Raw genomic sequence first — 56,166 nt, forward strand, 5'->3', positions numbered from 1 at the left:
GGCTCCATCACAGCCCACACCTCGTCAGAGACCTCGTGTCGCGTCACCGTTCAAGACTCGCCCACCGGAACCCGAAACCACTTGATCAACACGGCCTAGGCCTTTCGACTCGCGGCTGAGCAGAGCGCGCCGAAACGCCCCTGCTCAGCCGCGCCGCCGGCGGTCAGTGGGTGTCTTCGGCCTCGACCTCGGTGCGGTCGCCCGACCACAGCGTGTGGAAGGTGCCGTCCTTGTCGATGCGCTTGTAGGTGTGCGCACCGAAGAAGTCGCGCTGGCCCTGGATCAGGGCGGCGGGCAGGCGCCGCGCGCGCAGTCCGTCGTAGTACGCCAGCGACGACGAGAAGGCGGGAGCGGGGATGCCGGCGGCGGCAGCCAGCGCGACGATGTTGCGCCACGCGTCCTGTGCGCGCGTCAGCGCGTCGACGAAGTACGGCGCCGTCAGCAGAACGGCAAGGTCCGGCTCGGCTTCGTACGCGTCGGCGATCCGGTTGAGGAACTGGGCGCGGATGATGCAGCCGGCGCGCCAGATCTTGCTGACCGCGCCGAGGTCGATCGACCAGTCGTAGTGCGCGGCGCCGGCGCGGATCTCGTCGAATCCCTGCGAGTACGCGACGATCTTCGACGCGTAGAGGGCCAGCCGCACCTGCTCGATGAAGGCGTCCGCGTCGGCGCCGGTGAGGTGCTCGCCGGTCGAGTCGTCGGGACCCGGCAGTGCGCCGGAGATGGAACGCTGTTCGGGGTGGCTCGACAGCGATCGGGCGAAAACGGCCTCGGCGATGCCCGAGACGGGAACTCCCAGGTCGATCGCGGTCTGCACGGTCCACCCTCCGGTGCCCTTCGCGCCGGCCTGGTCGAGGATGACATCGACCAGCGGCGTGCCGGTTTCGGCGTCGACCTGGCGCAGCACCTCGGCGGTGATCTCGATCAGATAGCTCTCCAGCTCGCCCGTGTTCCACTCGGCGAACACATCGGCGATCTCGGCGGGCGACGCGCCCGTGGCGCGACGGATGAGGTCGTAAGCCTCCGCGATCAGCTGCATGTCGGCGTACTCGATGCCGTTGTGCACCATCTTCACGAAGTGGCCGGCACCGTCGTGTCCGATGTGGGTGACGCAGGGCTCGCCTTCGGCGACCGCCGCGATCGAGCGCAGGATGGGACCGAGCGTGACCCAGGCCTCGTCGGGGCCGCCGGGCATGAGCGACGGGCCGAGGAGCGCGCCCTCCTCACCGCCGGAGACACCCATGCCCACGAAATTGAAGCCGCGCTCTCGCACGGCCTTCTCGCGACGGATGGTGTCCGTGAACAGCGCGTTTCCGCCGTCGATGATGATGTCGCCGGGCTCGAAGACGTTCATGAGCTCATCGATGACGGCGTCGGTGGGGCCGCCGGCCTTGACCATGATGAGTGCCGTGCGCGGCTTCTGCAGGCTGGCGGCGAACTCCTCGTAGGAGAAGGCGGGGACGAAGCCGGCCTCGGGGTGCTCCGCGACGAGCTCGTCGGTCTTCGAGCGCGAACGGTTGTACACCGCGACGGTGTTGCCCTCGCGCGACGCCAGATTGCGGGCCAGGTTCGAGCCCATCACCGCGAGTCCGACGACTCCGATGTTGGCCGTGGGCGACACGGGCGTTGTGGTCTCGGCAGCGGTCTGTTCGGGCACGTCGAACTCCTCAGGGTCGGTCGGGGATTCCGTTCTCAGCGTAGTCCGCCCCGGGTGTGGCGGGCGTCGGATGACGCCGCGCCGTCAGTCGCCGTGTGACCGAGATGTCACGGTCGCCGAGACCCGCAGTGAGGATCTCGTCGAAGACCGTGCGCAACGCGGGCAACAGGGCGGTCGTGGTGTGTGTGGATGCCGCGACGTCGGCGGCGAAGCCCAGACGAGCACGGCGTCGCTGTGCGCAGCCAGTGCGCCGGGGGTGTCCACGGGACTCGCGCCGAGCTCGACGAGATCGGGCCGCGGTGCGCGCGACCAGATCGCCAGCCGCCCGCGGGCGCGGATGAGACGATGTGCCATCGGCGTGCCCATGGCGCCGGTGCCGATCATTCCGAGGCGGGCGTCCTCCGCTGTGAGAGACGATGTCATGACGACACTGTAGACAAAGTCCAACAGGATGGACAGTGTTCAGTAAAATGAACCTGCGATAGAGTGGCCGCCGACCACGTCCACCCGATGAAGGGAAACGAATGTCGGATCACGCTGTCCGCACACTGCGCGCCGTCGCCGCCGTACCGCTGCGGGAGGACCTGTGCCGACTGATCGAGCAGCTGGAGCCGCGCGTCCACATGGTTCGCGAGCCCGATCTGCTTCCGCCCATGCGCGGCGCCGCCGACTGGTCCGGCGACCCCGCGTTCCGGCGCACGCCCGCCCAGCAGCGCCGCTTCGACGACCTGGTCGACTCGGCCGACGCCTTGTTCGGCATCCCGGATGTCGATCCGGCGGCGCTCGCACGCACGGTCGCGGCCAATCCGCGGCTGCGGTGGGTCATGACCACGGCGGCCGGTGGCGGCGCGCAGGTGCGGGAAGCGGCGCTTGCGCCCGAGGCGCTGCGGCGCATCGTCTTCTCGACCACCGCCGGCGTCCACGGGGGAGCGCTCGCCGAGTTCGCGGTGTTCGGCGTGCTCGCCGGTGCGAAGGACCTGCCGCGTCTGCGCGCCGACCAGGACTCCCACACGTGGCCACTGCGATGGCAGATGCGCCAGATCGATGAGATGACGGTGCTGATCGTCGGGCTCGGCGGCATCGGGTCGGCCTGTGCGCGGCGCTTCGCCGCCCTCGGCGCGACGGTGTGGGGCACGACCCGTTCGGGGGAGTCGGTGGAGGGCGTGGACCGCCTCGTTCCGCTGGAGGAGCTCGCGTCGGCGATCTCTCAGGTGGATGCCGTCGTGGTGACGCTGCCGGGCACGACGCAGACCCACCATCTCATCGACGCCGCCCTCCTGTCGGCGGCGCGTCCGGGTCTGATCCTGGCCAGCGTCGGACGCGGCAGCGTCATCGATGAGGCGGCGCTGCTGGAGGCGCTGGAGGACGGCACGGTCTCTTTCGCCGCCCTCGACGTCTTCGAGGCGGAGCCGCTCGCGCAGGACTCGCCGTTGTGGTCGCACCCCCGCGTCCTGGTGAGCCCGCATACGGCGGCCCTCGACAGTCGGGAGGAGGAGCGGATCGCGCGTCGGTTCGCCGCCGACGCGACGCGTCTGCTCGATGGTGCCGCGTTGCACGCCGTTGTCGATACGGTCGAGTTCTACTGACATCGACGCGCGGCGGTGTGCGTCGTGAAGGAGGACCATGACCGACGACCTCGACGACCGCGCGGCACGCGACCCCGCTCCCGCCGTCACCCGCGGCATCCGCCTGCTCGAACTCCTCGCGGACGCGGGGCGCCCGCTCACGCTGACCGAGATCGCGGGAGGACTGGGCCTGGCCAAGTCCTCGACCGCGAACCTGTGCCTGGCGCTGGAGGCGGCGCGCATGATCGAGCGGGGTGCGCAGGGCTATCGCCTGGGCCTGCGAACCGCCGAGCTCGGCGGAGCCTTCGCCGCGCAGTTCAATCAGGTGCGCGAGTTCTACGGTGTCTGTGACGCGTCACCGGTCCTCGCGGCCGAGCTCGTGCAGGTGGCGATCCTCGACGGGGCCGACGCGCTCTACATCGCCCGGCACGAGGGCTCGCGCGCGGTGCGGATCGGCACGCCGCTCGGCTCCCGCCTTCCGGCGGCGCTGAGCGCGACCGGGCGGGCCATGCTGTCCACGCTCTCGGATGCCGAGGTCACCGCGCTCGTGGGTGCCGATGCCGCCTCGTCGTCCGCCGCTGACCCGGTCGGTCGTGAGCTCAGCGGGCTGCTGCGGCGCCTCGCGGACGTGCGCGAGCGCGGCTGGGCGCTGGATGCCGAGGAATCGTGGCCCGGCATCGTCGGGGTGGCCGTGCCGCTGGAAGGGTGGGCGCCGGGCGATCCGCAGCTCGCCATCGGCGTGGGACTGCCTGCGGGTGAGGCGGACGAGCGCCGGATCGCGGAGGTGGCGGCCGCGCTCAACGACGCTGCGCGCCAGCTCACGAATCCGTTCAGCGCGGCCGCCCGTCGGAGGTGAGTGTCGCGACCGATCGCCGCCGGCGTGAGGTGTCGCAGCGGGTTCGGAACACCTGAATCCAACATATTGAACATCGTTCACTGGGTTGATACTCTGATCGCACACGCGGCCGTGCCGTGCCGATCAAAGGAGATGGCAGTGACAGACCTTCGAACCCCGGTGGACACCACCTCGGACGACCCCGGATACGCGGCGAACCTGCGACGGGCCACTCTGGCCTCCAGCATCGGCAGCGCTCTGGAGTACTTCGACTTCGCGCTGTATGGGCTGTCGACGGCGCTCATCTTCAATGTGCTGTTCTTCTCGCAGGACGATCCGGCGATGGCGACCGTCGCGGCCTTCGCCACGTTCGGCGTGGGCTTCGTGGCTCGCCCGTTCGGCGGATTGTTCTTCGGGGTGCTCGGCGACCGTCTCGGCCGCAAGTGGGTGCTCGTCATCACGATCCTCCTCATGGGTGGCGCGTCCACCGCGATCGGGCTGCTGCCTACCTACGCCCAGATCGGGCTCTGGGCACCCGCGCTGCTGGTGCTCATGCGCCTGCTGCAGGGCTTCGGCGCCGGAGCCGAGCAGGCGGGCGCCACGGTGCTGATGGCGGAGTACGCCCCCGTGCGCCGACGCGGCTTCTTCTCCGCACTGCCGTTCATCGGCATCCAGGCGGGCACGCTCCTCGCCGCCGTGGTCTTCAGCCTGATCACGCTCCTGCCGGAGGATCAGCTGCTCTCGTGGGGATGGCGCGTTCCGTTCCTCTGCTCCTTCGCGCTCATCCTGGTCGCGCTGTTCATCCGCATGCGCCTGCGCGAGACCCCGACGTTCGTCGAGCTCGAAAAGCACGAGCAGGTCAGCGACCGTCCGATTCGCGAGATCTTCGGTCACGGACTGCCGGGCGTCATCGTCGGCATCGGTCTGCGCATGGCCGAGAACGGCGGCTCCTACATGCTGAACACGCTCGCGCTGACCTTCTTCGTCGCCGTCGCGGGCTCGGGCGCCGACAAGAGCCTGCTCACGTGGGGCGTCACGCTCGGCTCCCTGCTGGGCATCTTCACGGTGCCGCTGTCGGGGGCCCTGTCGGACCGCTGGGGTCGCCGCACGGTCTACCGGATGGGCGCGCTGTTCCTGCTGCTGTACTCCTTCCCGGCGTGGTGGCTGTTGACGCTCGGCGACTACGCGATCGCCATCGCGGTGATCGCGATCGGCATCGGGTTCGGGGTGAACGTGATGCTCGGACCGCAGTGCGCGATGCTCCCCGAGATGTTCGGCAACCGCCATCGCTACCTCGGGGTGGCCATGGCACGCGAGCTGTCGGCGGTGCTGGCGGGTGGGCTGGCTGGTGTGCTCGGGGCCTACCTCATCGCCGTGAGCGGCGGCAACTGGGTGCTGCTCGGCATCTACATGGCCACGCTCGCGCTGATCACGACGGCGGCCACCTTCCTTGTGCCGGAGACCCTCCGGCGAGACCTCACGCGCACCGATGACGCGGTGAAGGTGTCGCGCGACGAGGCCGGCGAGGGCGTGGCGTCGACGACGGTGACCATCCGGACCGTGCGCTGGTGATGCGCCGCATCGGAGCAGGAGCGCCGTCGTGCTGATCGGGAGGGCGCTGATCGACGGCAAGAGCGTGGATGTGCGGTGGAGTCCCGAGGGGCCCGTGCCGATCTCGTTCCCCGATGACCGCGACGCTATCGGAGCGCATCCGCGTGACGTCGCAGCGCCCCGCCCCGATGCCGAGATGATCGCCCCGGCGGCTCCTCTGGTGCTCGTCGGGATCGCGCAGAACGGGCCCGGTCATCCCGCTCCGGTGCAGGCGTGGTTGAAGAGTCCGCGCACGATCGTCCCGTCGGGGCGCTGCGTGCGGTTGCGCCGCGATGCCGGCCGGAGCGTGGCCGAGGGGGAGATCGCCGTCGTGATCGGTCGCGACTGCACGGCTCTGACGGCGGCGACGGCCGACCGGTTCGTGCGCGGCGTGACCGCGGTCAACGATCTCTCCAGTCCCGATCGAGCGGCGATCGACGTCCGCAACTTCGAATCGAAGTCGGGGGTCGGCTACACGCCGCTCGGGCCGTGGATCGATACGCGGGCCGACATCGACCACGTCGCCCTGCGCCTCGAGATCGACGGTGCGGTCGTGGCGCAGACGGATGCCGGGGCCCTGCCCGTCTCCATTCGCGAGTGTCTGGCCTACGTCGCGTCGTGGACGACGCTCGGCCCGGGCGACGTCGTCATGACCGGAGCGCCGTTCAGCGCCGCTCCGATCGAGCCGGGTCAGCGCGTCGAGGTGATCGTCGGTGATGTGAGGCTGACCACGCCCACATCCTGATGATGCTGCCCGCGCCTCAGAGGTGGGCGACTTCGCCGGACACGAGCGTCAGGTGCTCGCGTGCCGAGGCCTCGGCGCCCGCGCCGTCGCGCTCGACGATCGCCTGCGCGGTCGCGACGTGCGCTTCCAGTGTGCCCACGCGCGGCAGGCTCGGCGTGAGGCCGCGCACCGCCCGACCGCGGAGGATCTCGGCGATCGGCTCGCTCAGCTTGCCGAAGAGGGGATTGCCGCCGGCGCGCAGCAGAAGCGAGTGGTAGGCGATATCCGCCTCGAGGTACTCCTCGGAGTCGCCGAGCCCCTGTGCGCCGAGCTCGTTCAACCGCGTGGCCCACGTCAGCAGGAGCTCGCGTGCGGTGTCGTCGGCCCGCTCGGCCGCCAGGCGCGCCGCGACGGGTTCCACGGCGGCGCGCAGCTCGGTCAGCTCTCGGAGCACGTCGTGGCGACGCGGACCGTCCAGGCTCCACTCGATGACGGTGGCGTCGAGGCTGTCCCACTCTTCGCGCGGGCGCACGACGAGTCCCACCCGGCGTCGAGACCGGAGCAGGCCGTGGGCTTCGAGCACGCGCACCGCTTCGCGCACGACGGTGCGAGAGGCGGAGAACTCCTGCTCGAGTGCGGCGACCGTCATTCCGGCCCCGGGTGCGAGCGTGCCGCCGGCGATCCGGCGGCCGAGGGTCTCGACGATGTGCGCGTGCGACGCGGTCGGGGCGGTGGTGGGCATCGGCGTCCTTCTGTCACGGGACACGCTACCGGGAGGCGGCGCCTCCCGCCGGGTACGCGCGAGAAAAGTACGACTATTCGCTTGCGATAAGTACTACTTTTGTGAAACGGTGGTCCCGCGGCCGGGAACGACCCCGGCACATGGACGATTCATCGGAGAAGCTCCCATGCAAGATTGGACGCAGACGCTCGGCGCCGTCCCTCTGCTGCTCATCGCAGCCGGCGCCATCGCGCTCATCCTGATCCTCATCATCTGGGCGCGGATGCACGCCTTCCTCGTGCTCGTGCTCGTCTCTCTGCTGACGGCGCTGGCGACCGGCATCCCGATCGACGGTGTCGGCAAGGTCCTCATCGACAGCTTCAGCGGCACCGTCGGCGCCGTCGCCCTGCTGGTCGGGCTCGGGGCGATGCTGGGGGCGCTCGTGGAAACCTCGGGCGGCGCTCGTGTGCTGGCCGAGAAGATGGTGTCCGTCTTCGGTGAGAAGCGGGCAGCCTTCGCGCTCGGCGTTGCGTCGCTCATCATGGGCTTCCCGATGTTCTTCGACGCCGGTCTGATCGTGATGCTCCCGGTGATCTTCGCCGTCGGACGGCGCATCGGCGGCAAGCACATGCTCCTGTACGGCATCAGTGCCGCCGCCGCATTCTCGGTGATGCACGTCTTCGTGCCGCCGCACCCCGGGCCTATCACCGCGAGCGAGACGTACGGGGCGAACCTCGGTCTCGTGCTCGTCATCGGACTCGTCGTGGCGCTGCCCACCTGGTACCTCACGGGCTACCTGTGGGCGAAGTTCACGGACAAGCGCATTCCTCTGGCGATCGTCGACCTCTTCGGCGGCCGCGACGTCGACCCGGTCAACCCGCCCAAGGCCGGCACGGTCATCGGCGTGCTCGCCATCCCGCTCGTGCTGATCCTGCTCAATACCGGGATCTCGGCACTGGTGTCAGCCGGCGTCGTCGAGGGCTCGCTCGTCTGGGTGCAGGCGCTGCGTCTGATCGGCACGAGCCAGATCGCTCTGCTCATCTCCGTGCTCATCGCGCTGTTCGTGCTCGGCACCCGCCGCGGCGTGCACGGGACCGCACTCGAGAAGATCGTCGACTCCGCCCTCGGGCCGATCTGCTCGGTCGTGCTCATCACGGGCGCGGGCGGCATGTTCGGCGGCGTGCTGCGGGCCTCGGGCATCGGCTCGGCGCTTTCGGACTCGCTCTCCTCCCTCGGCATCCCCGTGATCTTCGCCGCCTACCTCATCGCCGTCGTGCTGCGCGTGGCCCAGGGATCGGCAACGGTCGCGCTGGTCACGGCGGCGGGCCTGGTCTCGCCCGCGGTCCTCGCCGCCGACTTCAGCCCCCTGCAGGTGGCATGCGTCGTTCTGGCCACCGCCGCAGGCTCCGTGTTCGCCGGTCATGTCAACGACTCGGGCTTCTGGCTCGTCGGTCGGCTCATGGGCATGGACGTGAAGACCACGCTGAAGACGTGGACGGTGCAGCAGGCACTCGAGTCGGTCGTGGGCTTCGCCTTCGTGCTCGTCATCTTCGGGGCGGTGTCCCTTGTCTGATCTGTTCGACCTCAGCGGACGCACAGCCCTCGTCACGGGATCCTCGCGCGGGCTCGGACAGAGCCTTGCGACGGGGCTCGCCGAGGCCGGAGCGCGCGTGATCGTCCACGGCCGCAGCAGCGAGGGCGTGGCGGAAAGCGCCGCCCTGCTGGCCGCGCAGACGGGAAGCCTTCCCGAGACGGTCGTCTTCGACGTGACGGATGCCGCGGCCGTCGACGCCGCGATCACAGAGCTCATCGCGCGCGTCGGTGTTCCCGACATCCTCGTCAACAACGCCGGTATCCAGCGTCGGGCGCCGTTCGCCGAGTTCTCCGTCACCGACTGGGACGACGTCATCGCCACGAACCTCTCCAGCGCGTTCTACGTGTCCCGCTTCATCGCGCCGGGGATGATCGCGCGCGGCTCGGGAAAGATCATCAACATCGCGTCGGTGCAGTCGGCCCTGGCGCGACAGACGATCGCGCCGTACTCCGCGAGCAAGGGCGGCATCGCGCAGCTGTCGCGAGGAATGGCCGCCGATCTGGCACGCCACGGCATCCAGGTGAACACCCTGTCGCCGGGCTACTTCGCCACGGAGATGAATGCGGCGCTGGTCGCCGACGAGGACTTCACCGCCTGGGTCGCCCAGCGCACCCCGGCGGGCCGCTGGGGCCGTGTCGAGGAACTGCGCGGACCCTTGACCTTCCTCGCCTCGGCGGCGAGCGACTTCGTGAGCGGACAGAATCTGTTCGTCGACGGCGGCATGACCGCGGTCGTGTGATCGAGAGGAGCAACCCATGGATGCGGTCGTGATCAGAGGACGCCAGGACGTGACGGTCGAGGAAGTCCGCGTGCCGCCGTGCGCTCCCGGACAGGTGCGCCTGCGGGTCGGTTACGTCGGCATCTGCGGCTCTGACCTGCACTACTACTTCGACGGGGCGAACGGAGCGTTCGTGGTGACCGAACCTCTGGTTCCCGGCCACGAACTCGCCGGCTGGGTCGAGCACGATCCCTCGGGAACCTGGCCGCCCGGCACGCCCGTCACGGTGCACCCGGCACGTTTCGGAACGTCCCTGCCCGGCATCGCACAGGCGCCGCACCTGTGGCCCGGCGGCTCATACCTCGGCAGCGCCTCGACGACCCCGCATACGCAGGGGGCGATGGCAGATCGCCTCGTCGTCGACGCGGCGATGGTGCGGGTACTGCCCGACTCCCTGTCGGTGCGGCGTGCGACGCTGGCGGAGCCGCTGGCCGTGGCCCTGCATGGCGTCGGTCGCTCCGGGAGTATCGATGGCGCGCGGGTGCTGGTGTGCGGCGCCGGTCCGATCGGGCTTCTCGCCGTCGTCGCCGCGCAGGCCCGTGGCGCTGCGGTCGTCGACGTCAGCGATCTGCTGCCCGAGGCGTTGGAGCGCGCGGCTGCGCTCGGCGCCGATCGCACGTGGCGCGCGGGAAGCGATGAGGTGCCCGGCGAGGCCTACGACGTGGTGCTGGAGTGCTCGGGCGCGGCGGCCGCCGTCAGCACCGCCGTGGCCGCGGTGCGTCGGCGCGGCGTCGTCGTGCAGATCGGCATGCTGCCGAACGAGCCCCGTCCGATCAACCTCGCCCCCGTGGTCGCCAAGGAGGCGACGCTCACCGGCGCCTTCCGCTTCCTCGACGAGATGGAGGAGGCGATCGCTCTCCTGGACGCGCAGCCCGCGGTGGAGAGCGTCATCACCCACGAGTTCACGCCCGCCGACGCCGTCGCGGCGTTCGAGACCGCTCGTGACTCGGCATCCAGCGCCAAGGTGATCGTGGCCATGGCGTCCGCGCGAGAGGCGGGGCAGTGAGCATGCCCTCCCGTGCGCCGCGCATCGTCGTGATGGGCCCGAGCGGCTCGGGCAAGACCGCCGTCGGGGCCGCGCTCGCCGTCGACTTCGGCGTCGACTTCGTGGATGCCGACGACCTGCACCCCGCGCAGAACGTCGCCAAGATGGAGTCGGGCGTGCCGCTGGACGATGACGACCGACGGCCCTGGCTCGACGTCGTCGGGCGGCGCCTGGCGTCTTCGCCGGGGCTGGTCATGGCCTGTTCCGCTCTCGCCCGTCGCTATCGCGATCGCATCCGCGAGGCCGCACCCGACACGCGGTTCGTCGAACTCGTCGTCTCGCGTGCCGAGCTCGACCGTCGGATGCGTTCGCGCCAGCATTTCATGCCGGTCGCCCTCTTGGAGTCGCAGTTGGCGACGCTCGAGCATCTCGGTGCCGACGAGGACGGGGTCGCCGTCGAGAACATCGGGGGCATCATCGAGGTCGCCGCCCGCGCGCGCGCCGCTCTGGATCAGGCCGAGCGCCGATAGGCAGACGGGCGGCGACGAGAAGGCGGGGTACGCTCGCATCGCGGGGCGCAGTGGCCGGTCCCCGCGGCAGCGGAGGTGAAGATGGCGCGGGTCGTGTTGATGGGGTCGTCGGATGCCGCGGTCGAGCTCACCGGAGCGGCGCTCGCTGCGCGACTGCGCGCCCGCTACATCGACGGCGACGAGTTGCGCCCGCCCGCCCGCCGGCGTCGACGCCGCGCTGAGACGACGCCCGCAGCGTCCGATGCCGAGATCTGGTTGGACGCGCTGCGCCTCGTTCTCGTGGAGGCGGCGGCCGTCGTGGTGACCACGGGACCGCTCACGCGCGCGGCGCGTGATGCCGTCCGTGCGCGCGTGCGCGACGTCGTCTTCGTCGAGCTGGTCGGCCGCGAGAGTGTCGGCGAGCCGCTCACGCAGGACGAGGCGGGATTCCGCGTGGCCGCGGGGGCCGATCTGCAGATCGTCGTCGATCGGGTCGCCGATCTGCTGACGGGGCGCTGACATCCACGACACTCGCGGATGCGGGCGACGGGATCAGTCCTTGCGGTAGCCCGAGCGCCCGAGCGTGAAGAGGGCGCCGACGACGGCGACGGTCGCTCCCACCGACATCAGTCCGATGATCCACAGGAGTGCGTGCGACATCCAGCCGTAGTCCATGGGTTCCTCCGGAGTGAGAGACGGGTGGGCGCGGCCTCGGCCGCGCGAGGGCACCCGTGCGGGCACCGTCTCCATCGTAGCGGCGTCGCTGGTAGAGTGGAGTCCTCCCTCGGCGAGGGATGCCGTGTGTTCGCGTATCGGCATCCGTGATCGACGCGGTGATGCGGGCCCACGCGGCGCGGACGGACAGTCCGGGCGGGCTCTCCTCACGTGACCACGTTCGAGTCGAGACCCAGACCCAGACCAGGGCGAGAAGCCCGCAAGGAGAATCATCATGTCGACCGAGACCGACACCAAGGTCATCGCCGAGGTTCGCGAGAACTTCGGCAAGGGCTTCGCCCGCCGTCTGCGCGCCGCAGGCAAGATCCCCGCCGTCATCTACGGCCACGGCACCGACCCGGTGCACGTCGCGCTGCCCGGCCACCAGGTCGCGCTGCTCGTGCGTCGTGCCAACGCCGTCCTCGAGCTCGAGATCTCCGGTGCGCAGCAGCTCACCCTCGTGAAGGACGTCCAGAAGGACCCGGTGCGCCAGATCATCGAGCACATCGACCTCCTCGTCGTGAAGAAGGGTGAGAAGGTCCAGGTCGACGTTCCCGTCGTCGTCGTCGGCGAGCCCTTCGCGGGCACCATCGCCAACCTCGACAACGCGACCGTGTCGCTCGAGGTCGAGGCCACGCACATCCCCGAGAACGTCGAGGTCGACGTCGAGGGCCTCGAGGACGGCACGCACATCACCGCGGCCGACCTGAAGCTCCCGCGCGGCGCCGCGCTGGTCACCGACGCCGAGACGCTCATCGTGGCGATCTCGGTGCCGGCGGCGACGATCGCCGAGGTCGACGAGATCGAGGCGGCCGACGAGGCCGTCGCCGAGGAGCAGTCGGAAGAGGCTGCCGAGTAATCGACGCATCATGAACGAAGCCCGTCGCCGCCGATACTGGTGGGGCGGGCTTCGTCGTGGATCGACCGGTGAGGACATGAGCATGGCCGAGACATGGCTGGTGGTGGGGCTGGGAAACCCCGGCGTCCGCTACGAGAGCACCCGTCACAACGTGGGGCAGATGGTGATCGCCGAGCTCGCCTCTCGGCGGGGCGAGACGCTGCGTGCGCACAAGGCGAACGCGCGCGTCGCGGAGAGCTGGCTGCGTCCGGGTGGGGCGAAGCTCGTGCTCGCCACCCCCAATTCGTACATGAACGTGTCGGGCGGGCCGGTTTCGCAGCTTGCGCGCTTCTATGACGTTCCCGCCGACCGCGTCGTGCTCGTCCACGACGAGCTCGACATCCCGTTCGACACCGTCAAGCTCAAGACCGGCGGTGGACATGGCGGCCACAACGGCATCCGCGATGTCGCCAAAGCACTGGGTACCCCCGACTTCCCGCGCGTGCGGGTCGGTATCGGTCGTCCTCCGGGACGCCAGGATCCGGCGGACTGGGTGCTCGATCCGTTCTCTTCGGCCGAGCGGGCCGCGTTGCCGGTGCTGGTGTCGGAGGCTGCCGACGCGGTCGAGCTGCTCGTCGGGGAGGGACTGCTCGCCGCCCAGCAGAAGCATCACGCGCCGCGCGCCTGAGCCTGCGAGCGGCTTCGTCGGGAGGTGTTCGGTGGTCGGGGAGCGTCAGGAGTAGGTGGGGATCGCGGCGACGACGCCGGCAAGGACGGCGAGCACGACCGCGATGGCATAGACGATGGGGCCCGCCGCCGCGACGATCACGGCGCCGATGCCCTGCCCGCGTCCCCGCCGGCTCGCGATGGCGACGATCCCCTGGATCAGAGCCCAGATGCCGAGGACGGTTCCGCTCCAGAATCCGATCTCGGCCCACAGCACGAGCCCGCGCACGGGACTCAGCAGGGCGAGGGTCTGATCGTCGGAGAGATGCTCCAGCGGCCTGGTCGATGTCAGACCTGCGTGGGCGACGGCTCCCGACGCGGCGGCGAAGCTCGTGGTGGCGCTGAGCACCGAGGAGAACGCGACGGCGCAGACCGCGACGATCACCGCGATCGTACCGAGAGCCTTCGAGGTGGTCGGCGCGGGCGGCGTCACCGATGGCGGCAGGTAGACCGGGGGAGCACCCGGCACGGGCTGGACGTAGCCGCCGGTCGGCCATGCGGGTCCGCCGGGTCCCGGAGCTCGCGTCACGGCGGGCGGTACGGGGGCGTGCTGCGGGTTCTCGCTCACCTGCTCATCCTAGGGACAACCCCGGTGAGAACAGGAGCCACATCGTGGCGCACCCCTCACGCGGGGCCGGCGGGCGAAGCGCGTGTCGGTGGGGCGCCGTAGACTCGTTCGGTGACAGTTTCCGGGATCGTTCGCGCCCTCCTTCAGGCGGACGTGGTCCGCGATTCGGTCGAGTCGGCGCTGTCAGACGCCGATTTCTCGATGATTCCGGGGCTGGACGCGCCGCTGCTGGCCGCGCTGCTGGATCGTCGGCGCGCGGCGGGTCTGCCGGGCGTGTTGTTGGCCGTGGCTCCCACGGGGCGCCGGGCGGAGGCGCTCGGGGCGGCGTTGTCCGACGTCATCCCGGATGCCGAGGTGCTGCACTTTCCGGCCTGGGAGACGCTTCCGCACGAGCGGCTGAGCCCCTCGCCCGAGACGGTCGGACGCCGCCTGGCTCTGCTGCGTGCCGTCGCGAGCTGGGACGGACGACGCCCGCTTGTCGTGACCGCCTCCGTGCGCAGCGCCCTTCAGCCCCTCGCGGCCGGACTCACCGACGCGGGTGTCATCGCACTGTCGGTGGGCGGACGCGGATACGACCTCGATGGCGTCACGCGCCGCCTCGTGGATCTGGCCTACCACCGGGTCGACATGGTATCCCGCCGCGGCGAGTTCGCCGTTCGCGGCGGCATCCTCGACGTCTTCCCGCCGGCGGCCGACCATCCGTATCGGGTCGAGTTCTTCGGCGACGAGATCGATCAGATCCGCGCGTTCTCCGTCGCCGACCAGCGCTCTCTGCCCGGAGAGATGACAGACATCACCCTCCTGCCCAGCCGCGAGCTGCTGTTGACGCCCGAGGTCCGGGAGCGCGCGGCGGCGCTGCGCGAGCGCTTCCCCGGTCTGCGAAGCATGCTGGAGAAGATGAGCGAGGGGATCCCCGTGGAAGGAATGGAATCCCTCCTGCCCGTGCTCGCCGACGCCGTGGTGCCGCTCATCGACTACCTGCCGTCCGGTGCGGCGGTCGCACTCGTCGATCCGGAGCGTGCCGTCGGCCGCGCCATGACCCTGGGCGAGACCAACCGCGAGTTCCTCGAGGCGGCGTGGAGCGCCGCCGTCGCCGGCGCCGACACCCCGATCGACCTGGGCTCCGGAGACTTCCTCACCCTGCCCGAGCTGCAAGCGGCGGCATCGGCCCGCTCCGGCGTGTGGTGGACGCTCAGCGGCTTCGATTCGGGTGAGGCGGATGCCGCGGCCGACCTCGCCGGTCTCGCCTCGGCACCCCGCAGCGATGTCGTCCGTGTTCCCGGCTCGGCGGTGCCGTCCTTCCAGGGCAACGTCGACGGCGCGACCGCGCACGTCGCACAGCTGCTCGCCGAGGGGTGGCGTGTCGTGGTCGCGGCCTCGGGTGTGGGACTGGTCGATCGCGCCCGCGACGTGCTCACCGAGCGGGGCATCGCCGCGCGCAGCGTCGACGGGCTCCACGATGCTCCGGAAGCGGGCGTCGCCGTCACGGTCGTCGGAGCGTTGGAGAGCGGCTTCGAGCAGCCCGAGGCGCGACTGGCCGTGCTCACCGAGGCGGAGTTCTACGGCCGCACGATCGGCGCCGACAGCCGGGTCGTGAAGAAGCTCGCCTCCCGTCGCCGCAACGTCGTCGACCCGCTGCAGCTGAAGGCGGGCGACATCGTCGTGCACGCCACCCACGGCATCGGCCGCTTCGTCGAGCTGGTGCAGCGCGAGGTCTCCAGCGGCGGCCGCAACGCGGTCAAGACCACACGCGAGTACCTCGTGCTCGAGTACGCCCCCTCCAAGCGCGGGCACCCCGGCGACAAGCTCTTCGTCCCCACCGACCAGCTCGATCTGCTGAGCAAGTACGTCGGCGGCGAAGCGCCCACGCTGTCGAAGATGGGCGGCAGCGACTGGGCGGCGGCCAAGGGCAAGGCCCGAAAGGCCGTGCGCGACATCGCCGTCGAGCTGGTCAAGCTCTACTCCGCGCGCATGGCCGCCAAGGGCTACGCGTTCGGTCCGGACACGCCGTGGCAGCGTGAGCTGGAAGAGGCGTTCCCCTTCGCCGAGACTCCCGACCAGCTGCAGACCATCGAGGAGATCAAGGCCGACATGGAGCGGCCGATCCCGATGGACCGCCTGCTCTCGGGCGATGTCGGCTTCGGCAAGACCGAGGTCGCGGTGCGTGCCGCCTTCAAGGCGATTCAGGACGGCAAGCAGGTCGCCATGCTCGTGCCCACGACGCTTCTGGTCAAACAGCACCTCGACACGTTCACCGAGCGGTTCGCAGGCTTTCCCGTGAAGGTGCGTCCGCTTTCGCGGTTCCAGTCCGACAAGGAAGCGCGCGAGATCGTCGCGGGCCTTCTGGAGGGCAGCGTCGACATGGTCATCGGGACCCACCGCATCCTCACCGAGAAGGTCGCCTTCAAAGACCTCGGACTCATGATCATCGACGAGGAGCAGCGGTTCGGCGTCGAGCACAAGGATGCGCTGAAGAAGCTCAAGACGAATGTCGACATCCTCGCGATGAGCGCGACCCCCATCCCGCGAACACTCGAGATGGCCGTCACCGGCATCCGCGAGATGTCGACGCTGCAGACGCCGCCCGAGGACCGGCATCCGATCCTCTCCTACGTCGGGCCCCGCAGCGACAAGCAGATCGCCGCGGCGATCCGCCGGGAGCTGTTGCGCGAGGGGCAGATCTTCTACGTCCACAATCGCGTGCAGTCGATTCAACGCGTCGCCGCCCAGCTCGCCGAACTGGTACCCGAGGCGCGGATCGCCGTCGCCCACGGTCAGATGGGCGAGCACGCACTCGAAGAGGTCGTGGACGGCTTCTGGGAACGGCGCTTCGACGTGCTCGTCTCGACGACCATCATCGAGACCGGCCTGGACATCTCCAACGCCAACACGATCATCATCGACCGCGCCGACAAGTACGGCCTCAGCCAGCTCCACCAGCTGCGCGGGCGCGTCGGCCGGGGCCGGGAGCGCGCCTACGCCTACTTCCTCTACGACGAGATGAAGCCGCTGTCGGAAACCGCCGCCGATCGCCTGGAGACCATCGCCGTCAACAACGACCTCGGCAGCGGCATGCAGGTCGCCCTGAAGGACCTCGAGCTGCGCGGTGCCGGAAATCTCCTGGGCGCCGAGCAGGCCGGCCACATCGCCGGCGTCGGCTTCGACCTCTACCTGCGCATGATCGGCGAAGCGGTCGCGACGTTCCGCGGCGACGAGGTGGACGGGCCGACCGAGCTGCGCCTGGAGCTGCCGATCGACGCGCGCCTGCCCGAGAGCTACATCGACAGTGAGCGGCTGCGTCTGGAGGCCTACCAGAAGCTCTCCGCAGCGGCCTCGCCCGATGCGCGCACGCGCGGCGGGGATGCCGGGTCCTCCACCGACCCGATCGACCTCGTGATCGAGGAGCTCACAGACCGCTACGGCACGCCGCCGCGCGAAGTCGACGGGCTCGTCGCCATCGCGCGCCTGCGCCGCCGCGCCGCCGTCGCGGGCCTCAGCGACGTCGTCGCGATGGGGCCGAACCTGCGGGTCGTGCCGGCACCGGCATCCGATTCTCTGCGCGTGCGGCTGCAGCGGCTCTATCCGAAGTCGAAGGTGCTCGCGGGCGGCGAGGCGATGGTCGTTCCGCTGCCGACCGCGGCGGGGGAGCCGCTCGGAGACGGCGATCTCATCGCCTGGGTCGCTCAGCTCATCGACCAGCTCTACCCGCTCCCGGTCGCGGAGGCCGTCGAAGCCTGAGCGCGCTCTCCGGCCATCCGCCGGTGGCCCGCGCTCAGACGGTGATCGTCCCGAGCGCCAGCAACACGGCCGTGGCGATCGCCGCCGCGCCCGCGACGGCGAAGACGACCACCTCCCACGGGGTGAACACGCGCTCGCCGTTCCGACGTCGGGCGAGGGCGAACAGCAGGGTCCCGGGGACGAGCACGAGCGTCGCGAGCAGCAGGTACTGGCCGCCCGCCGCTGACAGGAGGAAGATCGTGTACCCCGTGGCGCAGACGGCGACCACAACCGCGCCGGCGACGCGCAGTGACGGCGCCGACCGGACATCGGCGAGCGCGACGCACAGGCCGTAGCCCGCCGTCAGCACGTAGGGGATGAGCGCGAACGCGCTCGTCAGGCTGAGGGCGACGTCGAACGCGTTCGTCGAGAAGAGCACCACGATCAGGAGCACCTGCACGAGCAGCGTGGACATCGTGAGCGCGCCGACGGGGACGTCTCGGTCGTTGGTGCGGGCGAATACCGGGGGCAGGTCGCCGTCGCGTGCGGCGACGAGCAGGACCTCCGCCGCCATCAGCGTCCAGGAGAGGTACGCCCCGAGCACCGCGACGATCAGGGAGACACCGACGAACCCGGCTCCCCACGGCCCGACGACCTCGGCCAGCACCCCGGCCATGGAGGGCTGCGCCAGCGCCGCGATGCGCTCGCGCGGCAGGATGCCGAACGACACGATCGTGACCGACAGGAAGATCGCCAGGACGCTGACGAATCCCAGCACCGTCGCCCGTCCCACATCGCGCCGACGGCGGGCATGCCGGGAGTAGGCGCTGGCGCCCTCCACCCCGATGAAGGCGAACACCGTCACGAGGAGGGTCCCGCGCACCTGGTCGTACAGCGGCAGGTCGGAGGGGCCGGAGATGTTCGCTGCGAAGACGGCGGGGTCGAACGCGAACAGGCAGAGGAAGACGAACGCGACGATCGGCAGCACCTTGGCGACGCTCACGATGCGGTTCACGGCGGCGGCCTCGCGCGTGCCGCGGCGCACGAGGAGGAAGAACACCCAGAGGCCGGCCGACGAGACCGCGACGGCTACGGGCGTGTCGCCCCCGGCGACGGCGGGAACGACCGCGCCCACCGTCGACATGATGAACACCCAGTAGAAGACATTGCCCGCGCACGCGCTCGCCCAGTAGCCGAACGCGGAGAGGAACCCCAGATAGCGCCCGAAACCGGCGCGCGCGTAGGAGTAGACCCCGGCATCCAGCTCGGGGCGCCGGGCGGCGAGGCGCTGGAAGACGAGCGCCAGCATGAACATCCCCGTGCCCGCCACGGCCCACGCGACGAGGGAGCCGACGACGCCGGTCTGCGCCGAGAACGTGCCGGGCAGCGAGAAGACACCCGCGCCCACCATCGAGCCGACGACGAACGTCGACAGGGTGAGGGGCGGGACGGTCGCGGGTGCGGGCGCGGACCGGGCGACGACGGAATCTGACACAGCGGAACTCTCCGGCCGCGGACACAGTCGGCGCGGCCTGTAACACCCTAACGGCGGTGCGCCGGGCCTCGACGTCGCCCCTCGCGCGTCCTAGGGTGAGGGCGGGAGGACGATCATGCAGTTCGAACACCTCGGGGTGCGCCCCCGTATCCATCCCGACGCGGTGATCGCGCCGACCGCGGTGATCTCGGGGGATGTCGAGATCGGCGCCGGCTGCCAGATCCTGCACGGCGCGGTGCTGACGGCCGAGGGTGGGCCGATCACGCTCGGGGCGCACGTCATCGTGATGGAGAACGCCCTGATCCGGGCGAGCGCCGCTCATCCCGTGCACATCGGCTCGCACGTCCTCGTCGGGCCCACCGCGAGCATCTCGGGTGCGACGGTGGGCGACGAGGTCTTCCTCGCCACCGGGGTCCGCGTCTTCAACGGCGCCCGCATCGGCGATCGCGCCGAGGTGCGCATCGGTGCGATCGTGCACCTGCGCACGGTCGTACCGCCGGATGCCGTGGTGCCGATCGGATGGGTCGCCGTGGGCGATCCCGCTCAGATGCTGTCGCCCGATCGTCACGAGGAGATCTGGGCGTTGCAGAAGGAGCTGGACTTCCCGGGGTTCGTCTTCGGTCTGGATCGGGAGACGCCCGATCTCATAGTCCAGCTCACCGAACGCTACGGCGCGGCGCTCGCGCGCCACGCAGACGACCGCCGCGTGGACTGAGCCCCCGCGGCGATCGTCATCGGGGCGCGATCACCCCGTGTTCTGCAGTCCGGCAGAGACGCCGGAGACGCTCAGCAGCAGCAGACGTTGCCACTGCGGCAGGTCGGCCTCGTCGTGCTCGCCCGTGCGGAGCGTCCGCAGGGCACGCAGCTGGAGCAGCGAGAGCGCATCGACGTACGGGCTGCGCATCTTGACGGCGCGCTGCAGGACGGGCTTGTTCGACAGGAGCTCGTCACCCCCGACGATGCGGACGACCCAGTCGCCGGTGAGCTGCAGCTCCTCCACGACGAGGTCGGCCAGATCCGCGCGGTCACCGAGGTCGAGGTAGCGGCGCGCGATGCGACCGTCGGCCTTCGCGAGGCTCATGCCGACGTTGTCGATGACGGTGCGAAACAGCGGCCACTCGGCGTACGCCCGACGCAGCAGGTCGACATCTCCGACGGCCTCCAGCGCGGAGCCCAGGCCGAACCAGCCGGCCAGGTTGATGCGGGCCTGCGACCATGCGAAGACCCAGGGGATGGCGCGAAGGTCTTCGAGGGACTCGACCGACAGGCCGCGTCGAGCGGGACGTGAGCCCAGCGCCAGCAGACCGATCTCCTCCATCGGCGTCACGGTCGCGAACCACGACGCGAATCCATCGGCCTTGACCAGCGAGAAGAACCGCGCACGCGAAGCGGCATCCATCGTCGCCGCGACCTCGGCGTAGCGCTCGGCTGCGGCGCTGTTGCGCTTTTCGATCGACGGAGCGGAAGCGAGCAGGACGGCGGCGGCGACCTGGTCGATGTGACGCATCGCGATGTTGGGGTCGCCGTAGCGCGCGAAGATCACCTCGCCCTGTTCGGTGAGCTTGAATCGTCCGTCGACCGAGTGCGGAGGCTGCGCCAGGATGGCCGAGTTGGCCGGTCCGCCGCCGCGACCGAGCGCGCCGCCGCGTCCGTGGAAGAGGGTGAGGTGGATGCCGGACTCCTTGGCCCACGCGGCGATCTTCGCCTGTGCCTCGTAGAGCGCGAGGTTGGCGGCGACGGGGCCGACGTCCTTCGAGGAGTCCGAGTAGCCGAGCATGACCTCGAGGCGCCGGTCGGTGGCTTCCAGCCGTGCGGCGAACTGCGGGTGATGGACGATCTCGGCCATGATGCCGGGCGCGGCCTGCAGATCGGCGAAGGTCTCGAACAGCGGAATGACGTCGAGGACCGGAACGGTACCCCCGGGCCCGACCGCCAGGCGCGCGAGCTCGTGCACGGCGGCGAGGTCGGCGGCGGACTGCGTGAACGAGACGATGTAGCGGCCGGCGGCGCGCGGTCCGTAGCGGTTCTGGATCTGCGCGATTGTGCGGAAGACCTCGAGGACCTCCTCCGCCTGCGTGCTCAGCGGCTCACCGCTGGCAGCTTCGGCGAGCACCTTGGCGTGGACGGCGGAGTGCTGGCGCACCTCGAGTTCGGCGAGGTGGAAGCCGAACGTCTCCACCTGCCACAGCAGCTGCTGGAGGTGTCCGTACGCCTGGCGCGGGGCACCCGCATCGACGAGGGACTGCTGCACGGTGCGCAGATCGGCCAGCAGCGCGTCGGGGTCGCGATACGCGAGATCGGCGTCGCGCTTGCGCGTGGCGGTGATCCGGCGGGCGATCAGCAGCATCGTGCGCTTGTGCGGCTCGACCTTGGCGCGCTTGGCGGCATCCGCGGCACCGTCCTCGTCGGCGTCCGCCAGACGCTGCAGCAGGCCGAGCAGCTCCGCGGTGGGCGGGGTCGTGTCCTCGGACAGCGTGAGCGTCTTGGCGATCCGCACGGCGGAGCGCTCCAGGCCCAGCAGGATATGCTCCGCACCGATCGACGCGGCCTTCTTCGTGACGGCCGCGGTCACGAACGGGTTGCCGTCGCGGTCGCCGCCCACCCACGTGCCGAGGCGGACGAAGGGACGGATGACGGGTGCCCGGCCGCCGGCAGCGGGTCCCTGCAGCGCATCGTCGACGCGCCGGTAGACGTGAGGGACGGCCGTGTAGAGAGTCTCGTCGAACACCGCCATGATGGCACGCACCTCGTCGACCGGCGTCGGCTTCTCCGCCCGCAGCGGCGCCGTGCGCCAGAGCGTGTCGATCTCCTCCAGCATGCGCCGCTCCGCACGCCGCTCGTCCGCGCCGCCGTCGAGCGAGGCATCGCGCTCGGTGAGCAGAGTCACCAGACGTCGGATGCTGGTGGAAACCGCGCGACGGCGCGCCTCGGTGGGATGAGCCGTGAACACGGGGTGAAAGCGCATCGCCTGCAGACGGGCGAGGGCGGTGTCGTCGCCGACCTCCGCCGCCAGGCGCACGAAGGCCGCGGCCACCGAGTCGGCCGCGTCCTCTCGCTCAGGGCGCCCGTCGCGCTCGCGCAGGACACGCACACGCTGGTGCTCCTCGGCGAGGTTGACGAGATGGAAGTAGACCGTGAACGCACGGGCGACCTCGTCGGCGCGCTCCACGGAGAAGGACTCGGCGATCTGCGCCGCCCGCTCGAAGGCCTCCGCTGACTCATCGCTGTACGCGGCGATGGTGGCCAGGCGCAGTCGCTCGACGTCGTCGTAGAGCCCTGGGGAGCCGCTTTCGCGCAGGACACGACCGAGCAGAGCGCCGAGCATCCGCACGTCGGCACGGAGGCGCTCCGGCAGTTCGTTCTCGGCCTCATCGCGGCCGACGAGGTCGATCGCTTCGGTTCGGGTGAGTTCGCGCATGAGACCACGGTAATGGCACGGTGTTTCACATTTGTCACGGGGTAGGCTGACAGGGCGGGGTGACGACGTTTTATGACACCCCGACTGCGACGCGACGGCTCCGTATGCTCTGCGCGTCGTCGGACGGTGTGCCGGGAAGCCTGGTCGGCAAGTCCCGTTCGTCGACCCTCCGGAGTGACCGTGTCCTTGTTGCGATCTGCCCGCTTTCCCGCCGTTCTGCTTCTCGTCGCCGCCTCGATCGGCCTGGTGCTGGCCAATAGCGCGGCTGCGCCGATCGCCTTCGCCGTCGCCGACGACGCGCACATCGGCATTCCGGGTGTCATCGATCTGTCCGTGCGCCACTGGATCTCCGACGGCCTGCTCGCCGTCTTCTTCTTCGTCGCCGCGGTCGAACTGCAGTTCGAGCTGACGAGCGGTCAGCTGGCCTCCCCGCGACGCGCCGTGCTGCCCGCCATCGCCGCGGCCGGCGGCGTGATCGTGCCCGTGGTGCTGTATGTGCTGATCGCCGGCGGGGAGGCGACCAGCGCCGGATGGCCCATTCCCACAGCCACCGACATCGCCTTCGCGCTGGGAGTGCTCGCCGTCTTCGGTCGAGGTCTGCCCTCCGGAGTGCGCATCTTCCTCCTTGCGCTGGCCATCTTGGACGACATCGTCGGGATCGTCTTCATCGCGGTGCTGTTCACGGCCGACGTCGACTTCGCCATGATGCTGCTCGCGCTGGTGTTCGTCGTCGTTTTCGCCGCCTGCAGCCGGCTCCTCGACACCCGTGCCCGTCCTGTCGCCGTCGTCGGTCTCGTCGCGAGCGCGATCGGCACCTGGTACGCGGTGCACGAGTCGGGCGTGCACGCGACAATCGCGGGCGTCGTGCTCGGGCTGGCGATGGCCCAGCAGCCCGCTCTGCGGGCACGACACGCACTCGAACCGTGGGTCAACGCGATCGTGCTCCCGCTGTTCGCGCTGTGCGCGGCCCTGGTCGCGATCCCCGCCGTGTCTGCCGGAGAGCTCTCGCCGGCCTTCTGGGGAGTCTTGGTCGCCTTGCCGGTCGGCAAGATCATCGGCATCGCCGTGGCGGGCGCCCTGGCGCAGCACCTCCTGCGGGTTCCGAAGACCGACCGGCTCGCCGGCGGCGACCTTCTCGCGGCGGGCGCCCTCGGCGGTATCGGCTTCACCGTGTCGCTGCTGCTCAGCGAGCTCGCGTTCTCCGGGGCGCCGGACATCCGCGATCAGGCCACTCTCGGGGTGCTTGCCGGCTCGGCGCTCTCGCTCGTGATCGCCGGGATCCTCGTATCGTGGCGGGCATGGCATCATCGACGCCGGAGCACGGCGACCGTCTGAGTCCGATCGATTCGGCGTCGACCTCCACCGGCGACGCCCTGCGACGCGCCGCCGACGTCATGGCAGCAGTGCGGGCGCGATGCGTGTGGTCGGCGCGGATCACGCACGAGGACCTCGTGCCGTACCTCGTGGAAGAGGCGGCCGAACTGATCGACGCCGTCGAAGCCGGCACGCGCGCCGATCTGCGCGAGGAACTCGGTGACCTGCTCTGGCAAGTGCTGTTCCACGCCGCGGTGACGGCGGACGCGACGGAGGATCCCTTCGACATCGATGACGTCGCCGATGCGCTCGCCGAGAAGATGATCCGGCGGCATCCGCACGTGTTCGGGGATGCCGTCGCCACCACCCCCGAAGAGGTGCTCGTCCACTGGAATGCCGCGAAGACCGCCGAAAAGCGCGACCGGCGATCGGTGCTCGACGGAGTCTCGGCCCACATGCCCTCCCTCGCGCTGGCGCAGAAGCTGCTGGGCCGCGCCGCCGCGCTCCCGTTGTCGTCGTCTCGCACGCCCGGTGGGCAGGACCGGACGCCCGTGGGCGCCCAGAGCGAGGAGGAGCTGGGGGAGGCGCTGCTCGGGCTCGTGTCGCTCGCGCAGGAGCGTGGGTGGGATGCCGAGCGGGCGCTTCGGGTCAGGATCCGAGGTCTGGAGGACGAGGTGAGGGCCGTCGAGGCCTCGTCGGCATCCGACGACCTGGAAGAATGATCGCGTGGCATCCGTGAACCCGCCGCGCGGAATGCGCGACTTCCTCCCCGCCGACAAGACCCGTCGCGAGCGCGTGCTCGCCGTCATCCGTGAGCGCTACCGCGCGCACGGGTTCGATGAGATCGAGACCCCGGTGATGGAGGACTACGACCGGCTCCACGCGGGCATCGGCGGCGACAATGAGAAGCTCGCTTTCAACGTCCTCAAGCGGGGACTGGATGCCGACGCGATCCGCGCCGCAGCCGACGACGCGGCCGCACTCAGCGACCTCGGCCTGCGTTACGACCTGACCGTGCCCCTGGCGCGCTTCTATGCGACGCACCGCGCCGAGCTGCCGTCGGTCTTCCGCGCCATCCAGATGGCGCCGGTGTGGCGTGCCGAACGGCCGCAGAAGGGCCGCTATCGCCAGTTCGTGCAGTGCGACATCGACATCATCGGTGACGCGACGGGCCGCGCCGAGGCGGAGCTTCTGGTGGCGAGCCTCGATGCGCTCGATGCGCTCGGCCTGGTCGGCGGCAGCATCCGCATCAACGACCGCCGCGTGCTCGACTGGATGCTCGGCAGCTTCGGTTTCGCCGCGGAGGAGCGTGCCGGCGTACTCATCACCATCGACAAGCTGGACAAGATCGGTGCCGAGGGCGTCGCCGCCGAGCTTCGTGAGCGGGGTGCCACGCCGAACGCCGTCGACGCCTTCGACGCCTTCCTGCGTCGACCGCGGACGCGTGAGTACCGTCCGTACGGGGAGGGGCACATCCTGAAGGCGCTGCCCGAGGGGGCGCCCGCCGACATCGTGGCCGACCTCGTGGCGATCGGCGCGGCGGTGTCGGCGGCCCGCGCGGTCTCTGCGGACGACGCGCAGGCCGCTCCGCTCGTGTTCGATCCGTTCCTCGTGCGCGGGATGGGGTACTACACCGGCACCATCTTCGAGCTCGCCCACCCGAGCGTCACGTACTCGCTCGGCGGGGGCGGTCGCTACGACGGGATGATCGGACGCTTCCTGGGCCAGCAGGTGCCGGCGGTCGGGTTCTCCCTCGGCTTCGAGCGCATCGTCGACCTCCTGGAGGATGCCGACGACGCGGGCATGTCGACCATCGTCCTCGTGCACGAGCGCGACGTGCCGGTGGGTGAGCTCCTCGCGCTCAAGGCCGCACTGGTCGCCGAGGGGGCGCGGGTGCGTGTGGAGCAGCGCACGAAGAACCTGAAGGCGCTGCTGGAGCGTGCTGCCGCCGACGGGTATTCGTCCTTCGCGACGGTGGTGGCGGGTCAAGCGCGGGAGGCGCTGGAGATCAAGCCGCTCGGCTGAGACGGCGCGGGGGTCGATCCGGACAGCACCGGCTCCTCGGCGGCGTAGCGGGCGAGCACGTCGAGTCGGCGCGCCGTCGCCGCATCCTGCGGGCGGAACCAGACCACTCGCTGTCCGCTGGCCTCGCCCGTCCAGAGGCTCGTCATCTGACGGCGGGGCTGCTCCTGCTGCCGTTCGCGGTCGTGTTCGCGGTCGTATCTCTCTCGCTCGTGCCGATCCAACGCCGGCTCGGCGTGCGCACACTCGTCTGGGGTGTGGCGCTGCAACTCGTCGCCCTCGTCGGGTTCCTCCTCGTTTCGTTCATCGCGTGGGGGCCGTCGCTGATCTGGTGGGCGCAGCCTGCGCTCGTGCTGCTCGGCGCGGGGCAGGCGCTCGTGTTCTCGCCGCTGACCCAGGCGGTGGTTCGGGAGGTCCCCGTCGAGGCGGCGGGTCTGTCGGGCGGCATGTTCAGCACCGTCCAGCAGCTCGCGCTCTCGCTCGGCGTCATCGCAATCGGGGCCGTCACGACGGCGACCGGGTGGAGCGGGCGCGAGGAGGTGGTGGCGGGCTTCGTGCTGGACGCCGTCCTCGCCTGCGGCGTTCTCGCGGTCGCGCTCGTCCTCACGGCAGCGGCCGGGCGCGGGCATCGCTGAGCCCGGCGTCCGTGGCAGGGCACGGCCCGTCACCTTCCGTCCACCCGACGGGAGCGTGTCGTTCACCCGGGGGGAGTGTGATCTGTCCGTGGCATCGCGTTCGCACCGTCGGCGTGCTCTCCGCCCGCGCGTGGCGACGAGCGCGGCGCTCGCCGGCGCGGTCGTGGCCGGTGCGTTCGCCGCGCGGAGCGTGCTGACGCGTCAGGCCGCCCTTGCGCGGCTGCGCATCGGCAAGCCGCTCGGCGAGAGCGCGTTGGAGGCCGACCGCGTGTGGCGGCCGAAGCTCGCCGGCGCGCCGCTCGAGCTGCTGGTTATGGGTGACTCGATCGCGGCCGGCCTCGGCGCGCAGCGGCCCAAAGACGTCCTGGGGGCGCGGCTGTCCAAGGGCCTCGCCGACTTCCTGCATCGGCCGGTGCGCCTTCGCACCGTCGCGGTGGTGGGTGCCGAGTCGAAGGATCTCGCGGACCAGCTCGATCGCCTTCCCCCGGACTATCGGGCGGATGCCGCGGTCATCATCGTCGGAGGCAACGACGTGACGCATCGCACGCCGGTCTCGCAGGCGGCGGGTGATCTCGAGGCGGCCGTGCGGCGCCTGGGCGACGCGGGTGCGTCCGTCGTCGTCGGCACCTGTCCCGACCTGGGGGCGTTGCGATCCGTGCCCCAGCCCCTGCGGGCGCTGGGGGCTCAGGCCTCGCGACAGCTCGCCCACGCGCAGGCCGCTGCGGCCCGCCGCGCCGGAGCCCGCGTCGTCTCACTTCGCCGGGCTGTCGGTGCGATGTTCATCGAGAACCCCGACGACATGTTCAGCGTCGATCGCTTCCACCCCAGCGCACTCGGCTACCGGCGCACGGCGGATGCGCTGCTCCCGGAGATCGTCGCGGCGCTCGCCCAGGGCGTGCGCACTCGGGGGTAGTCGGGGGCCGTCGAGACGCTTGCCTACGCAAACTGTTCTATTTGTCATAGAATTGTTGTCGGGAGGCCGACATGCTGATCCGCACCGACGCGACGAGCGACGTGCCGCTGTTCGCACAGATCGCGGCATCCGTCCGGGCGGATGCCGTCGCACGTCGCCTCCGCCCCGGTGATCGCCTGCCCTCGGCCCGCGAGGTGGCGTCGGCCCTCGGCATCAACCTGCACACGGTGCTCCACGCCTATCAGCAGCTGCGGGACGAGGGGCTCGTCTCGATGCACCGTGGTCGCGGCGCCGTCGTGACGGCGGCGGCGGACCGTCTGGCTGAGCTGCAGCCTGACATCGCCGACATCGTCGCCCGCGCTCGCGAGCGCGGGCTGTCCCGGCAGGCACTCGCCGCCCTGATCCACCACACGTCCGACTCCGAGGAGTCACCATGACCACGCCACGACCGCGCGCCGTCTCCCGCTTCGTCCTCGTCGCCGTCGCGGTCCCGGTCGTCGTCATCGCGGGCGCCGTGCTGCTGCAGCTCGGCGCCCGCGATGCGCTGCCCGACCCGATCGCGATCCACTGGGGCGCGGACGGCGCGCCCGACGGGTTCGGCGCGCCGTGGGTGACGGTGTTGGCGACCGTGCTGGTGGGTCTCGGTGTGCCCCTGCTGATCGCGGCATCCGCTGTGAACGGGCTGCGCCGGGGCGATCGCGGCCCGACCTATCGGCTGATGGGCGCCCTCGCGGCGGCGATGTCGGCCGGCGCGGGCGTGCTGATGACGTCGTCGGTGCTGATCCAGCGCGGGCTGGCCGATGCCGCTGCCGGGCCGTCCCTGCTGCCGTGGCTCGTCCTGGCCGGTCTCATCGCGATCGGCGTCGGTGTCGCCGGCTGGCTGGTCCAGCCCGATGTGCGTCTGCCCGCGACGGGGAGCATCGCGACGATGGATCCGCCCTTGACCGACGGGGAGCGGGCGGTGTGGTTGCGCAGCGTCCACCTCGCGCGGGCGGGAGTGGTCGTGCTGTGTGCGGCGTGGGCTCTGCTGGTCGTTGTCGCCGTGATCACCCTCACGGTCCGCGCCGGCGCGACGGTCGCGACGATCCTCGCCCTCCTCATCGCCGTGATGGCCGCCGTCATCGCTGCGACCGCGGTCTTCCACGTCCGTGTCGACGAGACGGGGCTGACCGTGACCTCCGCGACGGGCTTCCCTCGGTTCCACGTTCCCGTCGCCGAGATCGAGCGGGTCGAAGTCGTCGAGGTCAGCCCGATGGGGGAGTACGGCGGCTGGGGTCTGCGTTGGGCGCCGGGCGGAGGCTTCGGCGTCGTGCTGCGTGCCGGAGCGGGGATCCGCGTCCACCGCACCGGTGGCAAGGTCTTCACCGTGACCGTCGACGACGCCGAGACGGATGCGGCGCTGCTGTCGGCCGAGCGCGAACGCACCGACCGCGAGCGATGAACCCGCCGTTGACCCCTCCGCGCCGAGCGGGTTTGCTGGGTGCATGACGGACCTTTCCCTCGCTGCGGCCCACGCGGTCGACCGCTATCTCGTCGATGCGCTGATCGGCGCGGATGCCATGCTCGACGCTGCCGTCGCCGACCAGCGCGCGGCCGGCATGCCCGCCATCGAGGTGGCGCCCACCGGCGGCAAGCTCCTGTGGCTGCTCGCCCGGGTCAGCGGCGCCCGCCGCGTGCTCGAGATCGGGACGCTGGGCGGGTATTCGACCATCTGGCTGGCCCGCGGCATCCCCGACGAGGGCCGTGTCGTGACGATCGAGGCGGAGCCGCGCCACGCCGACGTGGCGCGCGCGAGCATCGACCGTGCGGGAGTGGGGGAGCGCGTCGAGATCCGCATCGGACGCGGTGCGGAGGTGCTGCCCACCCTGGCGGAGGAGGCCCCGTTCGATCTCGTGTTCATCGACGCCGACAAGGAATCCAACACGGTGTACCTGGACTGGGCGGCGCGACTGGGCCGGCCCGGCACTCTCGTCGTCATCGACAACGTGGTCCGGGGCGGCCGAGTGGCGGATGCCGAGGACGAGAACCCTCAGGTGCGCGGCGTGCGTGCAGGGTTGGAGATGCTTCGAGACGATCCGCGCTTCACGGCGACGGCGCTGCAGACGCTCGACGCGAAGGGCTGGGACGGGATCGCGCTCGCGCTGGTCGTTTGATCCGGTGCCCGACGTATGGCGGCGGTACCCGGGTCACTAGACTCGAACGCGGAGCGGGAACACACCCGTGACGCTCCGAGATTTATCCTCCACAAGCAAGGAGTCCCCTGTGGCACTGATCGAGGCTGTAGGCGCACGCGAGATCCTGGATTCGCGTGGCAACCCGACCGTCGAAGTGGAGGTGCTGCTCGACGATGGCATCGTCCAGCGCGCGGCCGTCCCCTCCGGCGCGTCCACCGGCGCCTTCGAGGCGTACGAGCTGCGCGACGGCGACAAGAGCCGGTACGGCGGGAAGGGCGTCCTGAAGGCGGTCACCGCCGTCATCGATGAGCTCGGCCCGGCCATCGAGGGCGTCGAGGCGAGCGAGCAGCGCGTCATCGACGAGATCCTCATCGCCACCGACGGCACGGAGAACAAGTCGCGCACGGGCGCCAACGCCATCCTCGGCGTCTCGCTCGCGGTGGCCAAGGCGGCGGCCGACAGCGCCGACCTGCCGCTGTTCCGCTACCTCGGCGGACCGAACGCGCACGTCCTGCCCGTGCCGCTGTTCAACGTCATCAACGGCGGTGAGCACGCCGACAACGGCATCGACTTCCAGGAGTACTTCCTCGCGCCGATCGGCGCCGAGACCTACGGCGAGTCGCTCCGCTGGGGCACCGAGGTCTACCACGTCCTCAAGGGCGAGCTGAAGGCGGCGGGCTACAACACCGGCCTCGGTGACGAGGGCGGCTTCGCGCCCGACCTGCCCAGCAACCGCGAGGGCCTCGACTTCCTCATCAAGGCCATCGAGAAGGCCGGCTTCACCCCCGGCAAGGACGTCGCGGTGGGTCTCGACGTCGCGGCGACCGAGTTCTACAAGGACGGCGTGTACACGGTCGAGGGCAAGGCCTGGTCGGCCGAGAAGCTGACCGACTACTTCGCCGACCTCGTCGCCAACTACCCGGTCGTCACGATCGAGGACGCCCTCGCCGAGGACGACTGGGAGGCATGGAAGCACCTCACCGATGCCATCGGCTCGAAGGTCCAGCTCGTCGGTGACGACCTGTTCGTGACCAACCCGGTGCGCCTGCAGAAGGGCATCGACCTCGGTGTCGCGAACGCTCTGCTCGTGAAGGTCAACCAGATCGGCACGCTGTCCGAGACGCTCGACGCGATCTCGCTGGCCACCCAGAACGGCTACCGCTCGATGCTGTCGCACCGCTCCGGTGAGACCGAGGACACGACCATCGCCGACCTGGCCGTCGCGGTCAACGCGGGTCAGATCAAGACCGGCGCGCCCGCCCGCAGCGAGCGCGTCGCGAAGTACAACCAGCTGCTGCGCATCGAGGAGGAACTCGGCGACGCCGCGGTCTTCGCCGGTCGCGGCGCGTTCCCGCGCTTCAAGGCCTGAGGGTGCTGGAGATTCGCTGAGCGATTCGGGGCGCCTCCCGTCGCACGTCCGCGTGCCACGTAGGCTGGTCCCATGACGAGAGAGGGAGCCGTGCGCACTGCGCCGGCTCCCTCTTCCGCGTCCCGCACGTCGGGCGGACGCCGGGGGTCGGGCCGTGTGGACGTGCGCGCCTGGGCCGGCGGCATCCGCTTCTCGGCCTTCACCGCGATCATGCTGGGCCTGGTCGTGTTGGCCGTCTTCACGCTGGTGCCCACCGTCGGCACGTATCTCGGCCAGCGTCAGCAGATCGCGGCGCTGGCGCACTCGGTTCAGGTGAGCGAGGCGGATGTGGCGACCCTGCAGCAGCAGAAGAACCGTTGGAACGACCCTGCGTACGTGACCTCCCAGGCGCGGGAGCGACTGTATTACGTGCGACCGGGCGAGGTCGTCTATCTCGTCGACAACGATCTGCCCGCCACCGCGATGCCCCCGACGCAGGCCGCCGTGAGCGCTCAGGTGCAGGAGACCCGCACCGACTGGATGGCGCAGCTGGTGCGCTCGGTCGCCGGGGCAGGTCTGGCTCAGACGGCGGCGGTGCCCCCGGCCGCGCCCGCCGGCTGATCCAGCGGTCGGTCAGCGCGCCCCGGTAGCCTTGACGGGTGCCGCATCCCCCTCTCAGCCCCGCTTCCGCCGCCGACCTCGAGGCCATGCGGTCCCAGTTGGGGCGTCCGATGCGTGGCGTCGTCGGCATCGCGGCGCGTTGCGCCTGCGGCAACCCGACGGTTGTCGCCACAGAACCGCGGCTTCCCGACGGCACACCGTTTCCCACGTTCTACTACCTCACCCATCCCGGGGCGACGGCCGCGATGTCGGCATTGGAGGCGAACCAGGTGATGCCCGAGCTGGCCGCCCTGCTCGCCGACGATGAGGACGTCGCCGCCGCGTATCTGGCGGCGCACGAGGCGTACCTGTCCGATCGAGCGGTCTACGGCGACGTGCCGGAGATCGCCGGCATCTCCGCGGGCGGGATGCCGACGCGGGTGAAGTGTCTGCATGCCCTGGCGGGGCACGCGTTGGCCGCCGGAGCCGGCGTGAACCCGATCGGCGACCTCGCGCTCGCGCGCGCCGAGTGGTCGCCCGAGCGCTGCACGTGCGCCCAGCCGCGGAGCGCGGTGTGAGCGCTCGGCGGCGGCGTGTCGTCGCCGTCGTCGCGGCCGTGCTGATCGCGCTGGGCGGGCAGGCGGCGGGTGCGGCGAGCATTCCCGCGGTCGCCGTCGCCGCTGGCGACCCTGCCCCGACGGCTCCCGCCGGGCCGTCGGCCCTCGCCGCGACGGCACCTCCGCCGGGAACGGGCGATCCCGCCCGCGCGGCGGAGTACTGGCTCGACGAGTACGGCATCCGGCAGGCCTGGCAGACCACCCGCGGCAAGGGGGTGACGATCGCTGTCATCGACACCGGCATCGGCCGATCCCCGGTCGAGTTCTCCGGTGCGGTCGTCGGGGGAGCGGACTTCTCCGGAGCCGGGTCGTCGGACGGGCGCACCCCGGTCGGGGCTGTCGATGCCAACCACGGCAGCTGGGTGGCCTCGTTGGCGGCCGCCCGCGGAACCGGTGCCGACACTGGGATGATCGGCGTCGCCCCCGAGGCGAATCTGCTCTCGCTGTCGATCGGATTCGGCGCGGCATCCTCGGTGCCGTTCGTGCAGCAGGTCGCCGATGCGATGAAGTGGGCCGTCGATCACGGCGCCGACATCATCAACCTCTCGTTCACGACGAACACCCTGACCTGGGACCCGTCGTGGGACGATGCCTTCCAATACGCGTTCGACCACGACGTCGTGGTCGTGGTGGCCGCCGGAAACAAGGGCAGCGGTACCGAAGAGGTGGGCGCGCCGGCGACCATCCCCGGGGTGCTGACCGTCGGCGGTGTCAACCGTGCCGGCGCTGCCAGCGAACAGGCCTCGACGCAGGGCATCACCATCGGCATTTCCGCGCCGAGCGAGCAGCTGCTCGGCGTCTCCGCCGACGGGCAGCTCGTCGTCTGGGACGGCACGAGCGGGGCCGCGCCGATCGTGGCCGGCATCGCCGCGCTCGTGCGTTCGGCCCATCCAGAACTGGATGCCGACAACGTCATCAACCGCATCATCAAGACGGCGCGGCCGGCCGCCGCGGCGACCAAGGTGCCCGACGAGAAGTACGGCTACGGGCTCATCGATGCGAACGCCGCGGTGAGCGCGTCGGTCCCAAGCGTCGACAGCAACCCGATGGGAAGCCTCTCCGACTGGATCCGGCTGTACCGTCGCGCCGACGCCGGTCCCCAGCCCACCCCGACCTCCTCGCCCGTCACCATTGAACAGCTGCCGGCGGCCGAGACACTGGATCGACGTTCCCCGCTGCTGCCGAGCGTCGACACCCTCCTCTACGGCACCGTGCCGCTCGTGGGGGTGACCCTGACGGCTATACTGGTCGCGCTCGGTGTCACTGCTGCTGCCCGGCGCATCAGATCGGAGCGCGCACCTCGTACTCCGAGCCGTTGATTCAAGGAGTGCTTCCACCTGTGACTCACACAGAGACCAGCACGGCTGCGCGTGCCGTGCCCAAGATCCTCATCGTCGGTGGCGGTTACGCCGGCTTCTACACGGCGTGGAAGCTCGAGAAGCACCTGCGCAAGGGTGAGGCCGAGGTCACGATCGTCGACCCGCTGCCGTACATGACGTATCAGCCCTTCCTGCCCGAGGTCGCGGCCGGTGAGATCGAAGCTCGTCACGTCATCGTGGGCCTGCGTCGGCACCTGAAGAAGACGCGTGTCGTCACCGCCAAGGTCACCGGCATCGACCACGCCACCCGCACGGCCACCATCACGCCGGCCGTGGGCGACGCGTGGCAGGAGAGCTACGACCAGATCGTGGTGACCGCCGGTGCTGTCTCGCGCACCTTCCCGATCCCCGGCATCGCCGAGAACGCGATCGGCCTGAAGACGATCGAGGAGGCCGTCGCCGTCCGCGACCGCATCCTCACCAACTTCGACCGTGCGGCGAACCTTCCCGCCGGTCCCGAGCGCGACCGCCTTCTGACCGTCGTGGTCGTCGGTGGCGGATTCGCGGGCATCGAGGTGTTCGCGGAGACCCGCGCTCTCGCCTCTTCGCTGCTGAAGGACTACCCGCAGCTGCGCTTCGAGGACACGCACTTCCACCTCGTCGAGGCTATGGGACGCATCATGCCCGAGGTGTCGCTGAAGACGAGCGAGTGGGTGCTCAAGGACCTCGCCAAGCGGGGCGCCAACGTGCACCTCGACACCCAGGTCACCGGCGCCGTGGACGGCAACGTCGAGCTCTCGACCGGTGAGGTCCTCCCGACCGATCTGATCATCTGGACCGCCGGCGTCATGGCCAACCCCACCGTCGTGCGGGGCAGCGACCTGCCGGTGGAGGAGCGCGGCCGCATCCGCACCCGTGCCGACCTGCGCGTCGGCACGGCGGACGAGGTCGTCGAGGGTGCGTGGGCGGCCGGTGACGTATCCGCCGTCCCGGACCTCACGGGCAAGGGCGTCGGCGGCTATTGCGTGCCCAACGCGCAGCACGCTGTCCGTCAGGCCAAGCTGCTCGCGAAGAACCTGGTGGCCGTCCTCCGCGACGAGCTGCCCCGCGAGTACATCCATCACAACCTCGGTGCCGTCGCCGGCCTGGGACTGTACAACGGTGTCTTCCAGTCGCGAAACATTGCGCTCAAGGGCTTCATCGCGTGGTGCGCGCACCGCGGCTACCACGGTCTGGCCATGCCCTCGTGGGAGCGCAAGTGGCGCGTGATCGGCGACTGGTGGCACAACTTCTGGCTCCGCCGCGACAACGTGTCGCTGCAGACCGTCCAGAACCCCCGCTACGTGTTCGAGGAGTTCGCCTCCCGTCCGCGTCCGGCGGCCCCGGCTGCTGCCCCGGCGGCACCGGCGATCGACCCGAAGTCGGTCGCCGCCGAGAAGACCGGGGGCGCGGCCGAACCCAAGGTCGAGGAGAAGGCCACCGCCGCCAGCTGAACCGCGGTTCGCACGTCATGAACCCCCACCCGCCCCGGCGGTGTGGGGGTTTCGTGCGTGTGGCGTCGCTACCCTGGTAGCGGGCCCCCGTAGCCCAATGGCAGAGGCAGGCGACTTAAAATCGCTTCAGTGTCGGTTCGAGTCCGTCCGGGGGTACTCCCGCCGATGCGCGTCAGCCGGCCGAAAGATCCCTCGAGTTCCACTGCGGATGACACCCCGTGTCATCTAGGCTGGTGCCCTCACGAGCGAAGGAGCCCGAACCGATGAGCCTGGACCTCCTGAGCCTTCCCCCCGCCACCGGCCCGGGCTGGGATGATCCGGCGGCGTTCTGGGCGGCGAGATCGGCGGCGGTCTCGGCAGTGTCCGGACCCGTGGCCGCCATCGACCTCGATGCGCTCCGGTTCAACGCGATGGATCTCGTGGTCCGCTCCGCGGGTGTGCCGATCCGCGTGGCCAGCAAGTCGATCCGCGTCCGTGAGGTCCTGGACGCCACCCTCGCGATCGGGGGTTACCGCGGCATCCTCGCCTTCACGCTTCCCGAGGCGCTCTGGCTCGCGCGCGTGCACGACGACATCGTGCTCGGATATCCCAGCGTCGACCGGGCGGCGCTGGAGCGGCTCGTCCACGACGACGACCTCGCGCGTCGGGTCACCCTGATGATCGACGACCCTGCGCAGCTGGATGCGGTGGATGCCGTCGCCGCTCCCGCCTCTCGCGCACGCATCCGTGTCGCGATCGATGCGGACGCATCGTGGCGGGCACCCGTGCTGGGCCACATCGGCGTGCGTCGCTCGCCTGTGCACGAACCGGCGGAAGTCGTGCGGCTTGCGCGCTCCATCGTCGCCCGTCCCGGTTTCGAGCTGGTCGGCCTGATGATGTACGAGGCACAGATCGCCGGACAACCCGACCACACCGGTTCCGGCGACGGTGTCATCCGCTGGATGCAGCACCAATCACGGGACGAGCTCGTCGCCCGGCGGGGAGCGATCGTGGCGGGGCTGCGTGAGATCACGCACCTGGAGTTCGTCAACGGCGGCGGCACCGGCTCATTGGAGTACACGGCAGCCGACCCGGCCGTCACCGAGACGACGGCCGGCAGCGGGCTGCTCGCCGGTCACCTGTTCGACGGCTACCGCGCTTTCATGCCGGCGCCCGCCGCAGCCTTCGCGCTCGAGGTCGTGCGCAAGCCGCTCGAGGACATCGCCGTCGTCCTGGGAGGCGGATGGATCGCGTCGGGCCCGCCCGTCGCCTCTCGCCAGCCCCGCCCGGTGTGGCCGACCGGGCTCAAGACCCTCGCGCGGGAGGGCGCCGGGGAGGTGCAGACGCCCCTGCAGGGCGAGTCGGCGCGCCGCCTTCGCGTGGGCGACAGGGTCTGGTTCCGCCACGCGAAGAGCGGTGAGCTGTCCGAGCGCGTCGACCGCTACCAGCTCACCCTCGGCGAGAGCCTCGTCGGCGAAGCCGCCACCTACCGCGGCGAAGGGAAGAGCTTCCTGTGACACGACCCGGCGGCACATGGCAGAACTGGGCACGCACCGAGAGCGTGCGCCCGCAGCTGGTCGAGTACCCCACGACGATCGAGGCGGTGCGCCGTTCCGTTCGCGCCGCCGGCGCTCGCGGGCGCGCACTCAAGGCCGTGGGAGCGGGACACAGCTTCACGGGAATCGCGGCGGCTCCGGGAACTCTGCTGGATCTGAGCGACCTCAGCGGTGTCGTTGCCGTCGATCGCGAGCGCGGGCGTGTGCGCCTGCTGGCCGGCACGCGACTGCATCGCATTCCGGCGCTGCTCGCGCCCCACCGTCTCGCGATGGCGAACCTCGGCGACATCGATCGTCAAACCATCGCCGGAGCGCTCTCGACCGGCACCCATGGCACCGGTCTCGGTCACGGGGGACTGGCGACCCAGGTCGTGGGTGCCACGCTCGTCACGGCGGATGGAGAGCTGCTCACCGTCGACGACGAGAACGAGCCCGACCTGCTGCCTGCCGTCGCGCTCGGTCTGGGCGCCCTCGGCATCCTCGTCGACGTGACGCTCCAATGCGTGCCGGCGTTCGCGCTCGGCGCACAGGAACAGCCCGAACCTCTCGACGCCGTCGTGGACGACCTCGATGCGCGCGTCCGCGGCGTCGACCACTTCGAGTTCTACTGGTTTCCGCACACCACTGTCGCCCTGACGAAGACGAACACCCGGATGCCGACAGATGCGCCGACGGCCCCGCTGTCGCCCCTGTCGCGCATGCTCGATGAGCGGATCGTGGGCAACGGCGTGCACCAACTGGTGTGCAGCGCCGGTCGGCTCGCCCCGCCGCTCGTGCCGGCGATCAATCGGCTGTCCGCCCGGGTGTGGGGGGATCGGCGGTTCTCCGATGCATCGCATCGCGTGTTCACCACGCAGCGCAGCGTGCGCTTCCGTGAGATGGAGTACGCCGTGCCGCTGGACGAGCTGGCGTCGGCGTTTCGTGAGGTGCGCGACCTCGTGGACGCGTCGGGGTGGCGCATCGAGTTCCCGATCGAGGTGCGGGTGGCGCCCGCGGACGACCGGTGGCTCTCGACGGCCTACGCGCGTGACAGCGGCTACATCGCCGTGCATCGATACTGGCGCGCCGACCACCGTGCCTATTTCGCCGCCGTCGAGGAGATCATGCGCGCCCACGCCGGCCGGCCGCACTGGGGAAAGCTGCACACGCTCGATGCGGCGGCTCTGCGCGAGCGGTATCCGCGCTTCGACGACTTCCTGACTCTGCGCGACCGCCTCGACCCCACGCGCATGTTCCGCAACGCCTATCTCGACCGCGTCCTCGGCGCGTGAGGGTCTGTCTCGCACCTGTGCAGATGGGGAACCGCTGGGAGTGCTGGCCGCGGCGGATGACGTGGCCCCTCCCGCCGATAGGATGATCCTCAGTCGATGGGAGTCGTATGGAATGGCTGATCCCGGTCCTGATCGTCGTCGCTCTGGTGGTGATCGCCGGAATCTATCTCTGGGCGACCTACAATTCGTTGGTCGCGCTCGGTGTGCGCGTCGACGAGGCGTGGAGCGACATCACCGTGCAGCTGAAGAGGCGCGCTGATCTGCTGCCCAATCTCATCGAGACGGTCAAGGGGTACGCGGCGCACGAGAAGGCGGTCTTCGAGAACGTCACCCGCGCCCGCGCGGAGACGCTCACCGCCGGCTCACCCGCCGAAGCCGGCGTGGCCGAAGGCCACATGCAGCAGGCGCTGAAGTCGCTGTTCGCGGTCGCCGAGGCGTATCCGCAGCTGCAGGCGAGTCAGAACTTCCTCCAGCTGCAGCAGTCGATCGTCGACACCGAGGACAAGATCCAGGCGTCCCGTCGCTTCTACAACGGCGGCGTGCGCGAGCTGAACACGAAGATCAAGGTGTTCCCGAACAACATGTTCGCGCGCAACCTCGGCTTCCACGAGCGGGAGTTCTTCGAGGTCGTCGACGGCGCCGCCATCGCCGAGCCGCCGCGCATCCAGTTCTGATCGGGCGCGCGGCATGTACTCCGCGATCGCCCGCAACAAGCGCAACACCTGGCTGATCATGGCCGGCTTCATCATCGTCCTCGGACTGATCGGCCTGGCGGCGGGATGGCTCGCGGGCAACAACTGGTGGATATCGGCGTTCGTGCTCCTGGGGGCCACGGGCTACGCGACCGTGCAGTATTTCGTCGCCGACCGCGAAGCCCTCGCGCTGTCGGGTGCGCAGGAGGTGACGCGCGAGGAGGCTCCGCGCTATTACCGGATCGTCGAGAACCTGTGTCTGACGACGGGCACCCCCATGCCGCGGCTCTATGTCGTCGAGGATGCCGCGCCCAACGCCTTCGCGACCGGACGCACGCCAGAGCGCGCGGCGATCACGGTGACGACGGGCCTGTTCGAGCTCATGACGGATCGTGAACTCGAGGGGGTGCTCGGGCATGAGCTCGGGCACATCCGCAACTACGACATCCGCGTCACGCTCGTGGTGTTCGGTCTCGTGGTCGCCGTGGGGCTCGTGGCGGACATCCTCTTGCGGATGGCCTTCTTCGGGGGCGGCCGGCGCGGCGGAAACAGCCAGTCCCAGCTCTTCTTCCTCATCTTCGGCCTGGTCGCCGCGATCGTGGCGCCGCTGCTGGCCGCGGTCGTCCAGGCAGCCATCTCGCGCCAGCGCGAATACCTCGCCGATGCGACCAGTGCTCTCACCACCCGCGACCCCGACGGCCTGGCATCTGCTCTTGCGAAGCTGGGGGAGTACGGCCGACCGCTCGCCAAGGCGAACACGTCGATGGCTCACCTCTGGATCAGCGACCCGCTTCGACCCGGTGCGATGGAGCGCCTGTTCGCCACGCATCCACCGATCCCGGATCGCATCGCCCGTCTGCAGGAAATGGGCGGACGGTTCTGAGTTCTAGACTGGCGGGATGAGCGGCACCGACGACAGACACGGCGCCGCGCCGCGCGGGTCGTTCCTCGACACTCTGCGCGAGCGCACGGTCGCCTCCGACATCGACCGCGGGCTTCCTCGGGGCCTCAGAGTCGCGACGGCGTATGCGTGGCGGTTCGTGGTCATCGCCATCGCGGCCGGCATCCTGATCTGGCTCGTCATCCAGCTGAAGCTCCTGGTGATCCCGCTGATGGTGGCGATCCTCGTCACCGCGCTGCTGTGGCCGGCCTTCACCTGGATGCTGGCGCGCGGGGTACCGCGGTGGCTGGCGATCGTCCTGTCGGTGCTCGGCACGGTTGCGGTGATCGGAGGGCTGCTGTGGCTGGCGATCTGGCAGATCACCCGTGAGTGGTCGAGCGTGCAGGTGCGCACCACCGAAGCGATCGGCCAGTTCCGTCAGTACCTCATCGACGGGCCGCTCCACCTCACGGCGCAGCAGATCGACGATCTCCTCGTCCAGGCGGGCGGCTACCTGCAGCAGCAGGCGGAGGTGCTCTGGTCGGGGGCTCTGGCGGTCGGCTCCACCGTCGGCCACGTCGCCACCGGGGCGGTGCTGGCTCTGTTCATCCTGCTGTGCACCCTCGCCGACGGCGGTGGCATCTGGAGCTGGGTCGTGCGCCTGTTCCCGCGGCGCGCGCGCAGCGAGGTCGACGGTGCCGGCCGTGCCGGCTGGCGCACCGTCGTCACGTATGCGCGCACGCAGTTGCTCGTTGCGACGATCGACGCCACCGGCATCGCGCTCGGCGCCTTCCTCCTCGGTGTTCCGCTCGCCATCCCGATCGGCGTGCTCGTCTTCCTCGGCGCGTTCGTGCCCTTCGTCGGCGCCATCGTCACCGGTGCGCTGGCGGTGTTCCTCGCCCTCGTCTACAACGGGCCCTGGATCGCGCTGTGGATGCTGGTCGTCGTCCTGGGCGTCCAACAGCTCGAGGGACATGTGCTGCAGCCGCTGCTGATGGGCTCGGCCGTCAAGGTCCACCCGCTGGCCGTCGTACTCGTCGTCGCCGGCGGTGCCATGATCGCCGGCATCCCCGGTGCACTCTTCGCCGTCCCGCTGGCGGCGTTCATCAACGTCGTCGCCGTCTACCTCGGACGCCGCGCGAACGATCCCCTGGCCCCACCCGATCGGGCCGATCTCATCTGGAGCACCGTTCCCCGCAGTAGGAAGAAGCCCGCGTGACCCTCCCGACCCTGGCGGAGTTCGAGGACGCCGCCGCCGTCCTGCGCGACGTCATCGTGAAGACGCCGTTCGACGTCTCCGACCACCTCACGGAGGTGCTCGGTGCGCCCGTGTACCTGAAGCTCGAGAACCTGCAGCGCACGGGCTCGTTCAAGATCCGAGGGGCGACCTACCGACTGTCGCGTCTGAGCGCACAAGAGCGTGCACGCGGCGTGGTGGCCGCCTCTGCCGGCAACCACGCCCAGGGCGTCGCCTCGGCCGCGCAGAAGCTCGGCATCCCCGCCACGATCTTCATGCCGCTGGGCGTGCCGGTCCCCAAGCTCCTCGCGACCCGCGGCTACGGCGCCGAGGTCGTGCTGGAAGGGGCGACCGTCGAGACGCCGCTGCGGCTCGCGGCGGAGTTCGCCGAACGCACCGGCGCCGTGATGATCCACCCCTACGATCACCGCGACATCATCGTCGGCCAGGGGACGATGGGTCTGGAACTGTGGGACGGCGTGCCCGAGCTCGAGACCGTCGTCGTCGGGATCGGTGGCGGCGGACTGATTGCCGGGGTCGCCGCCGCGGTGAAGGCGCGGGCAGCCCTCGAGGGCAGACGCGTTCGGATCATCGGGGTGCAGGCCGAGAACTCCGCCGCGTACCCGTCCTCCCTCGCCGCCGGCGTACCGCTGACGGTTGCCACGACGCCGACCATCGCCGACGGCATCGCCGTCGCGCGTCCCGGAGATGCACCCTTCGAGGTGATCAGTGAACTCGTCGACGAGGTCGTCACCGTGAGCGACGACGACATAGCCCGGGCGCTGCTGGTGCTGCTGGAGCGCGCGAAGCAGGTCGTCGAGCCCGCCGGCGCCGTGGGGGTGGCCGCGATCCTCGCCGGCAAGATCACGGCGAGCGGCCCGACGGCCGTCATCCTCTCCGGAGGCAACATCGACCCGCTGCTGCTGCAACGCGTCGTGGCGCATGGACTGGCGGCATCCGGTCGCTACATGACGCTGCAGATCCCGCTGCCCGACCGGCCGGGCCAGCTCGCGCGCGTGTCGGAACTGCTCGCCATAGCCGGAGCGAACGTGATCGAGGCGCTCCACACGCGCCACGGCCAGGGTCTGCAGATCAGCGAGGTCATCCTGCAGCTCAGCGTCGAGACTCGCGGCGAAGAACACCGCGCCCACGTCATCGGCGTTCTGGAGGAGGCAGGCTTCCGCCCCCGCGTCGCACAGGACTGACGCGGGGCGCGCCGCTACTGGCCGTTGTAGGTTTCGACCTTGACGATCTCCACCGAGATCTCGCGACCGTTCGGCGCGGTGTACGAGGTCTTCTCGCCCTCCGCCAGGCCCAGGATCGCAGCGCCCAGCGGGGAGGCCTCGCTGTAGACGTCGAGCTCGGAGCCCGCCGCGATCTCGCGGCTGCCGAGCAGGAACACCTCTTCGCCGCCGGCGACGATCGCCGTCACGACGGTGCCGCCCTTCACGGTGCCGTCGGACTCCGGGGCCTCGCCGACCACGGCGTCCTTCAGCAGCGCCTGCAGGGTGCGGATCCGTGCTTCCTGCTTACCCTGTTCGTCCTTGGCGGCGTGGTAGCCGCCGTTCTCCTTGAGGTCGCCTTCTTCGCGGGCGGCCTCGATGCGCTTGGCGATCTCTTCGCGACCCGTCGTCGACAGGTGCTCGAGTTCGGCGGCGAGCCGGTCGTAGGCGTCCTGCGTGAGGAAGGTCTCCGTGTTCTCAGCCACGTCGTCTCCTTGTCGATGGGGGCGGTCGATGCGCGTGCGCGGCACCGGCCGCCGACACTATGCCAAACGCCCCGGCAGCTGCCAGGGCGCATGTGTCGAATCAGCCTACGGGATCCAGCACGAGGGGACCAAACCGGTCGTCGCAGCCGCGGTGGTCGCCACCCGCTCGCTGAAGGTGCGGCTGTGAGCGTCGTCGGCTGGGTAGGAGACGACCTTCCATCCGACGATGCCGTGCTCCTCGTCCTGGGCCTCGACCACGCAGCTGACGGCGCTGCCGCGCGCCAGCGTGAGCTGGAAATCGACCGTCACGCTGTGCGGAGCATCGCTGAGATCGAATCCGGTGACGTCGATGTCCACGGACTGCGCCGCCTGTGTGTAGGTGTTCCATCCGAAGTAGCCGATGAGGGCGAGAACGACCGCGCCCCCGAGGATCCAGGTCCAGCGACGGCGCCCCGCGCTGCGTGCTCGGCCGTAGCGGTCGTCGAGCTCCTGCTGTGTGCGCATCGCGGTCATGACACTTCCCGAGGTTCTAGGCTGGACTTCCAGGCTAGGCGCTCCGCGCGGAACAGAGGGACGATGCACGCACTGACGATCGCGCTGTCGGGGATCGCCGACCCGGCGATTCCGACTCCCACCATGACCGTCAACCCTGACGCGGTCACTCCGGGGTTCGTGGGCTTCGTCGGCATCGCGGTGGTCGCCATCGCCGTGATCTTCCTCCTCATCGACATGCTGCGACGCATCCGTCGCGCCGGCTACCGTGCGGAGATCGCTGAAGAACTCGACGCGACGACGCAGGCGGATGCCGAGGCGCGCGCCCACGAGCAGGCTGCCGCCGCCGTCGAGGCGAGCGAGACCGACGACCAGGACATCGATCCCGCCTCGCGCTGACGCTGCGGCGGGCGCCCGGGGCGTCCTCCTCCGCGCTCAGCCTGCCGATCCGAGCGACGGGGTCAGCGGGTGCAGCGCGATCAGCAGGCACGCCGTCCAGTGGCAGAGAAACGCCAGCACGGTGCACACGTGGAAGATCTCGTGGAAGCCGAAGTGGCCCGGCCAGGGGTTGGGCTTCTTCAGCGCGTAGACGACGGCGCCGCCGGTGTAGAGCAGGCCGCCCACGATGACGAGGATCATCATCGCGATGTTCGCGTGCAGGAGGTCGCCGAGGTACATCACCGCCGCCCAGCCGAGCAGCAGGTACAGCGCCACGTAGAGCCAGCGCGGTGCGTTGATCCAGAAGACGCGGAACAGGATGCCGAGAATCGCGCCCGACCAGACGAGCACGAGCAGGAGCGCGCCTTTGTCGGGCGTCAGCGCCAGCACGGCGATCGGCGTGTAGGTGCCGGCGATCAGCAGCAGGATGTTGGCATGGTCGATGCGCTTGAGCACCGCCTTGGTCGTCGGCCCCCAGGTGAACCGGTGATACAGCGCGGAGTTGCCGAACAGCAGGAGCGAGGTCAGCATGAACACGGCCGCGGCCCACTTCGCGGCCGCGCCGTGGGCGAAGACGATGAGCAGCACCCCGGCGGCCACGGCCACGGGGAACGTTCCGGCATGGATCCAGCCGCGCCACGTGGGCTTCAGCTCGACCTGCGCGCTGACGGAGCCTGCTTCGAGGAGCGGGAGCTGGGGCATGTCGGCGCCCTCGGCGGATGCGTGTCGGGTCACGGCACCGAGCCTACGCGCAGCCTCATGCCGTCTTCCGCACGTATCCTGTGTGCGGTCGGGGCAGGGGCTCGCGCGGTAGCGTAGGAACGTGACACCCACCGGTTCGGGCGAGGGGCGTGGATTCCTCTATCGCCTCTACAGTTCGCGCCTGCGTCGCGAGTTGACCCCCGACACCGTTCCCCACCACGTCGCGATGATGATCGACGGCAATCGTCGCTGGGCGCGTCAGGCCGGCTTCACGACGGTCGCGCACGGACACCGTGCCGGAGCCGCGAAGATGCACGAGTTCCTGCGCTGGTGCGACGATCTCGGCATCCGTGTGGTCTCGCTCTACCTGCTGTCCACCGACAACCTCACCAAGCGCGACTCGCAGGAGCTCGCCGATCTCATCGAGATCATCGCCGAGCTCGCCGACGAACTCTCGCTCGAGCCCGGCTGGCGCGTGCAGCACGTGGGTCGTGCGGAGATGCTGCCACCGGACCTGGCCCGCGTGTTACGGACGGCGGAGGGGCGGACGGCCGGAAACACGGGCCTGCACGTGAACCTCGCGGTCGGCTACGGCGGACGAAGCGAGATCGTCGACGCCGTTCGCAGCATCATCGCGCAGCACGACGAGCGCGGCGGCTCGCTCGAAGAGCTCGCCGCCAGCCTCACCCCGGAGCAGATCGGCGAGCATCTGTACACCGGAGGGCAGGCCGATCCCGATCTGGTGATCCGTACCTCCGGCGAGCAGCGTCTCAGCGACTTCCTGCTCTGGCAGTCGGCGCATTCCGAGTTCTACTTCGTCGAAGCGCTCGGGCCGGATCTGCGCGAGGTCGACTTCCTCCGCGCGATCCGCGACTACGCCACGCGCGATCGCCGCTACGGCAGCTGACAGGGGCCACGCGATCCGTCCCCGAACGACTCGGCGTGGGACAATGGGCGACGTGAACGACCTGCAGCCCTACCTCGATACCTTCGACAGCGCAGCGGGGTATCTGGACTGGGCGGCATTCGGACCGCTCTCGCCGGCGGTTCGAGCCGAGACCCTGGCCGACGCGGAGCTTCTCGGCAGCGGGCGCCGTTCGGGCATCGATCTGGTGTCGGAGAGATCCGACGAGGCGCGCGGGCTGGTCGCACAGGTTCTCGGATGTGCCGTCGACGAGGTCGTGTTGCAGCCGTCGACGACCCACGGACTGCAGCACGCGATGCAGGGGCTTCGTGGCACGGTCATCGTCTCGGCTCAGGAGTTTCCCGCCCTGCGGGTGACGGCACGCCGCGCGCAGGACGCTCGCGGTGTGCTCTCGGTTCGCGAGATCGAGCCCGTCGCGGGGATCGTCACGGCGGATGCCGTGGCGGAGGCGCTGGATGACGATGTCACCGCCGTCGCCGTCAGCCTGGTCGATTTCCGCACGGGCGCTGTCGCCGACGTGCGGGAGATTCGTGAGCGGATCGGCGACCGCCTGCTGATCGTCGATGCCGTTCAGGGCTTCGGCGTCGTCGACGCCGACTGGGATGCGGCCGATGTCGTCTGCGGCAACGGATACAAGTGGCTTCGGGCCGGCCGGGGCACCGGCTTCGCGAGGTTCTCCGATCGGGCGCGCGAACGGATCGAGCCGGTGCTGTCAGGGATTTCCGGCATGCAGGGCGACGCGACCAGCGTGGGTGTGCCGGCGCCGCTGCCGACAGCGGCCGCATACCAGGTCGCCCCGACCGACCACCTCGCTGCCGGTCGCCTCGCGGCGGCGTTGCGCGAAGTGGTCGACGCGGGCATTCCCGCCATCGCCGCCGAGCTGCGCGCACGCGCACGGGCCGTGATGGAGCTCGCCGATCGCTACGGGGTCCCCGTCCTCACCCCGCGCGACCGGCACGCGGGCATTGTGGCGCTGCAGCCTGCACCTCACGAGGCGGCGCCGCTGGCCGCAGCTCTCGCCAATCAGGGCGTCACCGTCACCGCCCGCGGCACCACGATCCGGGTCGCGCCGCACGTGGGAACGGGCGCCGACAGCTTCGTCCTGCTCGGCGACGCGCTGGCCGAGGTCGCCGCCAGCCGCGTCATCATCGACCCCGCTCCCGCGGCGCTCGCGCTGTCCGAGCCCGGTTCTGCGGATGACGCGCCGATCTCGCTCGAGGTCGTCGCACCCCCCGCGGAGGCCGTCGAGGCTGCGTCCGCCGACGACATCACACGTTAACGTCCCCGTCATCGACCGGCGGCGTGTCGCGGCTGGCGCGCCAGCATCGCCGGCCGTACGGTCATCACATCGGGCAAGGCGCCCGGTCGGGTCGGCCTCCACACGACTCGTGGCCACGGTCGACTCGAAACTGCCGGGTGCTCCACCCGGGGCGGGAGTGAGTTGTGACCACACGGGCTTCACTGCAGCAACGCCGGATCGATGAGAGCGTCGAGGGGGCCGCGGACACCGATCTGCGGACCTACGTCCTCGACACCTCCGTGCTCCTGAGCGATCCGCGCGCGTTCTTCCGGTTCGCGGAGCATTCCGTCGTCGTCCCCGTGGTGGTGATCACGGAGCTCGAAGGCAAGCGGCACGACCCGGAGATCGGCTACTTCGCCCGGCAGGCTCTGCGCCACCTCGACGAGCTGCGTGTCGAGCACGGTCGACTGGACTTCGCCGTCCCCGTCGGGGAGGGGGGAACGCTGCGTGTCGAGCTGACCAACACCGATTCCTCCGTTCTGCCCGCCGGCATGCGCCTCGGCGACAACGACACGCGGATCCTCTCCGTCGCCATGCACCTCGCTGCCGACGGTCAGCAGGTCACGGTCGTCTCCAAGGACCTCCCGATGCGCGTCAAGGCCGCCTCCCTCGGCATCCACGCCGAGGAGTATCTCGCGGAGCAGGCCGTCGACAGCGGGTGGACGGGCATCGCCGACATCGCGATCTCCGGCGACGACATGAGTGACCTCTACGAGGCGGAGGTCGCGACCAGCGACGAGGTGCGCGGCTTCCCGGTGAACACGGGACTCGTGATCCACTCCGAGCGGGGGTCGGCTCTCGGCCGGGTCACGGGAGACGGCGCATTCCGTCTCGTCCGCGGCGACCGGGACGTGTTCGGGCTGCACGGCCGCAGCGCCGAGCAGCGCATCGCGATCGACCTGCTCATGGATCCCGAGGTCGGGATCGTCTCTCTCGGCGGACGTGCGGGAACGGGGAAGTCGGCCCTCGCCCTCTGCGCCGGCTTGGATGCCGTCCTCGAGCGCCAGCAGCAGAAGAAGATCATCGTCTTCCGCCCGCTCTTCGCCGTCGGCGGCCAGGAGCTCGGCTACCTGCCGGGCGACCAGTCTGAGAAGATGAACCCGTGGGGGCAGGCGGTCTTCGACACCCTCGGCTCGGTGGTCTCCGGAAACGTCCTCGAGGAAGTCGTCGCGCGGGGGATGCTCGAGGTGCTGCCGCTGACGCACATCCGCGGACGTTCTCTGCACGACGCTTTCGTGATCGTCGATGAGGCGCAGTCGCTCGAACGCAACGTGCTGCTCACGGTACTCAGTCGGATCGGACAGAACTCGCGCGTCGTGCTGACCCACGATGTCGGCCAGCGTGACAACCTCCGCGTCGGCCGCCACGACGGCATCGCCTCCGTGATCGAGACGCTGAAGGGGCACAGCCTCTTCGGTCACGTGACACTCGTGAGATCCGAGCGTTCCGCCATCGCCGCGCTCGTCACCGATCTGCTGGAGCAGGGCGAGCTGAGCTGACGCGGCCCGCCCGTACCCGCGCCGTCCGCGGCGAGGTCTACTCCCAGCGGTAGCCCTCGCCGCGGACAGTCGCGATGTGGTCGGCGCCGAGCTTTGCCCGCAGATACCGCACGTAGACGTCCACGACGTTCGAGCCCGGATCGAAGTCGAGGCCCCAAATGCGGCTGAGCAGCGTCTCACGCGTGAGAACCTCACCGGCGTGCCGCAGGAACTGCTCAGCGAGTGCGAACTCGCGCGCGGAGAGGTCGACGTCGTGACCGGCCACCGTGCAGCGGCGCGCCAGCAAGTCGAGCGTCACATCCCCGCGGGAGAGGACCATCGTGATGGCACCCGTGCGCTCCCGAAGACGCGAGCGCACGCGCGCCATCAGCTCCGCGAGGGAGAACGGCTTCGGAACGTAGTCGCTGGCCCCGGCATCCAGACCGTCCACCGCGTCGCGGGCCGAACTGCGAGCCGTCAGCATGATGACCGGGAGGGACTGCCCGTCGCCGCGCAGGCGCCGGAGAACCTCGAATCCGTCCATGCCCGGCAGCCCGACGTCGAGGATCACGAGGTCGATGTCGCCTCGCGACGCGCGTTCGAGCCCGGCGGCGCCGTCCTCGCAGGCGGTCGTCTCATACCCTTCGGCCGACAGGGCGCGCGTGACCATCGACACGATATGCGGCTCGTCGTCGACGATGAGGATGCGAGTCATCCGGAGGCCTCCCGTTGTTGGACGACATCCCCCGCACGCACCGGTGTGGGCAGCGTCGCCTGCGTGCCGATGGGGATCTCGATGGTGAAGGTGGCACCGCCACCCGGCGTGTCGGCCACGGTGCAGTGACCGCCGTGGGCCTTCGCGATCGCGTCGACGATGGCGAGGCCGAGGCCCGATCCGCCGACCGACCGCTTGCCCGTGCCGCGGTCGAAGCGACGGAAGATGCGGTGGCGGACGGCGGGCGCGATTCCCGGGCCGTGATCGCGCACCCACAGCTGAGCTCCGGAGGGATGCACGGCGCTGCCGATCTCGATCGCCGAGCCGGCGGGGGTGTACTTCGCCGCGTTGTCGGCCAGTTGCAGCCACGCCTGCAGGAGGCGATCACGGTCGCCGTGGATGATCCCTGCTGCGCGTTGCTCGACCCCCCAGTCGTGGTCCGCGATGACGGCGACCAGCTCCGCGACGCGTCGGGTCAGCGCGTCCAGATCGACATCTCCCATTGTGAAGCTGTCGCTTTCGACGGCGGCCAGCAGGTCGATGTCGCCGATCAAGCGCGTCATGCGATCGAGTTCGGCGATGCCGAGCGCACGCGTCGCCGCGACGTCGGAGGGGTCGGCGGCATCCATGAGCTCCAGGTGTCCGCGCACGATCGTGATCGGCGTCTTCAACTCGTGTCGCACGTCGTCCAGGAGCCGGCGCTGGGCGTCGAAGAGAGCATCGGGGCTCTCGAGGCCGTCAGGCAGCTCTGGCGTCTGGCGTCTCTCGTCCAGGAGCAGCCAGCCCACCAGTGCCGTCACCGCGAGTGTCAGAGCCGCTGCAGCGGCGAAGACGACGACCGAGACCCAGGTGGTCGGCGCGCCGGTCGCGGCGTGGACCGAGAGCAGCGCGACCGCCGTCAGTCCGAATCCCGCCGCGACCACGGCCAGGACGACGCCGAGCCCGCGTGCGCGCCTTGCCGCACGGGGAGGGCGGACGGCGCGATTCACCCTCTGATTATGAACCCGACAGGGGGAGCAGGCGATCAGCCGGGGTGCGTCATCGACAGAAGGTCGAGCTTCGTGTCGAGTTGCTCCTCGGTCAGCTCTCCTCTTTCGACGTAGCCGAGGTCGATCACAGCCTCGCGCACCGTGATGCCCTTGGCGACGGCGTGCTTGGCGATCTTCGCCGCCGCTTCGTAGCCGATGAGCTTGTTGAGCGGGGTCACGATCGACGGCGACATCCCGGCGAAGGCGGCGGCGCGCTCGAGGTTCGCTTCCAGACCGTCGACCGTCTTGTCGGCCAGCACGCGCATCGCGTTCGACAGCAGGCGGATCGACTCCAGCAGGGCCGTGCCCATGACCGGGATCGCGACGTTCAGCTCGAACGAGCCGGATGCGCCCGCCCAGGCCACCGTCGCGTCGTTGCCGATCACGCGCGCGCACACCATGAGGGTCGCCTCGGGGACGACCGGGTTCACCTTGCCGGGCATGATCGAGGACCCGGGCTGCAGGTCGGGGATGTGCAACTCGCCGAGGCCGGTGTTGGGGCCCGATCCCATCCATCGCAGGTCGTTATTGATCTTCGTCAGCGAGACCGCGATCGTGCGCAGGGCGCCGGATGCCTCGACCAGGCCGTCGCGGTTGGCCTGCGCCTCGAAGTGGTCGTGCGCTTCGGTGATGGGAAGTTCGGTCTCTTCGGCCAGGAGCGCGATGACCTTCTGCGGGAAGCCGAGTGGTGTGTTGATGCCGGTGCCGACGGCCGTGCCGCCCAACGGCACCTCGCCCACGCGGGGAAGCACGGCACGCACCCGCTCGATGCCGAGGCGGATCTGGCGCGCATACCCCCCGAACTCCTGCCCGAGGGTCACGGGAGTCGCATCCATGAGGTGCGTGCGGCCCGACTTCACGGCGTCCTTCCACAGGAGCGCCTTCGCCTCCAGGGCGACAGCGAGGTGGTCGAGGGCGGGGATGAGGTCGTCGATGAGCGCCTGTGTGACGGCGATGTGGACGGAGGTCGGGAAGACGTCGTTGGACGACTGCGATGCATTGACGTGATCGTTCGGATGCACCGGCGCGCCGAGCTTCTGCGTCGCGAGTGAGGCGAGTACCTCGTTCATGTTCATGTTCGACGAGGTGCCCGATCCCGTCTGGTATGTGTCCACGGGGAAGTGGGCGTCGTATCGACCGGTGATGACGTCGTCGGCGGCAGCCGCGATCGCATCGGCGATCGCGCCATCAAGGGTTCCAAGTTCCTTGTTGGCCAGCGCCGCGGCCTTCTTGATGCGCGCAAGCGCGGCGATCTGCGTCGACTCCAGCCCGGTGCCCGAGATCGGGAAGTTCTCCACGGCGCGCTGGGTCTGTGCGGCGTAGAGAGCGTCCTTCGGCACGCGCACCTCGCCCATCGTGTCGTGTTCGATGCGGTACTCGGTGGTCTCGGTCATTGCGGTCACGTCCTCGTTTCCTGTGCGTCTTCGGTTGTGGTGTCGGCCGGGCGCCCGGCTCAGGCCGTCTGGAGGCCTACGGCGACGTGCGGCACCGCCGTGCCCTCGCTCAGCCGGTAGTTCGCGCCCACGATGCCCAGTCGGCCCTCGGCGACGGCGTCGGCGATGAGCCGCGACGAGGAGAGCAGGTCGTCGACCGTGTTCTTGAGGTGCTCCCGTCCGACGTCTTCGGCGTCCAGCTCCCGCGGGTCGACCTCGCCGCCGGCATCGCGGAGCACGGTGCGTGCCGCCGGCACGATGCGCGCGATCAGGCGCCAGATGTGCGGGGGGAGTTCGGGGGAGCCGAGTGCGGTGGAGTCGATCGCGGCGCGCACGGCACCGCACGCGTCGTGTGCGAGCACGATGATGAGCGAGACATCCAGCGCCGCGACGGCATACTCCAGGCTGGCCACCGCGGAGTCCGAGGCGACCTGGCCGGCGTTACGGACGACGAACAGGTCGCCGAGGCCCTGATCGAAGATGATCTCCGCCGCCAGGCGTGAATCCGCACAGCCGAACAGCGCGGCCCGCGGGGTCTGGGCGGCAGCGAGCTCGTTGCGCCGCTCGACGTCCTGTCGCGGATGGCGCGGCTCACCTGCGACGAAACGGGCGTTGCCCTCGAGCATCTCCTCCCAGACGAGCGAAGGGGTGGGGCGGACGGTTGCGTTCATCTCTTCTCCTCGCGCATGGTCAGAATCTGATCGGTGACGCCCGACGCCGCGACGGCGGCCGTTGCGGCGTCGGTCGCCCCGTAGATCAGCACCGTGTCGGAGCCGGCACTCGTCGAGATGGCGTACGAGACCGTGTCGGTGCGGGCGGCGGCAGGGATCGTGTACTCGTCCCAGGCGATCCCGTCGATGGTGACGCTGCCGGAGGGCGCGAACCCGCCCAGCACCTTCGTCGCCCATCCGGCGTCGGCGTCGACGCCCTGTGCCACGCGCACGTAGCCGCTCGGCGGTGCATACACGACGCGCCACATCGAGCCCTCCAGTCGCGCCGAGTTGGCGCGCCAGTTCTCGGGGACGACAGGAACCAGGAGGGGATGGCCGATGGATGCCGACGCGCTCTGCGCGGCTGCGGCCACGTCCGCTTCCTCGGGGTCGGGAAGCGAACCGCGGGGCACGCCGAAGTAGACCACGGCGACGACGGCCATCGTGACGAGGAGGGCAGCCACCAGGTTGCGGAAGGTCTTGCTCTGGCGGTAGGCCCGCGACGCGGCCGCCTTGCGGTCGGCGGTCTCGGCGGGTGTCTCGGGACGGCCGAGTTCCGCGACGATGCGAGGAGCCGATGCCATCACGAGTCCGCGTCCGCGGGACGGGCGGCATCGAGAAGCCGCTTCGCGCCGAGCAGCCACTCCTCGCACCGCGCAGCGAGAGCCTCGCCCCGGGTCCAGAGGGCGAGCGACTGCTCGAGGGTCGGGGCGCCCTGCTCGAGTTCGGCGACGACACGGACGAGTTCGTCCCGGGCCTGCTCGAAGGACAGATCGGCGACGTCGGTGGCCGTGTCGCTGGTCATGGCGTCCATTCTAGGCCGACCCGCCGACGTCTTCTGCGAGCGGGCCCTCCGAGCGGGCGGTGAATGAGCCCTCCGCGACGGTCACTGTCACCGCGGTGCCGGCCGGTACCTGACGAGCGTCGCGGACGATGACGCCGGCCTCCAGATGCGCGATGGCGTAGCCACGCTCGAGCGTCGCACCGGGGGAGAGGGCGCGCAGGGACGCGCGCAGCTGCGCCGTCGTGCGTTCCGCGGCATCCATCCGTCGGTGCACGAGGTCGCGGCCGCGCGAGACGAGGGTCCAGAGCTCGTGGGTGCGGGGTGTGAGCAGCGACTCGGGCGCGCGCAGCACGGGACGCGAGCGCAGCTGTTCGAGCTGGGCGATATCGTGCCCGACCCGCTGCGTCAGACGGGTGCGCGCGCGCGAGCGCAGCTGGTTGACGAGCGCGCGCTGCTCCGCGACGTCGGGAACGACCCGCTTGGCGGCATCCGTCGGTGTCGACGCCCGCACGTCCGCGACGTCGTCGAGCAGGGGATGGTCGTTCTCGTGGCCGATCGCGGAGACGACCGGGGTGGATGCCGCGGCCACCGCACGCACCAGGCGTTCATCGCTGAAGCCGAGCAGGGTCTGCGGATCGCCGCCGCCGCGGGCGATGATGATCACGTCGACCTCCGGGTCGGCGTCGAGCGCCGTGAGCGCCGCGATCGTTTCGGGAACGCAGCGCTCGCCCTGGACGGCGGCGTGGATCGTGCGGAAGCGGACGCCCGGCCAGCGCAGTTCGGCGTTGCGGTGAACATCCTTCTCGGCGTCGCTGCGCTCACCGGTGATGAGGCCGACGAGTTGCGGGAGAAAGGGGAGGCGCTTCTTGCGGGCGGGGTCGAACAGCCCCTCCGCCCGGAGCTGCCCGCGGAGCTTCTCGAGTCGCTCGAGCTGATCGCCGAGGCCCGTGTGGCGCATCGCGGAGACGGTGAAGGTGAAGTCCCCGGTCTTCACGAAGAAGTCGCTCTTCACGCACGCCACCACGAGGTCGCCGACCTTGAGGTCGTCGGGCAGGCGCTGCAGGGTCGATGACCACAGACGGAACGAGAGCATCGCGTCGCCGTTCGCGTCCTTCAAACGCCCGAAGACGTGTCCGCCGCGAAGGTTCCATGCGGTGATCTCACCCTCGACCCAGACGGATCCCCACGTCGAGACGAACCCGCGGATGGTCTCGTTCAGACGCGAGACCGACGTCGGTGCGTCCGCGCGCGACTCTCGCGGTGCGACCGCATCGGGGGGAGGGACGTGCCCGGGAGCGGACGCGAACGATGCCATCGATGCCTTTCCGCCGCGCGCATGCGGCCCTCACTCAGCCCGCTCTCCCTAGAATCAAGGGGTGAGCAGCACAGCCATCCGTCTTCCGACGCCCCATGTTCCAGGCCCGCTCGGACGGCTTCAGGATAACCCGGTCCCCGGACACAAGCGGGTGCTCCTCGCCTCGCCGCGAGGGTACTGCGCCGGCGTCGACCGCGCAGTGATCGCGGTCGAGAAGGCGCTGGAGCGCTACGGCGCGCCCGTCTACGTGCGCAAGCAGATCGTGCACAACATCCACGTCGTCACCGAGCTCGAGGCGAAGGGGGCCGTCTTCGTCGAGGAGGTCGACGAGGTGCCCGAAGGCGCCCACGTCGTCTTCAGCGCGCACGGCGTCTCGCCCGCTGTCGTGAACACGGCATCCGATCGGGGCCTTCAGGCCATCGACGCCACCTGTCCCCTCGTGACGAAGGTGCACCGCGAGGCGGTGCGCTTCGCCCGCGACGACTTCGAGATCCTGCTCATCGGCCACGACGGCCATGAAGAGGTCGAGGGAACGGCAGGAGAGGCCCCCGACCACGTCACCGTCGTCAACTCGCCCGAGGAAGCCGATCGGGTCGTCGTGAAAGATCCGGCGAAGGTCGTCTGGCTGTCGCAGACGACGCTCTCGGTCGACGAGACCATGGAGACGGTTCGCCGTCTGCGCGAGCGTTTTCCCGAGCTTCAGGATCCGCCGTCGGACGACATCTGCTACGCCACGCAGAACCGCCAGGTCGCCATCAAGAAGGTCGCCAAGGATGCCGACCTCGTCATCGTCGTCGGTTCGGCGAACTCCTCCAACTCGGTCCGACTCGTCGAGGTGGCGCTGGAGTACGGGGCGAAGGCGGCCTACCGCGTCGACTACGCCCACGAGATCCAGCAGGACTGGCTCGACGGCGTCGAGACGGTGGGCGTCACCAGCGGCGCCTCGGTGCCCGAGGTGCTCGTGCAAGAGGTGCTGGCCGACCTCGCGGGCGCCGGCTATGCCGACGTCGAGCAGGTGCGGACGGCGGAGGAGGATCTGATGTTCTCGCTTCCCAAGGAGCTCCGCCAGGATGCGAGTGGACGTCGGGACGACCGTGCACTGGGCGGGCGGTCGCGCGGATGACCGACCCGACCGGATCGTCGACGCACGCGCAGACGCCGCGCCCGCGTCCGCAGTACGGCGAGTATGCGAGCCCGGAGGAGCAGCGGGCGCGCATCCAGCAGCCCGAGACGGCTTCCGTCTCGCCGCATCCGGCGCTGCCGCACACGGTGCCGAGCCGCGCGCACCCGCCCACCGCGCCCGCCACGACGGCTGCCGCGCGCCCGACGCGCGCCGCGGACCGCATCATCACGTTCGCCCTTCTCGTGTACGGTCTCGTGACCGTCGTCAGCGCGGTGCCGCAGCTGTGGGACTTCTCCGGGTTCGCACAGACCTGGATGCAGGTGGCCGGCATCGACGCGACCTTCACCAACACGGCGCAGGGCGAGCTGTGGGGTCGTATCGGCGCCTTCGTCTTCATCGGCGGGTGGATGCTCACCGCGTTGCTGTCGTGGGTGTCGCTGCGTGCGCGTCGCCTGTCATGGTGGATTCCCCTCGCCGGGGCGATCGTGACCTTCATCCTCGCCACGGTGTGCCTGACGGTGCCGCTGCTCGGCGACCCTGCAATCGTCACCCACTTCGCCCGATGAGCGACACGGGGCGCCTTCTCGCCGTCTGCGTCGTACGGGCGCTGCGCCCTGACGCCGGATCACTCGGTGTGACAGCGATCGATAAGGCCGCGGTCGACGGGGCGGTGCGCCTCGGACGCTACGGCGCGTATGCCGATGTGCAGGCGAATCGGAAGCACCATGGTGGCCTGGACAAGGCTCTGTATGCGTACGCGCAGGAGGACGCCGAGTTCTGGGAGACGCAGCTGCGGGCGCCTCTCCCGCCCGGATGGTTCGGCGAGAACCTCCGTGTCGAGGGGCTCGACGTCAATCGTGCCCGTATCGGCGAGCAGTGGCGGATCGGGGAGACGGCCGTCGTCGAGGTGACGATGCCGCGGACACCGTGCCAGACCTTCGCCCGCTGGGTGCGCACCGTCGACCGGTCGGCGGAACGCGGCTGGGTGCGGCGGTTCTCGGCAGAACGGCGGCTCGGTCCCTACCTGCGCGTCGTGCGTACGGGCTCCGTCCGCGCGGGCGATCCCATCCGGGTGATCCGCGTGCCCGACGGTGCTCCGGGACTGCTCGACGCGTACGTCGACCCTGCCTGATCGCAGCGACCGCACCCGCCTTCAGCGCGGCGCGGCACCGCACATCGCGGCGCCGGATACCGACGAGAAACGCCCCCGGAGACGTGAGCTCCGGGGGCGTCTTCGATGCGGATCAGAGGCTGATGGAGTGACCAGCCGAACCGAGCTGCTGTGTCGCCTCGACGACGCGAGCGGCCATGGCCGTCTCGGCCACCTTGCCCCAGGCACGCGGGTCGTAGACCTTCTTGTTGCCCACCTCGCCGTCGACCTTCAACACGCCGTCGTAGTTGCTGAACATGAAGCCGGCGACCGAACGGGTGAAGGCGTACTGCGTGTCGGTGTCGATGTTCATCTTGACGACACCGTTGGCCACGGCGGTCGCGATCTCCTCCGGCGTCGAGCCGCTGCCACCGTGGAAGA

General features: G+C 70.2%; 57 protein-coding genes and 1 tRNA gene (1 of these 58 only partly in view). 40 read left to right on the plus strand and 18 right to left on the minus strand.

Features of this window, described 5'->3' with window-relative positions:
• Positions 1-163 precede the first annotated feature (163 nt).
• Together gndA and ABS64_RS07595 are read right to left on the minus strand one after the other, a co-directional pair.
• Complete coding sequence (gene gndA / locus ABS64_RS07590) at positions 164-1,657, minus strand: NADP-dependent phosphogluconate dehydrogenase (protein ID WP_061682944.1); 1,494 nt, start codon at positions 1,655-1,657, stop codon at positions 164-166.
• An 84-nt stretch (positions 1,658-1,741) separates the two neighbouring features.
• Positions 1,742-2,080, minus strand: coding sequence for an NAD(P)-binding domain-containing protein (locus ABS64_RS07595; RefSeq protein ID WP_363331272.1), 339 nt, complete (start codon positions 2,078-2,080; stop codon positions 1,742-1,744).
• Between the two features lie 101 nt (positions 2,081-2,181).
• Here ABS64_RS07595 and ABS64_RS07600 point away from each other — a divergent pair, with 101 nt between their 5' ends.
• The 4 genes from ABS64_RS07600 (at position 2,182) to ABS64_RS07615 (ending at position 6,392) form a co-directional block, all read left to right on the plus strand.
• Positions 2,182-3,243, plus strand: coding sequence for a D-2-hydroxyacid dehydrogenase (locus tag ABS64_RS07600; protein WP_292682391.1), 1,062 nt, complete (start codon positions 2,182-2,184; stop codon positions 3,241-3,243).
• A gap of 37 nt (positions 3,244-3,280) precedes the next feature.
• Positions 3,281-4,078 carry an IclR family transcriptional regulator gene (locus tag ABS64_RS07605; RefSeq protein WP_061682943.1) on the plus strand — a complete coding sequence of 266 codons (798 nt, stop codon included), beginning with the start codon at positions 3,281-3,283 and terminating at the stop codon, positions 4,076-4,078.
• Between the two features lie 132 nt (positions 4,079-4,210).
• On the plus strand, positions 4,211-5,629 hold the full coding sequence (locus tag ABS64_RS07610) for an MFS transporter (protein ID WP_051120831.1): 1,419 nt from the start codon (positions 4,211-4,213) through the stop codon (positions 5,627-5,629).
• Positions 5,630-5,657: 28 nt separating this feature from the next.
• On the plus strand, positions 5,658-6,392 hold the full coding sequence (locus tag ABS64_RS07615; protein ID WP_016464658.1) for a fumarylacetoacetate hydrolase family protein: 735 nt from the start codon (positions 5,658-5,660) through the stop codon (positions 6,390-6,392).
• 16 nt (positions 6,393-6,408) lie between these two features.
• On the opposite strand, the gene ABS64_RS07620 is transcribed toward ABS64_RS07615, so the two are convergent.
• Complete coding sequence (locus ABS64_RS07620; protein ID WP_036284790.1) at positions 6,409-7,113, minus strand: FCD domain-containing protein; 705 nt, start codon at positions 7,111-7,113, stop codon at positions 6,409-6,411.
• A 166-nt stretch (positions 7,114-7,279) separates the two neighbouring features.
• On the opposite strand from ABS64_RS07620, the gene ABS64_RS07625 reads away from it, so the two are divergent.
• The 7 genes from ABS64_RS07625 to pth all read left to right on the plus strand — a co-directional run bounded on the left by ABS64_RS07625 (position 7,280) and on the right by pth (position 13,198).
• Complete coding sequence (locus tag ABS64_RS07625) at positions 7,280-8,665, plus strand: GntP family permease (RefSeq protein ID WP_016464660.1); 1,386 nt, start codon at positions 7,280-7,282, stop codon at positions 8,663-8,665.
• Positions 8,658-9,425 (plus strand): SDR family oxidoreductase, encoded by a 768-nt coding sequence (locus ABS64_RS07630; RefSeq protein WP_005052490.1) that lies wholly within the window; start codon positions 8,658-8,660, stop codon positions 9,423-9,425. Before ABS64_RS07625 ends, ABS64_RS07630 begins: the two co-directional genes overlap by 8 nt.
• A 16-nt stretch (positions 9,426-9,441) precedes the next feature.
• Entirely contained in the window at positions 9,442-10,470 is a 1,029-nt protein-coding gene (locus ABS64_RS07635) for a zinc-binding dehydrogenase (RefSeq protein WP_292682408.1), read from the plus strand.
• Between the two features lie 2 nt (positions 10,471-10,472).
• A complete protein-coding gene (locus ABS64_RS07640) occupies positions 10,473-10,979 on the plus strand; it encodes a gluconokinase (protein ID WP_036315212.1) in 507 nt (168 codons plus the stop codon).
• An 81-nt stretch (positions 10,980-11,060) separates the two neighbouring features.
• A complete protein-coding gene (locus ABS64_RS07645; RefSeq protein ID WP_036315215.1) occupies positions 11,061-11,477 on the plus strand; it encodes a hypothetical protein in 417 nt (138 codons plus the stop codon).
• A gap of 430 nt (positions 11,478-11,907) precedes the next feature.
• Positions 11,908-12,531 (plus strand): 50S ribosomal protein L25/general stress protein Ctc, encoded by a 624-nt coding sequence (locus ABS64_RS07650; protein ID WP_036315218.1) that lies wholly within the window; start codon positions 11,908-11,910, stop codon positions 12,529-12,531.
• 82 nt (positions 12,532-12,613) lie between these two features.
• Positions 12,614-13,198, plus strand: a complete 585-nt coding sequence (gene pth, locus ABS64_RS07655; RefSeq protein WP_204947388.1) for an aminoacyl-tRNA hydrolase — start codon at positions 12,614-12,616, stop codon at positions 13,196-13,198.
• Between the two features lie 45 nt (positions 13,199-13,243).
• Here pth and ABS64_RS07660 read toward each other — a convergent pair whose 3' ends face one another.
• Positions 13,244-13,804: a hypothetical protein gene (locus ABS64_RS07660; RefSeq protein WP_292682415.1), complete on the minus strand. Its 561-nt coding sequence runs from the start codon at positions 13,802-13,804 to the stop codon at positions 13,244-13,246.
• Between the two features lie 111 nt (positions 13,805-13,915).
• Here ABS64_RS07660 and mfd point away from each other — a divergent pair, with 111 nt between their 5' ends.
• Positions 13,916-17,542: a transcription-repair coupling factor gene (mfd, locus tag ABS64_RS07665; protein ID WP_292682418.1), complete on the plus strand. Its 3,627-nt coding sequence runs from the start codon at positions 13,916-13,918 to the stop codon at positions 17,540-17,542.
• A 34-nt stretch (positions 17,543-17,576) separates the two neighbouring features.
• On the opposite strand, the gene ABS64_RS07670 is transcribed toward mfd, so the two are convergent.
• Complete coding sequence (locus ABS64_RS07670) at positions 17,577-19,016, minus strand: basic amino acid/polyamine antiporter (protein ID WP_292682421.1); 1,440 nt, start codon at positions 19,014-19,016, stop codon at positions 17,577-17,579.
• A gap of 115 nt (positions 19,017-19,131) precedes the next feature.
• On the opposite strand from ABS64_RS07670, the gene ABS64_RS07675 reads away from it, so the two are divergent.
• Positions 19,132-19,731 carry a gamma carbonic anhydrase family protein gene (locus ABS64_RS07675; RefSeq protein ID WP_292682423.1) on the plus strand — a complete coding sequence of 200 codons (600 nt, stop codon included), beginning with the start codon at positions 19,132-19,134 and terminating at the stop codon, positions 19,729-19,731.
• A gap of 30 nt (positions 19,732-19,761) precedes the next feature.
• Here ABS64_RS07675 and ABS64_RS07680 read toward each other — a convergent pair whose 3' ends face one another.
• Positions 19,762-22,434, minus strand: coding sequence for a phosphoenolpyruvate carboxylase (locus ABS64_RS07680; RefSeq protein WP_292682426.1), 2,673 nt, complete (start codon positions 22,432-22,434; stop codon positions 19,762-19,764).
• 180 nt (positions 22,435-22,614) lie between these two features.
• On the opposite strand from ABS64_RS07680, the gene ABS64_RS07685 reads away from it, so the two are divergent.
• The 3 genes from ABS64_RS07685 to ABS64_RS07695 are packed head-to-tail and all read left to right on the plus strand — an operon-like array spanning position 22,615 to position 25,773.
• Entirely contained in the window at positions 22,615-23,769 is a 1,155-nt protein-coding gene (locus ABS64_RS07685; RefSeq protein WP_061683027.1) for a Na+/H+ antiporter NhaA, read from the plus strand.
• The gene (locus tag ABS64_RS07690) at positions 23,733-24,470 is read left to right on the plus strand and encodes a MazG family protein (protein ID WP_292682429.1); all 738 of its coding nucleotides are present in this window, start codon (positions 23,733-23,735) and stop codon (positions 24,468-24,470) included. Before ABS64_RS07685 ends, ABS64_RS07690 begins: the two co-directional genes overlap by 37 nt.
• A gap of 31 nt (positions 24,471-24,501) precedes the next feature.
• Positions 24,502-25,773: an ATP phosphoribosyltransferase regulatory subunit gene (locus ABS64_RS07695; protein ID WP_292682508.1), complete on the plus strand. Its 1,272-nt coding sequence runs from the start codon at positions 24,502-24,504 to the stop codon at positions 25,771-25,773.
• On the opposite strand, the gene ABS64_RS07700 is transcribed toward ABS64_RS07695, so the two are convergent.
• On the minus strand, positions 25,734-25,994 hold the full coding sequence (locus ABS64_RS07700; protein WP_292682432.1) for a hypothetical protein: 261 nt from the start codon (positions 25,992-25,994) through the stop codon (positions 25,734-25,736). The two genes, ABS64_RS07695 and ABS64_RS07700, sit on opposite strands and share 40 nt — an antisense overlap.
• Here ABS64_RS07700 and ABS64_RS07705 point away from each other — a divergent pair.
• The 17 genes from ABS64_RS07705 (at position 25,956) to ilvA (ending at position 41,689) form a co-directional block, all read left to right on the plus strand.
• Entirely contained in the window at positions 25,956-26,405 is a 450-nt protein-coding gene (locus ABS64_RS07705) for an MFS transporter (protein ID WP_363331273.1), read from the plus strand. The two genes, ABS64_RS07700 and ABS64_RS07705, sit on opposite strands and share 39 nt — an antisense overlap.
• A gap of 130 nt (positions 26,406-26,535) precedes the next feature.
• Positions 26,536-27,318, plus strand: a complete 783-nt coding sequence (locus ABS64_RS07710) for an SGNH/GDSL hydrolase family protein (protein WP_292682511.1) — start codon at positions 26,536-26,538, stop codon at positions 27,316-27,318.
• A gap of 71 nt (positions 27,319-27,389) precedes the next feature.
• Positions 27,390-27,755 (plus strand): GntR family transcriptional regulator, encoded by a 366-nt coding sequence (locus tag ABS64_RS07715; RefSeq protein WP_036284808.1) that lies wholly within the window; start codon positions 27,390-27,392, stop codon positions 27,753-27,755.
• Positions 27,752-28,759: a DUF1648 domain-containing protein gene (locus tag ABS64_RS07720; protein WP_036284811.1), complete on the plus strand. Its 1,008-nt coding sequence runs from the start codon at positions 27,752-27,754 to the stop codon at positions 28,757-28,759. Before ABS64_RS07715 ends, ABS64_RS07720 begins: the two co-directional genes overlap by 4 nt.
• 43 nt (positions 28,760-28,802) lie before the next feature.
• Positions 28,803-29,471: an O-methyltransferase gene (locus ABS64_RS07725; protein ID WP_036284813.1), complete on the plus strand. Its 669-nt coding sequence runs from the start codon at positions 28,803-28,805 to the stop codon at positions 29,469-29,471.
• Positions 29,472-29,580: 109 nt separating this feature from the next.
• On the plus strand, positions 29,581-30,861 hold the full coding sequence (gene eno / locus ABS64_RS07730; RefSeq protein WP_061682933.1) for a phosphopyruvate hydratase: 1,281 nt from the start codon (positions 29,581-29,583) through the stop codon (positions 30,859-30,861).
• Positions 30,862-30,933: 72 nt separating this feature from the next.
• On the plus strand, positions 30,934-31,461 hold the full coding sequence (locus ABS64_RS07735) for a septum formation initiator family protein (RefSeq protein WP_292682440.1): 528 nt from the start codon (positions 30,934-30,936) through the stop codon (positions 31,459-31,461).
• A gap of 86 nt (positions 31,462-31,547) precedes the next feature.
• Positions 31,548-32,018 (plus strand): DUF501 domain-containing protein, encoded by a 471-nt coding sequence (locus ABS64_RS07740; protein WP_036284884.1) that lies wholly within the window; start codon positions 31,548-31,550, stop codon positions 32,016-32,018.
• Positions 32,015-33,376 (plus strand): S8 family serine peptidase, encoded by a 1,362-nt coding sequence (locus ABS64_RS07745; RefSeq protein WP_292682442.1) that lies wholly within the window; start codon positions 32,015-32,017, stop codon positions 33,374-33,376. The genes ABS64_RS07740 and ABS64_RS07745 overlap by 4 nt, the downstream gene beginning before the upstream one ends.
• A gap of 56 nt (positions 33,377-33,432) precedes the next feature.
• Positions 33,433-34,869 carry an FAD-dependent oxidoreductase gene (locus tag ABS64_RS07750; protein ID WP_292682516.1) on the plus strand — a complete coding sequence of 479 codons (1,437 nt, stop codon included), beginning with the start codon at positions 33,433-33,435 and terminating at the stop codon, positions 34,867-34,869.
• A gap of 83 nt (positions 34,870-34,952) precedes the next feature.
• Positions 34,953-35,025, plus strand: a tRNA-Leu gene (locus tag ABS64_RS07755).
• 107 nt (positions 35,026-35,132) lie between these two features.
• Entirely contained in the window at positions 35,133-36,365 is a 1,233-nt protein-coding gene (locus ABS64_RS07760; protein ID WP_292682445.1) for an alanine racemase, read from the plus strand.
• Entirely contained in the window at positions 36,362-37,675 is a 1,314-nt protein-coding gene (locus ABS64_RS07765; RefSeq protein WP_292682447.1) for a D-arabinono-1,4-lactone oxidase, read from the plus strand. The genes ABS64_RS07760 and ABS64_RS07765 overlap by 4 nt, the downstream gene beginning before the upstream one ends.
• 107 nt (positions 37,676-37,782) lie before the next feature.
• A complete protein-coding gene (locus tag ABS64_RS07770; RefSeq protein WP_005052555.1) occupies positions 37,783-38,349 on the plus strand; it encodes a LemA family protein in 567 nt (188 codons plus the stop codon).
• A gap of 13 nt (positions 38,350-38,362) precedes the next feature.
• On the plus strand, positions 38,363-39,250 hold the full coding sequence (locus ABS64_RS07775; protein ID WP_292682454.1) for a M48 family metalloprotease: 888 nt from the start codon (positions 38,363-38,365) through the stop codon (positions 39,248-39,250).
• Between the two features lie 16 nt (positions 39,251-39,266).
• Complete coding sequence (locus ABS64_RS07780; protein ID WP_036284828.1) at positions 39,267-40,466, plus strand: AI-2E family transporter; 1,200 nt, start codon at positions 39,267-39,269, stop codon at positions 40,464-40,466.
• A complete protein-coding gene (gene ilvA, locus ABS64_RS07785) occupies positions 40,463-41,689 on the plus strand; it encodes a threonine ammonia-lyase (protein WP_061682927.1) in 1,227 nt (408 codons plus the stop codon). The genes ABS64_RS07780 and ilvA overlap by 4 nt, the downstream gene beginning before the upstream one ends.
• A 14-nt stretch (positions 41,690-41,703) precedes the next feature.
• Here the strand turns inward: ilvA and greA are convergent, their stop codons facing one another.
• Positions 41,704-42,192: a transcription elongation factor GreA gene (gene greA / locus ABS64_RS07790; RefSeq protein ID WP_005052563.1), complete on the minus strand. Its 489-nt coding sequence runs from the start codon at positions 42,190-42,192 to the stop codon at positions 41,704-41,706.
• Between the two features lie 105 nt (positions 42,193-42,297).
• On the minus strand, positions 42,298-42,705 hold the full coding sequence (locus tag ABS64_RS07795; protein WP_005052566.1) for a DUF4307 domain-containing protein: 408 nt from the start codon (positions 42,703-42,705) through the stop codon (positions 42,298-42,300).
• 63 nt (positions 42,706-42,768) lie between these two features.
• Here ABS64_RS07795 and ABS64_RS07800 point away from each other — a divergent pair, with 63 nt between their 5' ends.
• Entirely contained in the window at positions 42,769-43,083 is a 315-nt protein-coding gene (locus tag ABS64_RS07800; protein WP_005052569.1) for a hypothetical protein, read from the plus strand.
• A 36-nt stretch (positions 43,084-43,119) separates the two neighbouring features.
• On the opposite strand, the gene ABS64_RS07805 is transcribed toward ABS64_RS07800, so the two are convergent.
• On the minus strand, positions 43,120-43,824 hold the full coding sequence (locus tag ABS64_RS07805) for a hemolysin III family protein (protein WP_061683023.1): 705 nt from the start codon (positions 43,822-43,824) through the stop codon (positions 43,120-43,122).
• A 121-nt stretch (positions 43,825-43,945) separates the two neighbouring features.
• On the opposite strand from ABS64_RS07805, the gene ABS64_RS07810 reads away from it, so the two are divergent.
• The 3 genes from ABS64_RS07810 (at position 43,946) to ABS64_RS07820 (ending at position 47,548) form a co-directional block, all read left to right on the plus strand.
• Positions 43,946-44,731: an isoprenyl transferase gene (locus ABS64_RS07810; protein ID WP_292682460.1), complete on the plus strand. Its 786-nt coding sequence runs from the start codon at positions 43,946-43,948 to the stop codon at positions 44,729-44,731.
• Between the two features lie 43 nt (positions 44,732-44,774).
• On the plus strand, positions 44,775-46,028 hold the full coding sequence (locus ABS64_RS07815) for an aminotransferase class V-fold PLP-dependent enzyme (protein ID WP_288121764.1): 1,254 nt from the start codon (positions 44,775-44,777) through the stop codon (positions 46,026-46,028).
• Positions 46,029-46,192: 164 nt separating this feature from the next.
• Positions 46,193-47,548 (plus strand): PhoH family protein, encoded by a 1,356-nt coding sequence (locus ABS64_RS07820; protein WP_204947376.1) that lies wholly within the window; start codon positions 46,193-46,195, stop codon positions 47,546-47,548.
• A 37-nt stretch (positions 47,549-47,585) separates the two neighbouring features.
• On the opposite strand, the gene ABS64_RS07825 is transcribed toward ABS64_RS07820, so the two are convergent.
• The 7 genes from ABS64_RS07825 to xseA are packed head-to-tail and all read right to left on the minus strand — an operon-like array spanning position 47,586 to position 53,512.
• Entirely contained in the window at positions 47,586-48,242 is a 657-nt protein-coding gene (locus tag ABS64_RS07825; RefSeq protein WP_005052579.1) for a response regulator transcription factor, read from the minus strand.
• Positions 48,239-49,231, minus strand: coding sequence for a HAMP domain-containing sensor histidine kinase (locus tag ABS64_RS07830; RefSeq protein WP_288121765.1), 993 nt, complete (start codon positions 49,229-49,231; stop codon positions 48,239-48,241). The genes ABS64_RS07825 and ABS64_RS07830 overlap by 4 nt, the downstream gene beginning before the upstream one ends.
• Positions 49,232-49,266: 35 nt before the next feature.
• On the minus strand, positions 49,267-50,664 hold the full coding sequence (locus tag ABS64_RS07835) for a class II fumarate hydratase (protein ID WP_039412314.1): 1,398 nt from the start codon (positions 50,662-50,664) through the stop codon (positions 49,267-49,269).
• Positions 50,665-50,723: 59 nt separating this feature from the next.
• Positions 50,724-51,374, minus strand: coding sequence for a carbonic anhydrase (locus ABS64_RS07840; protein ID WP_288121766.1), 651 nt, complete (start codon positions 51,372-51,374; stop codon positions 50,724-50,726).
• The gene (locus tag ABS64_RS07845; protein ID WP_288121767.1) at positions 51,371-51,997 is read right to left on the minus strand and encodes a DUF4245 family protein; all 627 of its coding nucleotides are present in this window, start codon (positions 51,995-51,997) and stop codon (positions 51,371-51,373) included. Before ABS64_RS07845 ends, ABS64_RS07840 begins: the two co-directional genes overlap by 4 nt.
• Positions 51,997-52,227, minus strand: a complete 231-nt coding sequence (locus tag ABS64_RS07850) for an exodeoxyribonuclease VII small subunit (protein WP_005052590.1) — start codon at positions 52,225-52,227, stop codon at positions 51,997-51,999. The genes ABS64_RS07845 and ABS64_RS07850 overlap by 1 nt, the downstream gene beginning before the upstream one ends.
• Position 52,228: 1 nt before the next feature.
• Entirely contained in the window at positions 52,229-53,512 is a 1,284-nt protein-coding gene (gene xseA, locus ABS64_RS07855; protein ID WP_292682472.1) for an exodeoxyribonuclease VII large subunit, read from the minus strand.
• Positions 53,513-53,573: 61 nt separating this feature from the next.
• On the opposite strand from xseA, the gene ABS64_RS07860 reads away from it, so the two are divergent.
• Genes ABS64_RS07860 through ABS64_RS07870 form a run of 3 tightly spaced genes read left to right on the plus strand, consistent with a single transcriptional unit; the run spans position 53,574 to position 55,767 of the window.
• Complete coding sequence (locus ABS64_RS07860; protein ID WP_288121769.1) at positions 53,574-54,635, plus strand: 4-hydroxy-3-methylbut-2-enyl diphosphate reductase; 1,062 nt, start codon at positions 53,574-53,576, stop codon at positions 54,633-54,635.
• The gene (locus ABS64_RS07865) at positions 54,632-55,201 is read left to right on the plus strand and encodes a DUF6264 family protein (protein ID WP_288121770.1); all 570 of its coding nucleotides are present in this window, start codon (positions 54,632-54,634) and stop codon (positions 55,199-55,201) included. Before ABS64_RS07860 ends, ABS64_RS07865 begins: the two co-directional genes overlap by 4 nt.
• A complete protein-coding gene (locus tag ABS64_RS07870) occupies positions 55,198-55,767 on the plus strand; it encodes an MOSC domain-containing protein (RefSeq protein WP_292682476.1) in 570 nt (189 codons plus the stop codon). Before ABS64_RS07865 ends, ABS64_RS07870 begins: the two co-directional genes overlap by 4 nt.
• 112 nt (positions 55,768-55,879) lie before the next feature.
• Here ABS64_RS07870 and fbaA read toward each other — a convergent pair whose 3' ends face one another.
• Positions 55,880-56,166: the final stretch of a class II fructose-bisphosphate aldolase gene (fbaA, locus tag ABS64_RS07875; protein WP_292682478.1), read on the minus strand. 745 nt of this gene lie beyond the right edge of the window; the window shows 287 of its 1,032 coding nt (coding positions 746-1,032); the start codon falls outside the window, past its right edge — the gene reads right to left on this strand; the stop codon is at positions 55,880-55,882.

The sequence above is a fragment of the Microbacterium sp. SCN 69-37 genome (assembly GCF_001724435.1).
GTDB lineage: Bacteria > Actinomycetota > Actinomycetes > Actinomycetales > Microbacteriaceae > Microbacterium > Microbacterium laevaniformans.

Coding starts and splice junctions, on each gene's coding strand:
- ABS64_RS07645 (WP_036315215.1), top strand. CDS start 11,061: ATGGCGCGGGTCGTGTTGATGGGGTCGTCGGATGCCGCGGTCGAGCTC.
- ABS64_RS07840 (WP_288121766.1), bottom strand. CDS start 51,374: ATGAACGCAACCGTCCGCCCCACCCCTTCGCTCGTCTGGGAGGAGATG.
- ABS64_RS07620 (WP_036284790.1), bottom strand. CDS start 7,113: ATGCCCACCACCGCCCCGACCGCGTCGCACGCGCACATCGTCGAGACC.
- ABS64_RS07695 (WP_292682508.1), top strand. CDS start 24,502: ATGCGCGACTTCCTCCCCGCCGACAAGACCCGTCGCGAGCGCGTGCTC.
- ABS64_RS07800 (WP_005052569.1), top strand. CDS start 42,769: ATGCACGCACTGACGATCGCGCTGTCGGGGATCGCCGACCCGGCGATT.
- ABS64_RS07720 (WP_036284811.1), top strand. CDS start 27,752: ATGACCACGCCACGACCGCGCGCCGTCTCCCGCTTCGTCCTCGTCGCC.
- ABS64_RS07635 (WP_292682408.1), top strand. CDS start 9,442: ATGGATGCGGTCGTGATCAGAGGACGCCAGGACGTGACGGTCGAGGAA.
- xseA (WP_292682472.1), bottom strand. CDS start 53,512: ATGGCATCGTTCGCGTCCGCTCCCGGGCACGTCCCTCCCCCCGATGCG.
- ABS64_RS07600 (WP_292682391.1), top strand. CDS start 2,182: ATGTCGGATCACGCTGTCCGCACACTGCGCGCCGTCGCCGCCGTACCG.
- ABS64_RS07770 (WP_005052555.1), top strand. CDS start 37,783: ATGGAATGGCTGATCCCGGTCCTGATCGTCGTCGCTCTGGTGGTGATC.
- ABS64_RS07865 (WP_288121770.1), top strand. CDS start 54,632: ATGACCGACCCGACCGGATCGTCGACGCACGCGCAGACGCCGCGCCCG.
- ABS64_RS07780 (WP_036284828.1), top strand. CDS start 39,267: ATGAGCGGCACCGACGACAGACACGGCGCCGCGCCGCGCGGGTCGTTC.
- ABS64_RS07795 (WP_005052566.1), bottom strand. CDS start 42,705: ATGACCGCGATGCGCACACAGCAGGAGCTCGACGACCGCTACGGCCGA.
- ABS64_RS07870 (WP_292682476.1), top strand. CDS start 55,198: ATGAGCGACACGGGGCGCCTTCTCGCCGTCTGCGTCGTACGGGCGCTG.
- ABS64_RS07815 (WP_288121764.1), top strand. CDS start 44,775: ATGGGCGACGTGAACGACCTGCAGCCCTACCTCGATACCTTCGACAGC.
- ABS64_RS07715 (WP_036284808.1), top strand. CDS start 27,390: ATGCTGATCCGCACCGACGCGACGAGCGACGTGCCGCTGTTCGCACAG.
- ABS64_RS07650 (WP_036315218.1), top strand. CDS start 11,908: ATGTCGACCGAGACCGACACCAAGGTCATCGCCGAGGTTCGCGAGAAC.
- ABS64_RS07595 (WP_363331272.1), bottom strand. CDS start 2,080: ATGACATCGTCTCTCACAGCGGAGGACGCCCGCCTCGGAATGATCGGC.
- ABS64_RS07610 (WP_051120831.1), top strand. CDS start 4,211: ATGGCAGTGACAGACCTTCGAACCCCGGTGGACACCACCTCGGACGAC.
- ABS64_RS07775 (WP_292682454.1), top strand. CDS start 38,363: ATGTACTCCGCGATCGCCCGCAACAAGCGCAACACCTGGCTGATCATG.
- ABS64_RS07850 (WP_005052590.1), bottom strand. CDS start 52,227: ATGGACGCCATGACCAGCGACACGGCCACCGACGTCGCCGATCTGTCC.
- ABS64_RS07845 (WP_288121767.1), bottom strand. CDS start 51,997: ATGGCATCGGCTCCTCGCATCGTCGCGGAACTCGGCCGTCCCGAGACA.
- ABS64_RS07725 (WP_036284813.1), top strand. CDS start 28,803: ATGACGGACCTTTCCCTCGCTGCGGCCCACGCGGTCGACCGCTATCTC.
- ABS64_RS07760 (WP_292682445.1), top strand. CDS start 35,133: ATGAGCCTGGACCTCCTGAGCCTTCCCCCCGCCACCGGCCCGGGCTGG.
- ABS64_RS07805 (WP_061683023.1), bottom strand. CDS start 43,824: ATGCCCCAGCTCCCGCTCCTCGAAGCAGGCTCCGTCAGCGCGCAGGTC.
- ABS64_RS07825 (WP_005052579.1), bottom strand. CDS start 48,242: ATGACTCGCATCCTCATCGTCGACGACGAGCCGCATATCGTGTCGATG.
- ABS64_RS07640 (WP_036315212.1), top strand. CDS start 10,473: ATGCCCTCCCGTGCGCCGCGCATCGTCGTGATGGGCCCGAGCGGCTCG.
- ABS64_RS07740 (WP_036284884.1), top strand. CDS start 31,548: ATGCGGTCCCAGTTGGGGCGTCCGATGCGTGGCGTCGTCGGCATCGCG.
- ABS64_RS07625 (WP_016464660.1), top strand. CDS start 7,280: ATGCAAGATTGGACGCAGACGCTCGGCGCCGTCCCTCTGCTGCTCATC.
- ABS64_RS07835 (WP_039412314.1), bottom strand. CDS start 50,664: ATGACCGAGACCACCGAGTACCGCATCGAACACGACACGATGGGCGAG.
- ABS64_RS07690 (WP_292682429.1), top strand. CDS start 23,733: ATGGCATCATCGACGCCGGAGCACGGCGACCGTCTGAGTCCGATCGAT.
- ABS64_RS07675 (WP_292682423.1), top strand. CDS start 19,132: ATGCAGTTCGAACACCTCGGGGTGCGCCCCCGTATCCATCCCGACGCG.
- ABS64_RS07605 (WP_061682943.1), top strand. CDS start 3,281: ATGACCGACGACCTCGACGACCGCGCGGCACGCGACCCCGCTCCCGCC.
- ABS64_RS07680 (WP_292682426.1), bottom strand. CDS start 22,434: ATGCGCGAACTCACCCGAACCGAAGCGATCGACCTCGTCGGCCGCGAT.
- pth (WP_204947388.1), top strand. CDS start 12,614: ATGGCCGAGACATGGCTGGTGGTGGGGCTGGGAAACCCCGGCGTCCGC.
- ABS64_RS07735 (WP_292682440.1), top strand. CDS start 30,934: ATGACGAGAGAGGGAGCCGTGCGCACTGCGCCGGCTCCCTCTTCCGCG.